The organism is Variovorax sp. P1_H2 (assembly GCF_056405295.1).
Genome location: NZ_JBFUCJ010000026.1, coordinates 1 through 56,692 on the forward strand (window position 1 = coordinate 1; position 56,692 = coordinate 56,692).

Consider the following 56,692-nt stretch of genomic DNA (forward strand, 5'->3'; position numbering starts at 1 on the left):
CGCGCACATCGTGCCACCGACCGGCGCACGCGGCCTCAACAGCGCCGCATCCGACATCTACTACCTCTATCACGCAATGGTCGATCACTACAAGAAGCGCGATGACCGCGGCCTCGACACCTATTCGCAGAAGGCGCTGGCTCGGGTCTGGAAGGGTCAGCGTTTCTCGTGGTGGATGACCACCCTGCTTCATCGCTTTCCTGACAGCAGTGCCTTTGACCGGCGCCTGCAGGACACAGACCTCGCCTACCTGTTCTCGTCCCAGAAGGCACTGGGCTCCCTGGCTGAGAACTATGTGGGACTGCCGTTTTAGACACGATGTTCGCCTCGCCGGGGTAGCCTGCCGGTGTCCGTGAGAGCAGGTTGCATGCCGAGGATTCGCATCCCCCTGGCGCGTTGCGGGTACGGGGCACAGCAGCGTCGATCTGACCTGTGCATCCGCACTACTCTTGCGTAAGAAAAGCTCAGCGGCCCGAGAACACCGGTGCGCGCTGAGCCGAGCGCTGCGCCCCTACGAAGRAGGTGTAGGAACTCAGCGAAGATTTCAGTAGCTGCCTAGGGGCGGCCGTTCTACCTGCACGCTACTTTTCAGTGGTTTCGCGCAGGCAAGATTTCAGTTTCCTACGGGGCTCCCAACCTAGGCTCCGTCAAACCGCCAGGGAGGGGTTGGGTCAACGGGGGCGTGCCGTTTGAGGCCGGCTCGACTTCCGGTTCTCACTGATCGCAGACCTTCAACGTTGACGGCGGCCGAGAACATATTCCGTTAGACGTCCTCCTGATGAATCGAGGATGCAGAACATGCCCTTTATCGGGCACGCAGGCTCTGCGTTGTAAGTTGTTGATTTGCTTGGCGTTTTGAGGGTGACCCGTATCAATCTGTTGTGGTGTGCGGGAAGAATGAAGTTCATCGACAACAATAAGGATCGTAGAACAAGAATTGACCTGTCAATCGCCTCCGCACCCGCTGCGCTGGAGCACGACCAGCAGCTGCGGCCCCAGCGCCTTCAGCAGCTGGGTCGGCAGCGCGCTCGTGAACCGATAGCGGGCGGCATAGGGTTCGTGCACGTAGGCCATGATGGTGCCGAAGTAGCGGTCGCCGATCATGAAGACGAAGGCGGCCGATCGGTCGATCTTGCGCTCCGAGATCACCCGCCCGCCGCGGCCGATGCGTTCGTAGCGGTGGTCGCCGGTGCCGGTCTTGCCGCCGATCTCGATCACGCGGCCGTTCGCGTCCTTGAGCGCACCCTGGAGCCGCGCGGCGGTGCCGCCGTGCACCACGTCGACGAGCGCGCTGCGTACCTTCGCAGCCACCTCGACGGGCAACACCCGTTCGATGTTCGYGTTGCTCGGCTCGAGCCGGGTCTCGTAGGGCGTGTCGCGCGCGAAGTGCAATGCGCTGACCCGTTGCGTCGGCTGCCGCACGCCGTCGTTGACGATGATGCCCATCAACTCCGCCAACGCGGCCGGCCGGTCGCCCGACGCGCCGATCGCGCTCGCGTAGGAAGGCGTGAGCGATGCGAACGGGTACCCCAGCCGCTGCCATGAACGATGGATCTGCGCGAAGGCGTCGAGCTCGATCAGTTCGCGCACGCGCCGGTCCTGCGCGCCCTTGTGGCGCGTCTTGAAGAGCCAGGCGTAGACCTCCTGGCGTTCGCGCGCGCTGGCGTCCAGCACCTCGGTCAGCGACGCGCCGGGGTGACGCCGCAGGTAGCCGACCAGCCAGAGCTCGAGCGGATGCACGCGCGCGACGTAGCCGCGATCCGCGAGCGACAAGCCGGCATAGGTGTTGCGAAGCGCCTGCAGTGCGCGCGGCGAGGCGGCGCCGCGGCCGGTCTGCCGCATCAGCAGCGCGTCGAGCTGCGCCTCGCTGGCCTCGGGCTCGATCGTGAACAGCACGCTCGCCAGGCGCGGCGCCGACGGCCTCACGCCACGCAGCAGCAGCGCCTCGGCGCCCGCGGCGGGCTGGCTCTGGTACTTGCGATAGAAGCGCACGAGGTAAGCCGAGCCTTCGCGGTCGGCAAAGCGCGCGAGCATTTCGCGCCGGCCCGGGTCGGCAGGGTCCTTCAGCATGCGCTCGGCATCCGATTCGCCGCCGAACATCCGGTGGCGCACCAGGTCGCGCATCAGGCGGATGAACACCAGGTTGACCGAATGCTTGAACCCCTCTCGCACCGTCATCGAGCTGCCGTTGCGAGAGCGCTCGAAGTTTCCGAACTGGTGCATGCCGCCGCCGGTGAAGAAGGCCTCCGACGGGCTCGCCGAGTACCGGCGCTCCATGGCTGCCTCGAGCATCGGCGCGAGGCGGCGGTCCTTGGCGCGCAGGAGGTATTGCCGCGCCCAGGCGCCCAGCGGATCGCGCGGGCTCACCGCCAGCGCCGACAGCTCGGCGGTGCTCAGGTCGGCCCAGCGCGCGTGCAGCTCGGCGACGAGCTCCAGGTAGCTCACCAGGGTGCGCAGCTTGGCCGTCGAGCCCAGGTCCAGCCGCGCGCCCTGGTTCACGTCGAAAGGCTGGTCGATGCTGTCGGCCTGGACACGCAGCAGGTTCGCCCGTTCGCCGCGCTCGAACAGCGTGAAGCTGTAGACCAGGGGGGCGGGGTCCGCGCCGGGGTCGAGCATATGGAAGCCGACCAGTCCCGCCGCCTTCGCCGCGGCGGGCGTGCGCAAGCCGGCGAGAATTCGCGCCGCGAGCGCCTGCGCCTCGCCGTCGAGGCTGGTTTCCGCCTCGAGGTCGAGACGCTCGAGGTCGTAGGCGCGCGGTACCTCGAGCAGGGTGGAGATGTGGGTGCGCAGCGCGCTCGCGGCCTTGCGCTCGACGAAGTCGGTCCTCGGCACCGGCGGCAGTTCGGGCTGCAGGCGCAGGGGCAGCGCCAGTGCCGCATCGCGCAGCGAAGGCGATATCACGCCGGCCTCGGCCATCAGCCGCAGGTAGCTGTCGGTCAGCCGCGTCAGGCCCGCGCCGTCGCCGAGCAGAAGCTGCGACGGGCGGCGCTGCGCGATCATCAGCGAAAGCGCCTGCTTGAAGGCTTCGGCCTGGCGCCGGAGCGCTTCTTCCGTGGGCGTGGCGCCTTCGTCGTGGTCGGCGAGCAGGCGGTTGACTTCGCCGAAGTCGCGGCCGTACCAGGCCCACAGGCCGTCGCCCAGGCCGTGCACTTCGCCGATGCCGGGGCGCGCGGCCAGTGGCACCGTATCGAGGTAGTCGACGACGATCTGGCGGCGCCGCGTCAGCGTGTCCTCGCCGTCCTGGTAGGCGCGCAGCGAAGCCGATGCCATCTGACGCAGCTTCTCACCGACCGACGCGGTGCGGCCGTGAGGGGAATGGCGGTATTTCTCGATCTGGGTCGCCAGCGTGCTGCCGCCCGTCGCCGCCTGGCTTGGGTCGACGGCCCGGAGCGCCTGTTCGAGCGCGGCCTTAGCGAAGCGCTCCGGATCGATCGCGGGGTTGCGCTGCGGCGGCTGCGCGTCCAGCAGGTGGCGGTCCTCGACGAACAGCAGGGCGCTCACCAGCAGCGGCGGCACCTCCTCGAAACGCTCGTACACGCGCGCCGGCACGCGCGTGTGCAGCAGCTCGGCATTGCGGCAGTCGCGCACGGTCAGGCCTGCCTGATTCTTCTCCCGGTAGGGGACGAAAAGCTTGCGCTCCTGCAGTTCGATCAGCCGCGGCGACATGCGGGCCTGGCGGGTGATCGCGAAGCCCAGGGGCTCCAGGCGCTCGATGTAGCCGGGCAGCTGTTCGTAGCCCAGCCGCTCGTCGTAGGGCCCGGTGTGGGGGAAGCGGATGGCATCGCTGGCACCGGCGTCGACGCTGAAGCGGGCACCGCTGGCGAGGTCGCGCCACAGGGCCGATTGCAGCCGGGAAGTCTTCAATTCGTCCAGCGTGAATGCGGCAAGCGCACCCACGACGGCGAGCCCCGCGCCGACCCAGAAAACCTTCTTGAACCTTGTCATGCTCTGCCTCGCACACAGTCCGCACCGTGGGTTCGTCAATGACAATGATGCGCTTTCCGCAGCCACTTTGCTTGTTCCGGATGCTGGTGCGCTGCGGCATATCCCCCAAACCAAAGGGTGCGAAGAATGTCTCCTGGGCGATTGGCGGCGCAGATCCGCAACTCCTCGATCGAACGGGCCGCCAATGGTTGGAAGACGCGTTAGTCGGCAATGTTGGCAGCGTTTTCACGTCGCGCGAAACCACCTCAACGCCGCAGGGCCGCAATGGCCTCGGCGAACCGCGCGGGAAGTGTGCTGGGAACTGGGCCGGGCCTTCCAGGGCTCGGACTGGTGCAGCTCCCCTTGCCGAGGGACGAAGCGCAGATGGAGCGGGCGGGGGCTCAAAAGTGAAAGACAGGGTTTTCACCGGGCGAAGTCCAGCCCGAGCGTAAAGCAGCCTACGCCGCGATTGGAGCCTGTTACCTAGCATCGAACCAGAGGCGCACCCGCTGGCGACCGGAGACAGCTGCGTACTGCCCGCTACTACGCCCTCTTCGATGCACCCCTGACGATCACGGAAGACCCCAATGACTTTCAAGTTCGAAAACCAGCGCGCGCTTTTTCCAATCCTGGCGCACAAGGCACAACTCTCCAGTTGCTCGCAAAGCGCGCTGTCGACCCCGGTGCTGCAGGCACTGAATACCTATACCCAGTCCTGGCTGCAAAACGGCATGGACTGGGAGGGCTGGGCCACCGAGGTGAACCATGCCAAGGACGAGTTCGCCAGGTTGATCAAGGCCGATGCCGCCGACATCGCGGTCCTGTCCTGCGTCTCGGACCTGGCATCTTCGGTGGGCAGCGCGCTGGACTTCCCCGCCGAGCGCAACGAGATCGTGGTCGGGGAAATCGATTCCCCCTCCCTCGGCCATGTCTGGCTGGCGCACGAGCGCCGGGGGGCCAAAGTCGTCTTCGCCGCGGCCGACGAGCGCCACACCATCGCGCTGGAGACCTACCAAGAGATCATCACCGACAAGACCCGCCTGGTCTCGGTGTCCCATGTGTCGTACTACAACGGCTTCAAGCAGGACATCGCCGCCATCACCGCCCTGGCGCATGCCAAGGGTGCGCTGGTCTTCGTCGATGCCTACCAATCCGTCGGAGCCACCGACATCGATGTGCGCCGCGACGGCATCGACATGCTGGCTTGCGGCGCGCAGAAGTTCTTGCTCGGCTGCCCGGGTATCGCCTTCCTCTACCTGCGGCCCGGGCTGGCTGACACGCTGCGCCCCACCCACTCCGGCTGGTTCGGCCAGGTCAACGGCTTCATCGTCTCGGCGCGCAACGACGTGATCCGCGTCGCCCCGCATGTCTACAACACCGCGCAGGAGGTGGCTGCCGCGATGAAGGCCCTGGCCCGGCACGCCTGACCGGCGCCGGGCGTTCTCAGCTGCGATTAAGAAAAGGGAGACATTCGCATGGATCAGCAAATCATCGACCGCGAAAAGGGACTGGCGCGCAAGTTGTCGCAGCGCCAATTGACCATGATTGGCCTGGGCGGCGCCATCGGCACCGGCCTGTTCATGGGCAGCGGCATCGCCATCGGCTATGCCGGCCCGGGGGTGCTGATCAGCTACGTCGTCGCGGCGCTGATCGCCGTGATCATGATGTACAGCCTGTCCGAAATGGCGGTGGCTCACCCTACCACCGGCTCCTTCGGCACCTACGCCGAGTTGTACCTCAACCCCTGGTTCGGCTTCATCGTGCGCTACACATACTGGGCCGCGCAATCGATCGCCATCGGCGGCGAGGCAGTGGCCATCGGGCTGTACATGTCGTTCTGGTTCCCGGACGTTCCGGTGTGGATGTGGACCGCGGGCTTCGGCGCGGCGATCATCTATGTCAACACCCGCTCCGTCTCCAGCTTCGGCAGCCTGGAGTACTGGCTGTCGACCGTCAAGGTGATGGCCATTTGCGCCTTCATCATTTTTGGCCTGGCGCTTGTCTTCGGCATCGGGCACCCCGCCGTGGGCTTCGGCAACTACACCGCCAACCAGGGCTTTCTGCCCCATGGTTTCAAGGGCGTCTGGATGGGCGTGCTGATGGCCATCTTCTCTTTCTATGGCATCGAGATCATCGCCGTGACCGCCGGCGAGGCCGAGGACCCCAAGACCGCGGTGCCGCGCGCCATGCGCACCATGATCGTTCGGCTGGTGCTGTTCTATGTGCTGTCGCTCGGCATCATGCTGGCCATCGTGCCATGGGCCGAGGCCGGGGCCAGAGGCCTGGTGCACAGCCCCTTCGTCAAGGTGTTCACCTACTACGACTTCGCCTACGCCGCGGCGGCGATGAACTTCGTGCTGATCACCGCTGCGCTGTCGAGCATGAACGCCAACCTCTACCTGTGCTCGCGCATGGTGTTCTCGCTGGCGCGCGGCGGCTTCGCGCCCCGGGCCTTCGGCCAGCTGAGCCGCCAAGGCGCACCGGTGCGCGCCACCTTCGTCTCCAGCGTCGGCGTGATGATCGCGATCCTCGTCAGCCTGCTGAGCGACATCGCCTACAGCTACCTCTTCGGCATCGCATTGGGCGGCGGCATCCTGGTCTGGCTGATCATCCTGCTGAGCCACCTCTCGTTTCGCAGGAGCTGGGCGCGGCACCACATGGGGCCACTGCCGTTCCGCGCCCCCTGGTTTCCCTGGCCGCAGTACCTGGGCATCTTTCTGCTGGTGGCCATCCTCGTCACCATGGGCCTGGACAGCGACTTCTGGAACGTGGGAATTATCTCGGCGACCGGATGGGTGCTGTTTCTGAGCGCGGTGTTCTTCTTTCGCAAACTTCACCTGAAACCCGAGGCCGGGGGCCTGGTGCGCACCGTGCGCCAGCGCGCCGACAACGGCAGTGTCTGATTGGACTGAACAACTCCTCCTATTTCTACATTCGCGCGTCGTTTGCCTGCAACCCTCAAGGAACACCCCATGACAAACACCGGCCCCGTGAACGGCACTTCCGTGCGCTCCTGCTTCTCGGCCAGCTACGCCGAAGCCCGTGCCAAATTCATTGCCGCTGCCGAGCAGGTTGGTGCCAGCCTCGAACACCACGTGCTCGAAGGCCAGCTTGGCGCCGGCGGCGAGACGCTGGTGACCGACGTGGCCCTTTTCGAAGCGGCCGGCGACGTACCGCTGCTCGTGCTGAACTCCGGCGTGCATGGCGTCGAGGGCTTCTGCGGTTCGGGCTGCCAGTTGGCGCTGCTGCACGACACGCCGTTGCTTCGGAAGGCGCGGCAGCGCGGCGTCGCCGTGCTGCTGATCCATGCGATCAACCCGTATGGCTTCTCGCACCTGCGTCGCACCAACGAGCACAACATCGACCTCAACCGCAACTTCATCGATTTCGCGCAGCCCACACGCAACCCGGCCTACGCCGAGGTGCAGGCGCTCGTGCTGCCCGCCGAGTGGCCGCCCACGCCAGCCAATGCCCAGGCCATCCGTGACTACGTGGCAGCTCATGGCGAGGACGCATTCCGTGAAGCCCTCGTCACGGGTCAATCCGAATTTGCCGACGGCATGTTCTACGCCGGCACGGCGCCGAGCTGGAGCAACCGCACGCTGCGCGCGATCCTGCGCCGCCATGGCGAGGGTCGGCGCCGCATCGCCTGGGTCGACGTGCACACCGGCCTGGGCCCTTGCGGCCACGGCGAGAAGATCCACAACGGGTTGCCCGGCTTGACCGACAACCTCCGCCAGACGCGCGCCATCTGGGGCGCCGATGTGGTGGCCGCCTGGGAAGGCGACTCTTCCTCGCGCCAGGTGGTGGGTCATGCAGCCTCCGCCATGTTCGATGAATGCCCGCAGGCCGAATGCTTGGGCATTGCCCTCGAATACGGCACGCACGAGACGGCGGCGCTGGAGGCGTTGCGGGCCGAGCAATGGCTGCACCGCCACCCCGGCGCGGCGAGCGCCGACCAGCGCGCCGCGATCAAGCAGCAACTGCGCGACGCCTTCTACGTGGACCACGACGAATGGCGAGGAATGATCGCCGGCCAATGCCGGGTCGCGCTGCTGCAGGCCTGCATGGCGCTGGGCCGCTGAAGCGCAGGTCGTCGCCCGGCTCGCGCATCGCTGAGCGGGTGCTGCCATCTTGGCGCACCGCTGGTTATTGGTTGCGGCCGTTTCGGCAGCATAAGGGAGGCATTTCCAATGAATAATTCTCTGTCTGCCATGGCAGGCCTGGCTGTGGTTCGGGCTGCCAGGTGGCCGTTCTGCATGACCCGGACTTGAAGAGCCGCCTGGCGCGGGCCGGGGTGGGCTTGCTGCTCATTCACGCCATCAATCCCTATGGGTTCTCCCATCTGCAGCGCACCAACGAGGACAACATCGATGTCAATCGCAATTTCATCGACTTCGACGCGCCGTTGCCGGTCAATCCGCGCTATCTCGAAGTGGAGTCGTTCCTGCTGCCGCCGCAATGGCCGCCGTCCGAGCGAGACATCGAGAGAAAGCAGGCGTTCGTTCGCCAGCATGGCGAGCGCGGCTTGCAGCACGCCATGAGCAGTGGCCAGTGGATCTCCCCGCAAGGGCTCTTCTACGGAGGCACGGCGCCGTCCTGGAGCAATCGCACCGTGCGCGCGATCCTGCGCGAATATGGTGTGGCCGCGCGCGCCATCGCCTGGATCGACATCCATACCGGTCTGGGCCCTTACGGGCATGGAGAGAAGCTCTACGCGGGAAGAAAGGATCCCAAGGACATTGCCCGGGCGCGCGCATGCTGGGGAAGCGATGTCTTCCTGACGTTCTCGGGCAACACCGAGTCGGTGTCCGTCGACGTGGTCGGGTTGGTCTGTTCCAGCCTCCACGGCGAGTGTGCCGAGGCCGAGGCGCTGCTCATGGGACTGGAATTCGGAACCCTGCCCTCGTCCACGGTTCAGTCCGCCTTGATCCACGCGGCCTGGATTCGCGCCCAGGGCGAGAAGGTCGGCGCGGCAACACGAGCCGCCGCCAGCCGCGAGCTGCGAGACGCCTTCTATGGCGACAACGATGTGTGGAAGGGCATGATTCTGGGTCAGGCGCGCGTGGCCTGTCTGCAGGTTGCACAGACGCTGGCTCAATTCGACACGGAGCACGCCACCCGGCCGTAGTCTCATGTGGATGGACTGGCGATGCGACTGAAGGAAGGAAGGACCGCGGGCAAGCTGACTTCCAGCAACTCGAGTCCGGGCGCGGGCATGAAGCTGTAGGGGGCGCCGGCGGGCAGCACGCAGCTGTCTCCGACCGCCAGCGCATGCGTACCAAGTGTGTCGCCGTGCAGACGCGTCTCGCCCGCCAGGACGAAGAGAAACAGGAATTCGCCCGCGTGGGCGCCGGCTGTTCCCACGATGCCTGGGTCCGCCGCCGCGATGCCCGGGCGGGCGGGCCGCAGTACGCGGACGCCGCCCAGGCCCCCAGTGGCCCGGGCGATCCCGGTGTCGCGCGCCTCGAAGCCGGGCAGCCGCGATGGCGCCCAGCCGGCCTGGGCCGCCACATGGCGCACGAACTTCTGCGTCTGATAGTCGCGCTCAGGCAGGCAGGCGCCGGTCGGCAGGGCCATCTCCGGGTCGCCGTGGGTCTCGTGGATGGCGGGGCAGCCGATCTCCACGACTTCCGCGCCGGCGGCGCATTCCAGCACCCGGTGGCGGATCTCGGGCGGCTGCAGCACGCAGTCGCCCGCGTTCAGGAGGAACGGTTCGCCCTGATCTTCGTACACCAGGCGGATCCAGCCGGTCTTGCAGAAGATCGCCTGGAACCGCACGCGGTGGAAGTGCACATAGTCGGGCACCGGGCCGCCTTGCGGGAGCCGGATGTGGGAGGCCACGAAGCGGCCGCCCAGACGCGAGGGGATCAGGTCGCGGTAGAGCATGCCGGCGCGCCCCGCGCCCCAGCTCTCGGGACCCGCCAGGCGGGTCAACACGAATTCCTGTGTGCCGGGCGGCACGTCGATGGGGGCGTCGGCGGGCACCACGTCCACCCGCAGGCCGTCCGGGCCGTGCAGCGTGGCCGGCGTGCCGGGTGGCAACGCGGCCATGTCGCACAGCAGGCGCAGGTGCGTGGGAGCGATGGGGTCCGCGGGAGCCGCCACCTGCAGCCGCAGCGTGCAGCCGTGTGCGTTGAGCACGGCCAGCGTGGGGGCTTCCGAGGGCATGATCAGGCGGACCTTGAAGCCGAGCGTGCGGGTGAGGAATTGGATCGAAGCGTTCAGGTCGACGCAGCGCACGAGGAACTGTGCGGCGCGGATGCCTGAGGCGAGTGGGGCGAGTGTGGCGAGGGTTTCGGAGGTCATGATGTCAGCGTCGGAGCGGGAGAATTGAAAGACCGGCGGCCTTTGATTCGATGCTAGGCAAAGGACGCCAATTTCTGCGTAGCTGCTTTACGCCCGCCGTGGACTTCACTTCGGTATAAACCCTGCGACTCCATTTTTTGACTCTGCCCGATCCACCATGTCGACCTCGCCCGGTTTCGATTCCAGCCCGTCCTTGTTGATCGCCGCGCCGCCGCTGCCGGACGGTGTGGCGCCATTGCCGAAGGCCTTCGTTTCGGCGTGGCTGACCCATCTGCGTTTTGAATGGGGCGAGGTCACGCGCGGCTACCGTCAGCAGCCGGTCGCCAATGACGGGCTGCTGTTCGAGGAAGGTCAGCCGGCGCATTCGGTCTATGTGGTGGAGTCGGGGCGCATTCGACTGATCTCGGATTCGGTGGAGGGCAAGAGGCGCCATCTGATGATCGTGGGCCCTACGGGCCTGGTCGGCGATTGCGGCCTGCTACAGAGCAAGAGCCATGTGGTGTCTGCCGAGGCCTCGACAGACGCGGTGGTGTGCGCCGTGCCGGTGGCGGCCATGCTGGCCGCGCTGTACCAGGCACCCGCCCTGATGCGCCAGCACCAGGCCCTGTGCAGCATGCGCTTTCGCATCATGCTGCAGCACCTGGCCTTGCAGGGTGCCGATTCCGCGAAACGCCGGGTCAGCCACCATCTGCTCGGCCTGATGGCCAGCTACGGCAAGCCGCACCCGGCGGGGACCCTGATCTCCATCACCTTCACCAAGCAGGAGATGGGGCACATCTGCGGGCTCTCCCGGGTCAGCGTCTCGCAGATATTCGGCGCGCTCGAAAAGGACGGGATCATCGCGGCGGTCGGACGCAACGTTGCGATCCGCGATGCCGCCCGGCTGGCGTCACTGGCCCAGAACTGACGCTCGGATCTTTGCATGGGGTCTGCGCCGCTGCCCGGAGAAGGCTGAGTTGCACGAGAAGGTTGCACACGACACCATTCGCCTCGCCGCTGGGCGGGGCGCACTTCCGCTATCTGCAGCGCATGGGCTGGGGCAACGCGATGCACCTGCTGTTCCTGTGCGAGGAGTTCTCGGCGCAGCGCGCGCTGGAGGTCGGCCTGGTGCAGGAGGTTCATCCCTACGGCGCCCACCGCGAACGCGCGCTCGACATCGCTCGCCGCATCTGCACCCGTTCGCCCAGGCCTGCGTGCCACCAAGGCGGCGGCGCTGACCTACGTGCAGCAGGGCGAGGCCTCCAGTTCTCGGATGGGGAAATGGGGTGGATCGGCAGCGGACATTCGGGCCAACCGCCTGCTTGAAGAGCCCGAAGCCAACATCACACCTCGAACCTCGGCCCGCAAGCCGCGTCATCAGCCGCTTGCCTGTGTGTCCCAGGCAGCAGCATGGTCGGCGCGGACGGCCTATTGTGGAAGTACCCAAACGGAGAATCACATGCTCGCATACTCGATAAAGCAGCCCGAAGGCATCTTGGTGCTCAAACCCAGCGCTCCGCTGAGCAAAGAGGATTTCGGCGGTCTCAGCGCTGCTGTCGATGCCTATCTCTCCGACCACGCCAAGCTCCGAGGCGTATTGATTCATTCGAAGGGTTTTCCAGGATGGGAGAACTTCGCGGGCTTCACCGCGCACATGCACTTTGTCCGCGACCATCACAAGGAAGTCGAACGCATTGCGATCGTGACGGACAGTCATCTCGCCGGTATGGCGGAACTGCTCGGCACGCACTTTACGTCGGCCCAAGTGCGGCATTTCCCCTTTTCCGACGATGTGAAGGCGTTGGACTGGCTGGAGACCGCGAGAGGTACCGTCGCCTCGCCCGATTGATGGACGAGCCGTCGCCAGATGGATTGACCGCTGCTTTGCGTCGGTGCTGAGCGCACCTGGGGATTACGGCGTTGACGGGCGATGGCGTAGCTGCCGGACTTAGCCGGCCCCAAGCGTGAAGGCAGCAATCTCCCAGTCTCCAGTCTTCTCGTCGCAACGGAGGACGTACAGATGCCCGTCATCTGCGTCGACCTTGAACCAGCGCTGTGCGGGCCCAAACCAGCGGTCAACGATGCCACGCACGGCCAGTCGGCGCTCGCCGAGCCAGAAAGCGAATGGTTCTGGTTCACCACGAAAGCCGTCGCAGCACTCCACACGAATCGTCATGGCTCACGATACAGCTGAAGCTGTGGGTGGACTTGAGCGCGAGACCCAGACGACAACGCGCTCGCCCCCGTAGGGCTACACGACAAAAAGCAGGGCCGGGCATTCGAGCGAAGCCCGCACGGCCTGCACGAATTCGGCCGCAAGCTGGCCGTCGACCACGCGGTGATCGAAGGAGGAGGACAGGTTCATCATGCGGCGCGCGACCACCGCGCCGCCCTGCATCACCGGGCGCTGCACGATGCGGTTGACGCCGACGATCGCCACCTCGGGCGCGTTGATGATCGGCGTGGAGGCGATACCGCCCAGCGCGCCGAGGCTGGTGACGGTGATGGTCGAGCCGCTCAGTTCGTCGCGTGTGGCCCGGCCCGCGCGCGCGGCATCGGCCAGGCGGGCGATCTCGGTCGCGCTGGACCAAAGGTCGCGTGCCTCCGCGTGGCGCAGCACCGGCACCATGAGGCCGGCCGCGGTCTGGGTCGCGATGCCGACGTGCACCGCGCCGTGACGCGTGAGCACGCCCGCCTCGTCGTCGAAGCGGGCATTGATCTGCGGGAAGCGCGATACCGCCAGCACGACCGCACGCACCAGCAGCGGAAGCAGCGTCAGGTGCGCCCGCCCGCTACCCCAGTGTTCGTTGAGCCGCGCGCGCAGCAGCTCCAGCTCGGTCACGTCGATCTCCTCGACGTAGGTGAAGTGCGGGATGCGGCGCATCGCGTCCTGCATGCGCTGCGCGATGCGCCGGCGCACGCCGGTCACGGGAACGGCCTCCTCGTCGTTGCGTTCTGCGTAGCGCGCCGCACTCGGCGCCTGCGGACCGGCCCGCCGGACCAGCCAGGCGTCAAGGTCCTCGTGCAGGACGCGGCCGTCCGCGCCGCTGCCCRGCACCTGCTGCAGATCGATGCCAAGGGCCGCGGCCCGATGGCGCACCGCGGGCGAGGCGAGCGGTTTGCCGTCCGATGGGCGCGCGCGCTCGGCCGGTGCGCTTGCCGCTGCCGCTGCCGCTGCAGGCGCCGGCGCTCTTGCGGGCGCGGCCGACACCGCCTCCGCCTCGCCATCGGGCCCCACGTCGATGCGGATCAGGTCCGAGCCCACGGCGATCTGCTGCCCCACTTCGCCGCCGAGCGCGAGCACCTTGCCCGCGACCGGCGAGGGGATCTCGACGGTGGCCTTGTCGGTCATCACGTCGGCCAGCACCTGGTCTTCGGCCACCGTGTCGCCGGGCTGCACGCGCCACGCCACCAGCTCCACCTCTGCAATGCCTTCGCCGAGGTCCGGCACCTTGATCGCATGCGTGCCCATTCAGTTCTCCATGACGCGGCGGAATGCGGCGCCCACGCGCGCCGGGCCCGGGAAGTAGGCCCACTCCTGCGCATGCGGATAGGGCGTGTCCCAGCCGGTCACGCGCTCGATGGGCGCCTCGAGGTGATGGAAGCAGTGCTCCTGCACCAGCGCCGTCAGCTCGGCGCCGAAACCGCTGGTTCGCGTGGCCTCGTGCACGATCACGCAGCGGCCGGTCTTCCTCACCGAATCGACCAGGGTCTGCAGGTCCAGCGGCCAGAGGCTGCGCAGGTCGATGATCTCGGCGTCGATCCCTGTCTCGCGCGCCGCCGCTTCCGAGACGAAGACCATCGTGCCGTAGGTGATCACCGTCAGGTCGGTGCCGGGGCGGAACACGGTGGCCGATTCCAGCGGCACGACGTAGTGCCCCTCGGGCACCTCGCCCAGCGGATGGGCCGACCAGGACACCAGCGGGCGGTCGTGATGGCCGTCGAACGGGCCGTTGTAGAGGCGCTTGGGCTCCAGGAAGATCACCGGGTCGTCGTTCTCGATCGAGGCGATCAGCAGGCCCTTTGCATCGCGCGGGTTCGATGGCATCACCGTGCGCACGCCGCAGACGTGGGTGAACAGCGACTCCGGACTCTGGCTGTGCGTCTGGCCGCCGTAGATACCGCCGCCGCAGGGCATGCGGATGGTGATCGGCGCGCTGAAGTCGCCGGCCGAGCGGTAGCGCAGCCGCGCCGCTTCGGAAACAATCTGGTCGTAGGCCGGATAGAAGTAGTCGGCGAACTGCACCTCGACCACCGGGCGCAAGCCGTAGGCGCCCATGCCGATGGCCGAGCCAACGATGCCGCCTTCGGAGATCGGCGCGTCGAAAACGCGCGAGCGGCCGTACTTGGCCTGCAGGCCTTCGGTGCAGCGGAACACGCCGCCGAAATAGCCGACGTCCTGGCCGTAGATGACGACGTTGTCGTCGCGCTCGAGCATCACGTCCATGGCGGAGCGCAAGGCCTGGATCATGGTCATGGCGCTCATGGCGCGGCTCCGGACTGCAACTGTTCTCGCTGCCGCTTCAGGTGCGCCGGCATGTCCTTGTAGACGTCCTCGAACATAGTCGCGGCGCCGGCGAGATGCCCATCGGCCAGCGAGCCGTAGCGCTCGGCTTCTTTCAGCGCGGCGTTGACCTCGGCCTCCAGTTTCGCCTGCGTCTCTTCGTGTTCCTGCTGCGACCAGGCGCCGATGCCGATGAGATGCTGCGCCAGCCGCGGGATCGGATCGCCGAGCGGGAAGTGCGACCAGTCGTCGGCCGGCCGGTAGCGCGAGGGATCGTCCGAGGTCGAATGCGCGCCGGCGCGATAGGTCACCCATTCGATCAGCGTCGGTCCGAGGTTGCTGCGGGCGCGCTGCGCGGCCCAGCGCGAGGCGGCCAGCACGGCGAGGAAGTCGTTGCCGTCGACACGCAGCGAGGCGATGCCGCACCCCACGCCGCGCGCCGCGAAGGTGGTGGCCTCGCCGCCGGCGATGGCCTGGAAGGTCGAGATCGCCCACTGGTTGTTGACCACATTGAGGATCACCGGCGCGCGGTACACGTGGGCGAAGGTCAGCGCCGTGTGGAAGTCGGACTCGGCCGTGGCGCCGTCGCCGATCCATCCCGACGCGATGCGCGTGTCGCCCTTGATCGCCGAGGCCATGCCCCAGCCCACCGCCTGGATGAACTGCGTGGCCAGGTTGCCCGAGATCGAGAAGAAGCCGGCTCGCTTCATCGAATAGCACACCGGCAGCTGCCGCCCCTTGAGCGGGTCGCGCTCGTTGGACATCAGCTCGCAGATCATGTCCACCATCGACACGTCGTCGCGCGCCAGCAGCAGGCCCTGCTGGCGGTAGGTGGGAAAGCACATGTCGCCCTGCTGCAGCGCCAGCGCGTGGCCGGTGGCGACGGCCTCCTCGCCGAGGCACTGCATGTAGAACGAGATCTTCTTCTGCCGCTGCGCGATCAGCATGCGGGCGTCGAAGGCGCGCGTCTTCATCATTGCGCGCAGGCCGCGGCGCAGCAGTTCGGGGTCGGCCTCCGGCGCCCACGGACCGACGACGCGGCCCTCGTCGTCGAGCACGCGAACCAGTGTGTAGGCCAGATCGCTGGTGTCGGCTGGCGATGCGTCGATCGGAGGCTTTCGCACCTCGCCGGCGCGCGACAGGTGGAGGTAGGAAAAATCCGTCTCATGCCCCGGCCTCCCGGTGGGCTCCGGCACATGCAGATGAAGAGGTGCGCCCTGGCTCATCGCGTGGTCTCCGCGCTCGATGGGATCGCTCGCCAGCCAAGCCTAGCGAATTTCAGGCTCCGGCGCAGTCGGTCAACTACCCGTACCTCTCTTGACACGCAGGGCCGGCGGGACTCGGCGAGCTGGTGCGCTCGCCGCAGTCTGTTCGCGTCGCAGTCAGCCGTTGGAGAGCGCTACGGGCTCGGAGCAAGCTGCAAACGGGCGCCACCGGATCGCGTCGAGTGCGCCCTGCGAGCCGTGCCGAAGCGGCCTATGATCCGATTCTTCCCAACGGACTTCCGAGATGCGCAAACCCGCCGTCCTCGATCTGATCGGAAACACCCCGCTCTCGCAGGTGACGCGCATGGATACCGGTCTCTGCACGCTTTTCCTCAAGCTGGAGTCGCAGAATCCCGGCGGCTCGATCAAGGACCGCGTGGGCCTGGCCATGATCGAGGCCGCCGAGCGCGATGGCCGGCTGAAGCCTGGCGGCACGGTGGTCGAAGCCACCGCCGGCAATACGGGGCTGGGCCTGGCCCTCGTGGCGAGGGCCAAGGGCTACGGCGTGGTGCTGGTGGTGCCCGACAAGATGTCGACCGAGAAGGTGCTGCACCTGAAGGCGCTCGGCGCCGACGTGCGCATCACGCGCTCCGACGTCGGCAAGGGCGATCCTGCCTACTACCAGGACTATGCGGCGCGGGTCGCCGCGGAGATACCGGGCGCCTTCTTCGCCGACCAGTTCAACAACCCGGCCAATCCGCTGGCACATGAGCAGGGCACGGGGCCCGAGATCTGGGAACAGGCCGGCCACGACCTGGACGCCATCGTGGTCGGCGTCGGCTCCGGCGGCACCATCACCGGGCTGACCCGCTACTTTCGCCGGGTGCAGCCCGCGCTGCAGTTCGTGCTGGCCGACCCGGCCGGCTCCGTGGTCGCCGAATACACGCGCAGCGGCAAGATCGGCAAGGCGGGCTCGTGGGCGGTGGAGGGCATCGGTGAGGACTTCATCCCGGCCATCGCCGACCTCTCGGGCGTCGCGCAGGCTTATTCGATCGATGACGAAGAAAGCTTCGGCACCGCGCGCGAGCTGCTGCGTGCCGAGGGCATCCTGGGGGGCTCGTCCACCGGCACGCTGCTGGCGGCCGCGCTGCGCTACTGCCGCGCGCAGACGGTGCCGCGGCGTGTCGTGAGCTTCGTCTGCGATACCGGCACCCGCTACCTGTCGAAGGTCTACAACGACCAGTGGATGCTCGATCACGGCCTGCTGGCGCGCAAGCGCTACGGCGATCTGCGCGACCTGATTTCGCGCCGGGTCGAGGAAGGCAGCGTGGTCAGCGTCGGCCCGGACGACACCCTGTTGACGGCGTTCCAGCGCATGCAGCTGGCCGAGGTGTCGCAACTGCCGGTGCTGCGGGACGGCGGGCTGGTCGGCGTGCTCGACGAATCCGATCTGCTGCGCGAGGTGCACGCGGATGCGGCTCGCTTCGGCTGGCAGGTCGAGACCGCCATGACCGACAGGGTGCAGACCCTGCCACCGGGTGCCAGCATCGCGCAGCTCGAGGCGGTGCTCGACCGCGGCCACGTGGCCATGGTGGCCGACGCCGCCGGCTTTCATGGCCTGATCACCCGTATCGACCTGCTGAACCACTGGAGAAGAAAACTGAAATGAGCCGCGATCCCGACGACACCAGACATCTGAGATTTGCCAGCCGGGTGATCCATGCCGGCCAGACGCCCGACCCGAGCACCGGGGCGATCATGCCGCCCATCTATGCCACGTCGACCTATGTGCAGCAGAGCCCGGGGGTGCACCAGGGCTATGACTACGGCCGCTCGCACAATCCGACGCGCTTCGCGTTCGAACGCTGCGTGGCCGATCTCGAGGGCGGTTCGCAGGCGTTTGCGTTCGCTTCCGGGCTGGCCGCCATCTCGACCACGCTGGAGCTGGTCGATGCGGGTTCCCACATCGTCTCGGGCGACGACATCTATGGCGGCACCTTCCGGCTGTTCGACAAGGTTCGACAACGCAGCGCCGGCCATCGCTTCAGCTACACCGACCTCGGCAAGGTCGAGCAGGTGGCCGCGGCGCTGCGGCCCGACACCCGGCTGCTGTGGGTCGAGACCCCCAGCAATCCGCTGCTGGGACTGGCCGACCTCGAAGCGCTGGCCGCGTTGTGCCGCGCGCGCGGCATCATCAGCGTGGCCGACAACACCTTCGCCAGCCCTTTCGTGCAGCGGCCGCTGGAGTTCGGCTTCGACGTCGTGGTGCATTCGACCACCAAGTACCTCAACGGACATTCCGACGTGATCGGCGGCGTCGCGATCGTTGGCCGTGAACCGCGGCACGAGGCCCTGCGCGAGCGGCTCGGGTTCCTGCAGAACGCGGTCGGCGCCATCGCCAGCCCCTTCGACAGCTTCCTGGCGCTGCGCGGCGTCAAGACGCTCGCGTTGCGCATGGAGCGGCATTGCGCCAATGCCGCCGCGCTCGCGCAATGGCTGGAGGGGCAGCCGCAGGTCAAGCGGGTCCACTATCCGGGCCTGGCGTCGCATCCGCAGCATGCGCTCGCGCGCCGCCAGATGACGGGCGGCTTCGGCGGCATGATCTCGCTCGACCTGCACGGCGACCTGGCCGGCGCCCGCCGCTTCCTCGAGGCGGTGAAGATCTTCTCCCTGGCCGAGAGCCTCGGCGGCGTGGAGAGCCTGATCGAGCATCCGGCGATCATGACCCACGCCACGATCCCGGCCGAGACCCGTGCAAGGCTCGGCATCGGGGACACGCTGGTGCGGCTGTCGGTGGGTGTCGAGGCGGTGGAGGATCTGCGGGAAGATCTGGCGCAGGCGCTGGCGCGGATCTGACGGTCGCCCGGTCTGCCTCGCCGCCGCGCAGGCGTCGCCATGCGTCGGGATCGGCGAACAGCGCCTGCCATCCGTTGCCCAGCAGGTTTCGCGTGGTCTGGTGGCCGGCGAACAGCAACATCGCGACGGGAAAAACAGCTCGGCACCGGGCTGGACCCGGCCCGGCTCAAGGCGCGAAACGGAGATCCGGAGCGTATCCTATGAACTTTTGAACTACACTGAATTCAGCAAGAGTCACAACTTTTTCACTGTCAACGACGATTCAATGCTCGGCTGATGGCTTGAGGGACATGAACAAAGACCGCTCGATGGGACTGACGTGAAGAGGGAACTGCGCCAACTGGCGCAATTGCACGGACTGAGAGGACGGCAAAAGGCGATGCAGGCTGTGACGGTCCTTCGCATGTACCGCAAGGATCCGAAGGCCAACGACTTCCTGCAGCACGAAGCCGAGCCCATTCTGCGCAAGGTGCTATACCACCTGCGCCAGGCGGCCATCCTCGAGAGTCTGGCGGAACGTGACGCGACGCAGCCTTTTCTGCCATCGCCTGGGGTTGCGCAGCCCGGCCACGAGTGAATGGCCATGTGACGTCGGGAACGGTGATCGTCCGCTCGTCGCTCAGAGCTTGTACCCGAATTGGCGCAGCATCTGCTTGCGCGCTTCGACATCGGACTCGGTTTCGATCCCCTTGCTCTTGACGCCGTCGACAACGCCGAGAATCCCTCGCCCGTTCCCGGTGTCGGCCACGATGACCTCCACCGGATTGGCCGTCGCGCAGTAGATGGCGCAAACCTCAGGCACCGCCTTGATGGCGTTGAGGATGTTGATCGGGAATCCGCCGGTCATGAAGACAATGAAGCAATGTCCGCAGCCGAGCGCCAGGGCATTCCTTTGCGCCAGCTCGATGAGCTCCGCATCATTCCCGGTTCGACGCACCAAGGCGGGCCCACTCGACTCGCAAAACGCAATGCCGAACTTCATCTGAGGCACTGTCTGCACGATCGCCTCGTGCAGGTCCTCGATCGTCTTGATGAAGTGCGACTGGCCGAGGATCAAGTTGACCTCGGTCGGCTTGTCGATCGTGACGGTTATCAGTTTCACGACAGTCTCCTTACGTTGCGCGGCCGACACCGCCGCAGCGCGGACGCCCGCTGGACCCGGTCAATCCGGACTGCGCACATGACCCTCAATCTCGTCACGGGCGTCCCCGAGCGTCTGATACGCGCGAATGAGCGCCACGCGAATGACGTCTTGGTGAGTGGGCGCATCGAAGCTCCGATCGCTGCTCAGCGAATTGGCGGATACGGCAGCGGCAACGAGCTGCACGGCTTGCGCAAAGCGTGCTTCGTCGATTGGGGATCTTTCGCTCATGGGGCACCCTCCGGTGGAAGTCGCCATCAGCGGCCGAGACGCGCACCGAAACGGCATGCTGATGCGCGACTGTACGCCTGCGCAGCGCGTTTCCCGGCCACGACAACCGCGACGCCAACGCTGGCATGGCCTTTCGAATGCGAGAGCGAATTGGCCCGGATCTTCCTGTGCGGGTGCCGATCACACCGTTCGCCCCGCGCCTCGACTCGACTCGTCTTCCTCACGCACGCCGTAGGGCGCCAGCGTGCGAAGTCGGCTGTCCTCCACCGGGCCGCCGATCGCGAAGTGATAGACCGACTGGAACTCCAGGTCGCTGAAACCGAACACCCGGTGCACCGGGTCGTCGAAGAAACAGCCGATGCCCGTGGCTCCGATGCCCGCCGCTTCGGCCTCCAGGTACAACACCTGCCCAATCACCCCGGTTTCCCAGAAGAGCTGGCGGTAGAACCAGGGCCCGTGCGTGATCAAGGCGTCTCGATACTCGGCGATCATGCCGAGCGAAAAGACTCCGTCGCCCGCGATGTCCTGCTGGCAGCTCAATTGCGTCGCGAGCTGCCTCACATCGCCGCTCTCCAGTCTGTGGAGGGGAAGGTCCGCCGGGCATCCGGGGGGCTTGGTCCAGTCGAAGCGTTGATGCATGGCGCGCTTCAGCTTGTCCAGCTTGGCCGGGTCGCGCACGAGTACGTACAGCCCCGCGTCGAGTCCGTCCACCCGATGAACGAACAGAGCGAGGTGGATACGCGGTTCCCAAGCAATGGCATCCCAGGGCAACGGCCGCTGATTCGCTTCCAGCTGCACGCGCGGCACCACGCGCGCGAGCATGCCGTATAAGCGCTCGGCCGTGATCGAGGTCCGGCCGTCGCAGGCCAGGAGGCTGCGCCGCTGGCGGATGATCCGGCCGGCCGTCGGCCCGCCTGGGAACGCTGCGCTTCGATCGGCAGGGGCAGGCGCATCGAACAGGTCCAAGGCATATCGCTGGCCCATCGGCCTGCGTGAGGCGAGCACCACCTCGTCGATGACGGTCCAGGCGACGGGGTCGTCACGGCTGAGCCGGTTCGCAGTTCCGCACCAGCCTTGCTGCGTGAGCTCGCGCGCCAACAGCGGATCAAGGTCGAGCGGCAGCGCGCGCTGCGCGCCTGCACACCACGGCCCGGCCGAGTCGTTCGGCCAGACGAGCATGACGAGCTCCGGTTGTTCGCGCTCGGCGCCGGCGAAGTCCTCGGCGCGATTCAGCCCCAGCAAGGCTTCGATGGTTTCATCGGCCAGGCCGTGCAACACGACAGCGCTCCATCCCAGGGTCGCGGCGGCGATGCGAAGCGTGCCGACGGCATGGCCCGCGTCGTGCTGGCAATAGCGGAACGCGCGTTCGCCGTACTTCCATGCTTCGCGCCAGTGGATGGACGAGAGACCGACCAGAAAGGCCTGTGGGGGAAACTCCCGCATCAACTGCGCGAACCACTCGGCGGAGCCGTTTGCGCGCCGTTCCAGACCGTGCTCTCTTGGCGCGTAGTGGTACAGGCCGGGCGCGTTCGCCAGCCCGGGAAACGCGCCGATCAGCAGGTAGCCCTCGGTGGGATGCAGATTGCCGCTCGAAGGGTTGCTGCGCAGCGCCCAACGCGTGCCACTCGCCTGCTTCCAGGCCGACAGCGCAAGCGCGTACTCGAACAACCGCGACAGCGAGCGGACCGTGAGCGGTGCGCTGCGCACCGCGCCCCGCCGGTACATGTCCTCGTAGCGAGGCGACAGCGGCGCTTCGTCCGCGCCAAGGATGGGCAACCGCGTGAGCGGCGCGCCCTCGTAACGGCGGAAAGGGTTGGGTTGGTTCACCCAATCCAGGGTGCCGGCGGAGCGCGCATAGCGGTGGAACTGGTGCTTGGTGCGCTCGTGATAGCGCAGCACCGCTTCGAGCTTGTCGGCGGCGTCCATCAGGGTCTCCTGTGGGTGTCAACAGAGCGGCTTGCGCAACTGCTGCGTGCACGTTCCTCGCTCATGTTGGCATCGTTCGAGTGCTTCAGCAAGGCTGGCAACCGACGCGTCAGGCCATGGCGGTGAAACGCACCCTTGACCCAAGGGTTTGCGCTGACAAGATGAGGGTCAAACCCGGTTCCCAAGCGCAGTAAGAATTACGTAAGATTCGCGCCCACGCCCCCAACCAAGGTACCCATGCTCGACGTCGACTTGCCAGCGCCCGCTGCGGCCGTTCGCAGCCTTCTTGCCAGCCGCGGGATCGTTCCGGCGCTGGCCTTGCTCAACGACAGGACGCCCTATCGGTTCACGGCGATCTACAAATTGAACGGCGAGGTGATGCACGCGGCGCACGCCTTCGACCGCGACTCCGAATACCGCACCTGGCTGAAGGTGGTGCCTCTGTGCGCGAGCTTCTGCCAGTACGCGATCGCCCACGGCGAGTTCGTGACCAGCCATGCCTCCAAGGATCAGCGCCTGACGAACCGACCCTATGCCGGCATGGTCGAGTCGTACTACGGCCGGCTGCTGACGCGAGAGTGTGGCACGCCCTATGGCACCTTCATCCATTTCGACCTGGAGCCGCGCAGCATTGCCACTGAGGAAATCCGCTTCCTGCGCGAGGTGATCCCGCAGTTCATTGACTACCTGGATTGAACAGGCGGCAACAGGGGCCTATCGAAGCTCGGCGCCTTGGTGGGCGAGAAACGCAACGAGCAGTTGCGAGAGGGGACTGGCCAGGGGTCATGGGACGGAATGACGACTGGATCCAGGGGCGTTGATTCATGTGTGTGTCCTTCAGGGCGTATCTCGATGAGGGCTTGCCTTGGCGACCAGGCCGGCATCTGCGTGTCCCACGAAGAGCCGCAGCGCCAGTCGCTGGACGAAAGTGCCGTAGGGCGGATAGAAGAGATCGATCGGGAACAGACGCTGGCGCTTGAACACGGTCTTCGCATGCGACAGCTCGCGAAAGCCCTCCACGCCGTGGTAGGTTCCCATCCCCGAGTTGCCGATGCCGCCGAAGGGCGCGTCGTGGTTGACCACCTGCCAACCCCAGTCGTTGATCGCGACGCCGCCCGAATGCGTTCGGCGCAGCAGCGCGTCGCGTTCGGCGCTGTCGTGGCTGAAGCAGTAGAGGGCCAGCGGGCGCGGACGCGCGTTGATGAAGGCGATCGCTTCGTCCATCGTGTCATAGGGCACGATGGGCAGGATCGGGCCGAATAGCTCTTCGGACATCACCCGCATGTCGGGCGTGAGACCGGTCAGGATGTGAAGCGGCATCTGGCGGCCCTCGCCGGTCGGCATGGGCGCGCAGCGCACGACGGACGCCCCCTTGGCGCGGGCATCGTCCAGCAGGCCACGCAGGCGTTGGTATTGCCGCTCGTTGACGATGGCCGTGTAGTCGGCGTTGCCGACCGTCTTGTTCGCGTAGAACTTCTTGAACGTGCGCCCGACGGACTCGACGAATTCGGCGACATGCTCGCGCGGCACCAGCGCGTAGTCGGGGGACACGCAGATCTGGCCGCAGTTGGTCGACTTTCCGTGCGTGATGCGCTTGGCCGCGTCGGCGATCGGGTAGTTGCGGGTGACGAGGGCCGGCGACTTGCCGCCCAGCTCGAGCGTGACCGGCGTGAGGTTGTCCGCCGCCGTGCGCATCACGACGCGGCCGACGGCCGGTGAGCCGGTGAAGACGATGTGGTTGAAGGGCAGCGAAGTGAAGACATTGGGATCGACCAGTTCTTCGCCGACCACCGCCACCAGGTCTTCGGGGAACACCTCGGCGAGCATCCGCTTGAGCACCGCGTTGGTGGCCGGCGTCGCCTCCGGCATCTTCACCATCACCCGGTTGCCGGCGGCGAGCGCGGCCACCAGGGGGCCCAGCGCCAGGTAGACCGGAAAGTTCCAGGGCACGATCACGCCGACCACGCCCTTGGGCTGATAGACCACCCGGATGCTGTTGCTGAGGAACAGCAGTTCCGTCGAGCGCCGGCTCGGCTTCATCCAGCGCCGGACATGCGTGATCGCATGGTTGAGTTCGAGCATCGAACCGAGGAGGTCGAGCATCTTCGATTCCGCTTCCGACCGGTAGCCGAAATCGTGGCTCATGGCCTCGGCAAGAAGGTCCTGATAGCGCGACACCTGCTGCTTGAGTGACTTCAGGCGTTCGCGCCGCTGGTCCGCGTCGGGGCAGGGCGCCGCGGCGAAGGCGGCCTGCTGCGTGGCGAAGAGGTGTGCAACACGTTCTTTCGCGCGGTCGACGGTTTCCGCGCGCGGCGCGTCCAGTGTGTGGGTCATGCGGTCTCCAGGTGACTGAGGGGGTAAGGCGGCACCCCGTGCTTGGCGCTTGAATGTAGGCGTCCAAGAGGTCGCCGCCTAGGTTGCGACCCGCCAGATTCGGGTGAAAATCTGCCAACCCTCCAAGCCGACCCCGTGCCCCGCAAGTCCACTGCCCACCCGTCCCCGGCGCTGTCGTCCCTGCTGTATCGACACGGCAGCGGCGACATCGAATCGCCGAGCGAGACCACGCTGGGCCTGCCCGCGCTGGTCGAGACGATGGCCGCACTCGGCGTCGACGCGGCGGCAGTGCTCGAGGGCACGGGGATCTCGCCGCTGGCCATCACGGACCACAACGCGCGGCTGTCGCAGCGCCAGAAGGTCGCGCTCTTCGACAACGTGGAGCGCCTGTCGCCGGAACCTGCGATCGGCCTGCTGGCCRGGCAGCGGCAGCGGATCTCGGACTTCGGTGTCTTCGGCTATGTGCTGCTGAGCAGCGCGACCCTGGGCGACGCGGTGAACTTCGGCATCCAGCACGTGCGGCTGGCGGGTCCGGTGCTCGAGAAGAGCTTCCGCATCGAGGGCGAGCTGGCGATCTTCGAGGGTCGCGATGTGCTGGACCTCGGGCGCCTGCTGCCCTTGGCGACCGAGTTCTGGTTCAGCTCGATCCTGACCCTCATGGGCCGGGTGCTCGAGCGGCCGTTCCAGCCGCGGTGCATGCGCTTGCCCTACCCGGCGCCAGCCTGTGCCGGCCGCTACCCCGAGATTCTGAATTGCCCGGTGAGCTTCGATGCGAATGCCATGCAGATGCAATTCGACGCCAGCCTGCTGGGGCTCGCGCTGCCCAATGCCAACCCGATCACGGCCAGCCTCTCCGCCGACTTCTGCGCCCGCATGCTCGAAGCCATCGGTGGCGAGAACGCCCTGATCAAGTCGATCAAGGAAGCCTGCCTCAACAGTGCGGGCGCCGTGCCCCGGGCGCAAGAGATGGCCGAGCGGCTGCACATGTCGACCCGCACGCTGCATCGCCGTCTGGCCGATGCCGGCACCCGCTACCAGGACATCATCGACGGCATCCGCAAGCGCCTGGCCATCGAATTGCTGGCGCGCACGGAGCTGTCGGTGGACGAGATCGCCGAGCGCAGCGGCTTCGCCGACGCATCGAACTTTCGCAAGGCGTTCAGGAAGTGGACCGGTCAGACCCCGGCGTACTTTCGGGAGCGTCGCGGCTGAGGCGGGTTGCGCGCAGGCACAGCCGGGTCGGGGCACGTACGAGCGCATAGGTGGGCGCCGGGATGGCGGCCTCGAGAGCCGGTGTCCACAATGGCGGCTCGGATCCAGGCGGTCCGGGCGCATTCGAATGCGCCTCGGAGCACTTCGGACGGCTGCACGGACTTCTCTCGAGGGTGACCCAAATGCCATTCAACTCCCCAGCATGGGTGTCACGCATCGCCGTGGCCGTCGCGGCGTGCGCGGCCCTGCCGGCACAGGCGGAGATGAGCGCGGAAGAGCTTGCGAAACTGGCCCAGAACCCGGTCGGCAACCTGGTCAGCGTTCCGTTCCAGAACAACACCAACCTGAACTACGGACCGGAGAAGGGGACGCAGAACATCCTCAACATCCAGCCGGTGATACCGATTTCGGTGAACAAGGACTGGAACATCATCACCCGCACGATCCTGCCGGTCATCTCGATGCCGGCGCTGGGTCCGGGCATCGACAGCACCAGCGGCATCGGCGACACGGTGCTGACCGCCTTCCTGTCGCCGGCCAACCCGGGCAAGTGGATCTGGGGCGCCGGCCCGGTGGTACAGATTCCCACCAACAGCAATTCGGAGCTGGGGAACAAGAACTGGGGCCTGGGCCCTTCCGCGGTCGTGCTGCACCTCGACCACGGCGACCCGTGGGTGTACGGCGCACTGTTCAACAACATCTGGTCGGTGAGCAGCAGCAAGCAGGGCGGCTCGTACAACAACTTCCTGCTCCAGCCTTTCATCAACTACAACTTCCCCGGCGGCTTCTATCTCACCACCGCCCCGGTCATCACCGCCGACTGGAAGGCCGACAGCAGCCAGCGATGGACCGTGCCCCTCGGCGGCGGCGTCGGCAAGATCTTCCATCTGGGCAAGCTGCCGGTGAACACGCAACTCTCGGCGTACTACAACGTCGTGAAGCCGGACAACGGCGCCAACTGGCAGATCCGTGTGCAGGCGCAGTTCATGTTCCCGAAATGAGTCCTGGGTTGGCGCGGCCTATCCCGGTGCCCACCTAGGCCACGTACGTGTTCCTGCGTGGCCGTCCGGATGGCGCGCCGCATCGTAATCGTGAAAATCCGCAGGGCGGGGTGCGAGCGATCACTGCGATACCAGGTCGTCTGATCTGGCATGGGTACCGCGAGCGGTCCGTCTACCCGGACATGAAAGGAAATCCTGAAATGAAAGCGACCCACTACACACTTCTCGCATTGGCTTCGGCCCTGGCATTCACCGCGCCGGCCATGGCGCAGCCGAGCACGCCTTCGGCCACCCCCAAGGTGCTGGATGTCCGGGACATGATGAAAGAGGTCTCGATCTCCGCGTTGGTGACGGCGATCGACCCGAAGAACCGCATCGTGACCCTCAAGGGACCGGAAGGGAATGAATTCGCGGTGATGGTCGACCCGAGGGTCAAGAACCTGGCCCAGGTCAAGGTCGGCGACATGGTCGATGCCACCTACATCCAGTCGGTGGCGCYCGACTTCCAGACGGGCAACGGGATCCGCATGGCCATGTCGACGACGGCCGTCGACCGCGCCCAGGTCGGACAGTTGCCCGGCGGGGCTGCGATGAAGCAGACGACGATGGTGTCGAACATCTGGGCGATCGACCAGGCCAAGGGCACCGTGATGGTTCGGGGTCCGTTCGGGCACTTCACCGAAGTGAAGCTGAAGGACCCGGCCCTGCTCAATGGCGTCAAGGTCGGCGACCAGATGAAGATGACCATCACACAGGCCATCGCCACCTCGGTGGTGAGGAAGGGGTAGCGGCATCCCAGACAGCCAGCTTCATCGGCAAGCGACATGAGGGCTGCGGCGGCGGTCTTCCTGCGCCGGCGTTCGCTGCTGTTGCTGGTCATGACCTTGGCCCTCGGCGCTTGCACGACCTACGGCGTGGTCGACAACGCGCCACTGGCGCAGGGTCGCCGGGACCCTGTCTATTCGCTGGGCGAGTTCGCCCGGAACCCGCGCCGGCATTCCGGCGACTTGACGCTGGCCGTCGCCTTCTCGGGCGGCGGCACGCGCGCCGCCGCCCTGTCCTACGGGGTCATGCAGGAATTGCGCGACACCCGCGTGCGCATCGACGGCAGGGAACAGAGCCTGCTGGAGGCGATCAACGTCATCAGCTCGGTGTCCGGAGGCAGTTTCACATCGGCCTACTACGGCCTCTACGGCAATCGCATCTTCATCGACTATGAGGAGCGGTTTCTGCGCAGCGACGTCCAGGGCGTCCTGCTGCGTGGTCTGCTGAACCCCACGCGCTGGTTCAGCAGCGATGGCCGCACCGAGATGGCGGTGGACTACTACCAGCAATCGTTGTTCGGCGATGCGACCTTCGGCGACCTGGCCAGGCGCGGCGCGCCGCTGATCCTGATCAACAGTTCCGACCTGAGCACGGGCGGGCGATTCTCCTTTGTCCAGGAATACTTCGACCTGCTGTGCTCGGACTTGAGCAGTTTCCCGCTCGCGCGCGCCGTCACGGCCTCGAGCGCCGTGCCGGTGATTTTCGGGCCGGTGGTGGCGGAGAACTACAGTGGCTGCGCGAGCAGCATGCCGCCTTGGCTGGCCGCCGCGAAGAAGCGCAACAGCGACGACGTCTACCTGCGCATGGTGGTGCAGGACGACCTCGCCTACCAGAACAAGGTGACGCACAGGTACGCCCAGTTCGTCGACGGCGGGATCACCGACAACCTGGGCCTTCGCGCACTGTTGGACGCCGTCGAATTGGCCGGCGGCGCCGAAAAATACGTCAGCACGCTCAGCATCCCCACGCCGCGTCGCATCGCCATCATCTCGGTCAACGCCGCCGCCGATGCACCGGCGGGCATCGGCGAGAGCAATCGGGCGCCGACCTTCGGGCAGACGATGAACGCGGTCACCAACGTGCAATTGCATCGCTACAACGTGGCGACGCTTCGGCAGACCCAGCAGAGCCTCGAGCGCTGGACCCGCGAGCTCTCGACGCCCGAAAGGCCGGTGAGCTCGTACTTCATCCAGCTCAGCTTCGAGGACGTGCCCGATCCGCCGCTGCGCCGCTTTCTGAACGAGATCCCGACCAGCTTCGTTCTTGACAAGGAGCAGGTGGCGCGCTTGATTGCCACCGGCCGGGAGCTGCTGCGCAACAACCCGGACTATCAGCGCTTGCTGGCCGGACTGCGAGCGCAGGCAGAGTCGGCCGTGCCGGCAGCCGCCGCACCCTGACGCGCGTCATCGCGCTGCAAGCGCCGGGTCGTCCTGGCCAGCGCCGTCACCACGTACGTGGATCTCGGTGGCCGCAGGGATGGCGGGGGGCGGCTGCTCCTTCGAAAATCGGCGTATCGCGAATTCGGAGGGCACTCGCCCTTTTCGATCGCGAGGTCGCCAACGCAAGCGGGCGGCCGCGACGGTGGCCCGGCGAGCGCGTTGCTGCGAAGGAGATCCAGATGCGCCTCATGTTTTCGGCCCTTTGCGCCGCCACTGCCGTGCTCTCAGGCATGGCGCCACCCGTGCGGGCCCAGAACCTGCCCGCCATGCGATCCGCTGCTTCGGTTCAGCGTTCTCGGCCCGTGTGGTTGCCGGCGCTCTACGCGCTGCTGCTGCTCTTCACGGGCTGCGCATCGGTCAACCCCGATCCGCTTCCCTCCTGGAACGAAGGCAGCGTGAAGCAGTCGATCATCGGCTTCGTCGCCAAGGTCGCGACGCCGGGCTCGCCGGACTTCGTGCCGCCTCCCGAGCGCATCGCGACCTTCGACAACGACGGCACGCTGTGGGCCGAGCAGCCGCTCTACTCGCAGGTCTTCTTCATCCTGGACCGGGTGAAGGTGCTGGCGCCACAGCATCCCGAGTGGAAGACGACCGAGCCCTTCGCGTCGGTGCTGAAAGGCGACGTCAAGGCCGCGATGGCGGGTGGCGAGAAATCCATCCTTGCGCTGGTGGCGGCCACGAGCACCGGCATGTCGACGGCCGAGTTCGATGCATTGGTGCGCGACTGGCTCGCCACGGCGAAGCATCCGAGGTTTGACCAGCCCTACACGTCGATGGTGTATCAGCCGATGATCGAACTGATGGCCTACCTGCGCGCGAACGGCTTCAAGACCTTCATCGTCTCGGGCGGTGGCATGGCCTTCATGCGGCCATGGACCGACAAGGTGTATGGCGTGCCGCCGGAGCAGGTCGTGGGCAGCAGCGGCAAGACGCGCTACGAGGAGCGCAACGGCCAGCCCGTGATCATGCGGCTGCCCGAACTGGGCTTCATCGACGACGGACCCGGCAAGCCCGTGGGCATCGATACCCACATCGGTCGCCGGCCCATCTTCGCCTTCGGCAATTCCGATGGCGACCTGCAGATGCTGCAGTGGACGGGCGCCGGCACGGGCGCGCGGTTCATGGGCATCGTCCACCACACCGACGCAGTGCGTGAATGGGCGTACGACAGCAATTCCAGCGTCGGCAAGCTGAGCGTCTCGACGCTCGATCTGGCGCGAGCCAAGGGCTGGACCGTCGTCGACATGAAGCGGGACTGGGCGTTGGTGTTTCCGTTCCAGTCCCGGCAGGCGGCGAATCGCTGATCTATTCGGATCGCGAGCTCCTTGGCGATGACCTTGCTCGGAAACTCATGGCGCGAGTCTATGGGAGCCGTGGAAGCGTGAAGCTGAACAAGGCCCCGCCGCCGGGATTGTGCGAGGCCCAGAGCTTGCCGCCATGGGCCTCGATCAGTTTGCGGCAGATCGCGAGTCCCACGCCAAGGCCGCTCGACTTGGTCGAGTAGAAGGATTCGAAGACACGCTCCAGGTCGCCTTCGGCGATGCCGACGCCGCGGTCGGCGATGTCCACCCGCACCTCGTCGCGCTCGCCGGGCCGGATCGCGATGGCGATCTCCCTGGGACCGTCCGGGGGCGCGAGCTCGATCGCTTCCATCGCATTGCGCAGCAGGTTCAGGACCACTTGCTGCACATGGATCTCGTCGACGACCACCTCGGACAGAGGGCTTGTGGGCGGCAACGCGATGCGGATGTCGCGAAGATCGCAGTCCATCTTCACCATGCCGACGCATTGGCGCACCGCCTGCTCGATGCGGATCGGCTTGGGGTCCAGCTCGTGTCGCTGCGTCATGCTGCGCATGCGCGTCACGACGTCGCCGGCGCGCGTGGACTGGCCGATGACCTTGTCGATCAGTTCCGTGACCCTCGACATGTCGGGCGCCGGTTCGGTCGCGCGGTGCCGCGCCGCGAGCGCGTAATTCTCGATCGCGCCGAGCGGCTGGGTGATCTCGTGGGCCAGTGCGACCGACATTTCGCCGGCCGTGTGGACCCGCACCAGATGCGCCAGCCGCTCGCGCCAGTGCGCCGCCTCGACTTCCGCGGCAAGCTGGCGGCGCTCGGCAGCCTCGCGCGCGTGCAGGCTGCCGAACACCTCGGCGAGCAGCTGAACACCGGGGAGCAATGTGTCCGGCCATGCGTGTTCACGCCGGACCGTTGCGATCGAGAGCGCGCTCGACGTTTCTCCCGCGACCGGCACCACGAGCAACGAGCGGATACCCAGTGCCTTCAATGTGTCGCCGTCCAGCTGCGCCGAGGATGGAAGCTCGTCGAGACAGGACAGCCGGACCACGTGGCCGGCAGCCACGCGGCTGCTCAGCCACGGCAAGTAGCCCGTTCCGCGCGTGCCCGGCGGTGCCGCGAAACCATCCGCATGCCAATGCCGCGTCGGGTCGTAGCGCGCGTTGCTGCCGAATCCCTGCCAGAGGGCGACCCGCTCGGCGCCCACGAATTCGCCGATCTCGCGCAATCCGCGCGAGATGGCTTCGCCTTGCGCGTCCGGTTTGGCTATCACCAGGGAAGCCAGGATGCTGCTGGCCAGCCGCTCGAAGCCGATCGCGAGCTCGAGTTCCTCCTGGGTGCGCTTGCGTGCGAGGGCGCTGCCGAAAATTTCCGCCAGCAGACGCATCCGGCCGAGGAGTTCTTCCGACCATTCGCGCTCGAACCGAAGGGAGCCGAAGATCAGGGCGCCGTGAAGATGCCCCGCCACCCTGATCGGCATCATGACGTGTGATTTCAGGCCGATCCGACGCCAGCTCTCCTTGTCGACGCTGGCCTCCGCGGGCAGGTCGTCGAGCCGGGAAAACGCGACCGGCCTGTTCGCGATCGCCATCGAAAGAGCCCACGGATTCGAATCGCGCGCGGCGAGCAATTGTTGCGCCGGCGCGATGCCGTCGATGGCGTACGAATGCGTGACCTGGGCGCTGCCCGTCAGCGTGAACACGCGCGCCAGCGTCGACCGATCGATGTCCAGGGCCTTCACGATGCGCGCGAGGCTTTCCTCGATGGCGCGGTCGATGTCGCGCACGGGCACGGCGATGAAGATGGCCGACAGGTCCGACAGCAGGCGTTCGAAGCGCAGCAGCTCCTGCAGGTCGCGAGGAGAGCGAGACCTGTGGAATGGCGTCGGCAATGCGCAGGGACTATCCCGCAAGATTCTTCACCGCGTTTTTTTGTTGCGTGGTTGAACATTCCTCCGTGCCACCCGCTGTCGCGGAACAGCCACGGCGGGAACTCTCGCCCTGTCCGCATCATCCTCACATCGATTGCGCGCCGTCAATCCGGCTTTCGGGCTATGGCGAGCGCTGCCGGCAACGGCGACGGACCGCGCCAATCCTCAGTCGCATTCGACCGCCAGCGGAAAAGCCCGACTGAGTTGCCGCAGGTTCACTATGCACTCCATGCAACGAAAGCTTCCTCAATATGCATTGGACGGAGGTATCTCCTTTCGGCATTCTTCAGGTCCGCGGGCACAAACAAAGAGAGACAACGATGGAATTCGACTACGTGGTGGTGGGGGCCGGATCGGCCGGATGTGTGATCGCTTCGCGCCTGAGCGAGGATCCGGGCGTTTCGGTCGCCTTGCTGGAAACGGGGGGGCCGGACAAGAGCGTCCTGATCCACGCGCCGGCCGGCGTCGTGGCGATGGTGCCCACGCGCATCAACAACTACGCCTACGAGACCGTGCCGCAGCCGGGCCTGGGTGGCCGCCGCGGCTACCAGCCGCGCGGCAAGACGCTGGGTGGCAGCAGCTCGATCAATGCCATGCTCTACGTGCGCGGGCATCGCCATGACTATGACCACTGGGCCGGCCTCGGCAATGCGGGCTGGGCCTACGACGAGGTGCTGCCCCTCTTCCGCAAGGCCGAGCACAACGAGCAGTTCGGCGGCACGCCCTGGCACGGCCAGGGGGGCCCGCTGAACGTGGCGGCGCTGCAGTGCCCAAGTCCGATCAACAAGGCCTTCCTCGAAGCTGCGGCACTGCAAGGGTTGCCGACGATYGCCGACTACAACGTCCCGGACCCGTTCGGCGCCTTCATGTACCAGGTGACCCAGCGCAATGGGGAGCGCTGCAGTGCCGCGAAGGCCTATCTGACCCCGCATCTTGCGCGGCCCAACCTGCATGTCGTGACCCGCGCCGTGGCCTCGCGCATCGTGCTCGAGTCGGGCCGGGCCGTGGGCGTCGAGTACCTGCACGACGGCGCGACGCAGCAGCTGAGGGCGCGGCGCGAAGTCATCGTCAGCGCCGGCGCGTTCGGTTCACCGCAATTGTTGATGCTGTCGGGCATCGGTCCCGGGGGCCACCTGCAGCAGATGGGGATTCCGGTGCAGCGCGATCTGCCCGGCGTCGGGCGCAACCTGCAGGACCACATCGACTACGTGCAGACGTGGCGCACCCGCAGCGACAGTCGCACCTTCGGCGTTTCGTTGCGCGGCGGCCTTCAGCTCGGCGCGGCGATGCTCGAATGGAAACGCAAGCGCACCGGCCGCATCACGAGCTCGATCGCCGAGTCGGGCGCATTCCTGCGGTCCTCCCCCGAGGTCGAGGTCCCCGACCTGCAACTGGTGTTCGTGATGGGCATCGTCGACGACCATGCGCGCAAGCAGCACCTTGGGCATGGCATCTCCTGCCACGTCGACGTGCTGCGGCCGCACAGCCGGGGCAGCGTCGAGCTGGCGAGCCTTGATCCGCGTCACGCGCCGCGCATCGACCCGCGTTTTCTCGAGGATGAGCGCGACCTGGCGCTGCTGGTCAAGGGCGCGCAGGCACAGCAGCGCATTGTCGAATCGGCCCCCTTCGATGGCATCCGCGGCGCGATGCTGTACCCGGTTGCCGCCAACGACACGAAGGCGCTGGTCGCCGATATCCGGGCCCGGGCCGACACCCAGTACCACCCGGTCGGCACCTGCAGGATGGGTTCGGACGATCAGGCCGTGGTCGACGCGCGGCTGTGCGTGCGCGGCGTCGCCGGCCTGCGCGTCGCCGACGCCTCGATCATGCCGACGATCGTCGGCGGCAACACCAATGCGCCGACCCTCATGATCGGCGAGAAGGCCGCCGAGATGATCCGCGCCGATGCTGCGAATGCGCATCCGCACTGACAGACAGCACACAGACACAAGACAACCGGAGACTCTCCCATGAAGCCATTTCTCAAGGCGCCGCTCGCGGCGGCGCTCATCCTCGCCCTGGGCGCCTGCGGCCAACGCAACGCCGCGCCCACCGGCGATGCGACGGCCCCGACCGTCGCGGCCAACGCGGTGTTCGAGGAAATCCTGCCGCTCGGCGATCGGCAGGCGTTCGAAGACGCCCAGCGTGGCCTGATCGCGCGTCCCGAAGGCAAGATCATGGGCCCCGATGGCCGCGTGCTGATCGACTTCGATGCCTTCAAGTTCGTCGATGGCGCTGCGCCGCCGACCGTCAACCCGAGCCTGTGGCGCCATGCCCAGCTGAACGCGCAGATCGGGCTGTTCAAGGTGACCGACGGCCTCTACCAGCTGCGCGGCTTCGACGTCGGCAACATGACGCTGGTCGAAGGCAAGACCGGATGGATCGTCATCGACGCGCTGACCGCCAAGGAGACCGCCGCCGCGGCGCTGGCCTTCGCGCGCAAGCATCTGGGCGACAAGCCGGTCAGCGCGGTGGTCTTCTCGCACAGCCACATCGACCATTTCGGCGGTGCGCTGGGCGTGATCTCGCCCGAAGAGGCAGCGGCTCGCAAGGTGCCGATCGTCGCCTCGACAGGGTTCATGGAGGAGGCGACCAGCGAGAACGTGATGGTCGGCACCGCCATGGGCCGGCGCTCGTTCTACCAGTTCGGCAAGGAACTCGAACGGTCGCCCAAGGGGCTGGTCGACACCGGCCTCGGCAAGGCGGTAGGCTATGGCACCTTCGGCATCCTGCCGCCGACCGTCCTGGTCACGCAGCCGACCGAGGAGATGACGCTCGACGGCGTGCGCTTCGTCTTCCACAACGTGCCGGGTGCCGAGGCGCCGGCGGAGATGACCTTCTCGATTCCGGCGCTGAAGGCCTATGGCGGCGCGGAGAACCTGGCGCAGACCATGCACAACCTGCTGCCGGTGCGCGGCGCCAAGGTGCGCGATGCGCTGAAATGGGCCGACTACATGCAGCAGGCGCTCGACCAGCTCGACGGCGCCGAGGTCTATTTCGGCCAGCACAACTGGCCGATCTGGGGCAACCAGCGCATCGTCGACTTCATCACCAAGCATCGCGACGTCTACAAGTACACGCACGACCAGACGGTGCGCCTGATCAACGCCGGGCTGACGCCGCGGGAGATCGCCGACCGGGTCAAGCTGCCGAAATCGCTGCAGACGCACTTCGGCGCGCGCGGCTACTACGGCGACCTGCGCCACAACGTCAAGGCGGTGTACCAGTTCTATCTCGGCGCCTACGACGGCAACCCGGCGAACCTCGATCCGCTGCCGCCGCAGGAATCGGCCAAGCGTTATGTGGCGCTGGCCGGCGGCGCCGATCGCGCCATGCAGGCGGCGCAGGCCGCCTTCGACAAGGGAGACTACCGGTGGGCGGCCGAACTGCTCAGCCACGTGGTGTTCGCCGACAGCGGCAACAACGCCGCACGCGAGCTGCTGGCGCGCACCTACGAGCAGCTCGGCTATGTGGCCGAGGCCTCCACCTGGCRCAACAGCTACCTGAGCGCGGCGGCGGAACTGCGCCAGGGGCCGCCCAAGAAGGGTGTCGATCGCTCGGGCTTCATCGACATGCTGACGCATACGCCGGTCGAGCGCTTCCTCGAGGCCATGGCGGCCGGCCTGGACGGCCCCGCCGCCGAGGGCAAGAACACGAAGATCAACCTCGTCTTCAGCGACACCGGCGAGAGCTTCCAGCTCTGGCTCGAGAACGCGGTGCTGCACCACCGCAAGGCCGCGCCGGCCGCCGACGCCAACGCGACGCTGACGCTGACCAAGYCGATCTTCGTGAAGATGATGGCGGGTACCGCGGGCGTGAAGGACACGCTGTTGTCCGACCAGCTGTCGGTCGACGGCAGCAAGATCGAGCTCGTGCGCTTCCTGTCCCTGATCGACAAGGCACCGGGCACCTTCCCGATCGTGACGCGCTGAGCCGCGACGGCCGCGGCACCGAGGGGCGAGGCCCCGGGGCCGGCGCGCCACGTACGTGGTGCTGCGTGGCCGCCGGGATTGCCCCGGGCCATGGCGGCTTCCAGAATGCAGGGAGAGCCCGTGGCCCCACACGGCGCCACGGGGCCTCAAGCCATGGATTTCATCGTCGACGCCTTCGTCCGGACCTGGACCGATATCACGAGCGGCAGGCACGCGCCGCTCGCGTTTCGCTTCGTGGTTCAGCCGCTGATGGCGGCCTTCTTCGCGTTCCGGGCCGGCCGGCAGGATGCGCGCGACGGGCGTCCGCTCTACCTCTGGGCCCTGGCGACCGATTCGGCGCAGCGAAGGGCTCTGCTGAAGGAAGGCTGGCAGCACGTGGGAAAGGTGTTTGTGCTGGCGATCGTCATCGATGCGATCTACCAGTTCAGCGTGCTGCGCTGGGTGTATCCCGGTGAGGCCATCATGGTGGCCGCCGTCCTGGCGGTGATTCCGTATCTCGTCGTTCGCAGCCTGATCAATCAGGTGCTGCGCTGGAAGACTCGCAAGTGACGGGCGCCACGTACGCGCTCGTGCGGCGCCTGCACGTACGTGGATTGCGTGGCCGCCGGGATTGACCCCTTCGGGCCGCCAGACCGACGATCTCATGATCGAGCAGGCCCCTGGGGCCCTCCACACCGGCGAGAACCCCGAGATCGAGCTGAGGGGCAAATAGGCGGGTCGTCTGCTCCACGTACGTGGTGTCGGTGGCCGCCCGGATACCCCGGGGGCGTGCTCGGAGTCCATCATCGCTTTCCGCCAACAATCTCTCGGGGTGAACGACCATGAGCCAACGATTCGAAGCTTTGAAATGCCTGGCTGCCGCGGCCTCGTTCGCGCTGGTCGCCGGCTGCGCCACGAGCAGCGCGCTCAGCAATGACAACCTGGCCATTGCCGCTGGCTTCAAGGTCATCACGCCTTCGAAACCGGACCAGCAAGCCATTCTGGCGAAGCTTCCCAAGGACAAGGTTTCGCCCGTCACCTACCAGGGCACCACCTACTACGTCCTGCCGGATTCGATGAACAATCTCGCCTATGTCGGCGGCCTGCCCCAGTACCAGGACTATCAGCGGCTGCGCGTTGCGAAGCAACTCAGCAACAACAATCTCGAGGCGGCCCAGATGAACGAGATGAATGCCATGGATTGGGGCGCCTGGGGCGGCTGGGGCGGGCCCGCCTTCATCGGATTCCGTCGCTAGCAACAGGCTGATGGCGCGTGAGGAGTGCCGGGCTGCCTGCGCGCCGTGGTCGGGCGTTGGCCTCGACCGCGTCGCGCGACATTCTCGTGCGCCTACGTACGTGGTGCTGCGTGCTCGCCGGGATGGTCGCATCGCCTGGATGGCCTCACCATGGATGACCGGTTCGGCGCAGGTGAAGAAGCCGGCCACTGCCTGGAACCGGAACCTTCAATGCCTCGGGAGACGCCGAAGCCATGTCCACCACCGTCTACGTCGTCGGATTCAAGAAGGATGAGCGCGCGTGGTTCGAATCGGCACTCGGACGGATCACCGATACGGTGGTATTCGTGGACGACGGCGAAGCCATTCTTGCCCGACCGCCCAGTGGTTCGGGTCAGTGCCTGATTGCGTCGGCCGATGTCGACGAGGCCGCAACGCTCAGACTGGTGCGTGAGTTGAGGCACCGGGGCGTGGCACTGCCCGTGATCGTCCTGGGTCCGCACTCTGCGTTTCGTACCGCCGTCGACATCGCGCGACTGGAGGCGACAGATTTTCTGGAGCGGCCGGTCAGCGTGCGCGAACTGCGTGCTGCGGTGCGTCGCGTGCGTTCGGATCCGAAATGACTCGGGTCGTCCAGCCGCGGCACCGGTCGTGCTCAAAGCAGCCTGAAGGTGATTCCCGCAAAGATGCCCAGGCCCGTCGCGGACATGATCAACGCCATGACGAACGAGGGCTGCATCAGACGAAAGTTCATTTCTCGTCGCATGGCCTTCAGCCGAAGCCAGTACTCGATCGTGCCCATGACCATGGCCATGGTGCCCAGGCCTGTCAGGAAGAGGCCCATGTTGCGCGGCGACTGGCTTGCTGCCACGATTCCCCCTTGCTGCTGCATGGCCTCGAGCACCTTGTAGATGGTGAATCCGAAACTGATCATGGAAAGGGCGGTCCTCACCCATGCCATCAAGGATCGATCGGCAGCCATGAGGGTGCGCTCGATGGCCAGCTCGGTGTTCAGTCGGGCCGACGCGCTGGATGACGATGGTGGCGGCTCGGACGGTTCAGGACCCGGAATCGGCGTCAATGAAGTTGGAGGTGCTGGCATATGGTTCCCATGCGTGGTCGCGTCCGTGTATCGAAGGAATTGTGCGGACGCCGAAGGCCGAACGCCAGTGCTTTGTCCACCTAAATGCCACGTACGTATGGGCCTGGCGGTTGCGCGCCTCGCGCCTTGGCCGGCCTCGGGTCGTCTTCAAGGGCTGAGGCCAGGCGCGGCCTGCAAGCGCCGGAGGTGGCTTTCTGCGAACGACACGAACCAGTCGATGCTCTCAGGTTTCGCCAGCGCGTCCCGCTTGACGACCTTCTCCAACGCATGCCCCAGCATCAGCTTCTTCACAGGCAACTCGAGCTTCTTGCCAGTGATGGTCTTCGGAATGGCGTCGACCTGCAGGATCTCGTCGGGCACGTGCCGGGCGGACAGGCTGCTGCGCAGCCCCTGCCGGATGCGGTGGCGCAGCGCTTCGTCCAGCACGAGGCCGGGGCGCAGTTGCACGAACAGACCCAGATACGAGGGCCGTCCCAGGTACTCGAGGTCCACAACGAGGCTGTCCACCACCTCTTTCAGCGCCTCGACGACGCGATAGAACTCCGCTGTGCCCATTCGTACCCCCTGGCGATTGATGGTGGCGTCGGAGCGGCCGTAGATGATCCCGCCCACTGCCTCCGGACGCGGCACCAGCCGCAGCCAGTCGCCTTGCCGCCAGACCGGCTGGCCGGCCGCGTCCCGGAAGGTGTCGAAGTAGCTCTCGCGATAGCGGCTACCGTCCTCGTCGCCCCAGAAGTACAGCGGCATGGAGGGGATCGGCCGCACACACACCAGTTCGCCAACCTCGTCCTGCAACGGTCGCCGGTCATCGCTCCAGGCCTCGACGTGCGTGCCGAGCACGCGGCATTGCATCTCCCCCATTCGCACCGGCAAGGTCGGCAGGCCGACCACGAATCCCCCTGTGATGTCGGTACCGCCCGACACGATGTTGAGCCATAGATCCTCCTTGACCGTTTCATACAGCCAGCGGTACGCCTCGGGCGACAGTGGGGAACCCGTGGAGCACACCGTGTGCAGGGTGGACAGATCGGCCAGCTCGCTCGGAACGATGCCGGCCTTCAGGAACGCATGGTGGATGGCCGCGCCGACGCCGAAGACATTCACGCGATGTCGACCCGCGAGCTTCCATAGGTGCCCCCAGTCGGGCTCCGGACCGGCGCCAGTGACGCATCCGTCGTAGAGCACCAGGGTGGCGCCACCCAGCAGGCCCATCACGTGGGCGTTCCACACCATCCAGGAGGTGTTCACCGCCCACAGCACGCGCACGCCGGGGTGGAGGTCGTTGTGCAGCACCATGTTGACCATGCCGTTCGCCAGCACGCCTGCGTGGCCGTGCACGATGGGTTTGGGCAGTCCGGTGGTGCCCGAGGAGTACAGGATCCACAGCGGATGATCGGCCGGCAGGGCTTCGGACCGCAGGGGCGCTTCGGCCGCGATCGCGTCGGTCCAGGTCACCACACTGCGGATCGCAGCCTGCGCCGGCGGCACCGCGAAGGGGTCGAGGTGCGGCACCCACAACACGCCGGTGACCGAGGGCAGTTGGTCCAGGATCTCGCCCAGGGCGGCGCGGCGGTCGAACGGCTTTCCGGCGAACCGGTAGCCGTCCGCCGCGACCAGCACCTTCGGCGCGATCTGGGTGAAGCGGTCGCCGACGCTCACCGGCCCCATGTCGGGCGCGCAGAGAGACCAAACCGCGCCCAGGCTGGCCGCCGCGAGGAAAGCCACCACGGCCTGCGGAATGTTGGGCAGATAGCCGGCCACGCGGTCGCCCGGCTGTACGCCGAGCCCGCGCAGGGCAGACGCCACCGCGCCCACCTGGTGCCGCAGCGTCTCCCAGGGAACTTCGCCCGTGCCGCCGGCCTCGCTCTCGTACACGATGGCCGGCGTGGCGAGCCCGGTGTGGCGCAACGCCTGATCCACGAAATTGAGGCGCGCACCCTCGAACCAGCGCGCCCGCGGCATGTCACCGTCCAGCATGCGGACAGGGGGAGCGGTCATGGGCAAGTCGAAGAAGCCGAGGATGGCGCTCCAGAACGCTTCCGGTTCGTCGACCGACCAGCGCCAGAGGTCCTCGTAGCCATCGAACAGCAAGCCGCGTTCACGTTGGAGCCAGCCTTCGAAGGCAGTGACGAGGGCCTGTGCCTTGCGTTCCGGGCTGGGCCGCCAGAGGGGCGTGTCTGTCGCGATGGATGCGTTCACGTCGTGCGTGGAGATGTCGGTTGACTGCATGCGGTCCCTCTCAGGATTCGGCAGTGAAGCCGATCCGCTTCACGTTGTCCCGCCATTGCGCGTTCTCGGCGCGCACGCGCTGGGCGAGTTCCTGCGCGGTGGAACCCTGGGCCGTCATCCCAAACTCGGCCAGTCCGCGCACGAAGTCGGGCTGCAGTACAGCCGCACGCACCGCATCCCCCGCGCGCTGCGCCGCGGCTGCAGGCGTGCGCGCCGGCACGAACACGCCGAACCACTCGGTCATGTCCAGGGCATGGCCTTGCTCGCGGAACGTCGGGATGTCCGGCGCGAAGGCGCTGCGCGTCGGTCCGGAGACGGCCAGGAGGCGCAGGCGTCCCGACTTCATCTGTGGCAGGTAGCTGCCCAGCACGGTGGCGTAGGCCGGGAGCTGGCCGCCCATCAGGTCCTGCAGCCCGGGGCCATCGCCGCGATAGCCCACGTGGGTCAGTTCGACGCCCGCCAACTGGCCCAGGAGGCTGCCCATCAGGTGCGGCGTGGAGCCCGATGCCGGCGACCCGAACGAGCCCTTGCCCGGATTGGCCTTCACCCAGGCCACGAAGTCCGGGATGTTGCGCACGCTCTCCGGCACCGCCGGGCCGATGGCGAAGGCGAACGGGAAGGTGCAGACCATGGACACGGCCTGGACGTCCTCCGGCGTGTAGGGAAGCTTCCGATAGGTATGGGGATAGACGGTGAACGGTGCAGGAGGGGACAGCAGCAGGGTGGCGCCGTCCGGCGCGGCCTCCTTGGCCGCCGTCACGGCAATCTGAGCCCCCGCGCCCGGCTTGTTCTCGACGAGCACGTTCGCCGCGTAAGTGCCGCGAAGCTTTTCGGCCAGGCGGCGTGCCACGTTGTCGGTGCTGCCTCCGGGCGGAAAGCCCACCAGCACGCGAGCGAGCTCAGGTTGCTGACCGTGGGCGACACGGTGCATGCTGGCAGCACCCAGCGCAGCGAGGGCGGCCAGTTGGGTGGCGAATTGGCGGCGTGTGGTCATGTGCGGATCTCCGTCGTAGGTGTTTCGGGGACTGGCTGAGAGTCGCCGCGACTTTGCCGCATGACCGCGCCGCCGCTGTCGTGTCCTTGCGGCTGCTTGCGTAATCCTGCGCAGCCTAGGGTAAGACCTGATCTCTCGGGCAACCCGCAGGGAAGGCCCCGGAAATAGTGCGAACAGACCCTAAGTCGAGCGCCGGTAGGCGGAGGGCGTTACGCCCCAATGGCGGTGGAAGGCCTGGCTGAAGTGCGCAGCCGACGGATAGCCGGTCGCCTGGGCAACGTCCGCCAGCGGCATCCGCGATCCGTGCACCAAACGGGCGGCCGCCTCCATCCGCTGCAGGTTCAACCACGCGTGCGGCGTGGTACCAAAGGACACCTTGAATGTGCGCGAGAAATGGAACGGGCTCAGCCCCACCAGTTCGGCCAGCCGGGCCACCGGCCAGCGTTCATGCAGGGCGGCCGCCACCGCCTCGGCAAGCCGCGTCATCTGCCGCTTCGAAAGAGACGCGTGCGAACTCTGCAGCAGCGCGTGGCTGGCGTAGTTCTCCAGCAGGTGCAACGCAAGGGCCAGTGCAAGGTTCTCGCCGAAGGCCGGATGCAGGGAGATATTGTTGTCGAGGGAGCCGAGCAGCACTTGAGCGAACCCGGCCAGCACCGGGTCGCTGCGGCCGAAGCAGCTCTCCAGCTGGACGTCGCCGCCCGCGGCCCGCTGCAGCCACGCGGGCGCGAGGTTGATGATGATGTTGTCGCGCCTGGCGGTGCTGCGCCAGAAGCTGGGCAGCCCCGCCGGCACGACCACCGCCTCGCCCGGCTGCCAGCGTGTCTGCGCAACTGCGTTTCCCTGGCGCTGGAACAGTCCGGTGGGTGTGGACCGGCGCAGAAGGATGGTGTGGGCACTTACCGGTGGAACGTAGACGTCTCCCAGCGGGCCGACCTGGTGCCACACGACGAGGCCGCTCCAGGGCCGACCGATGCTCGAGCGGTGCACGTGTCCGGGCAAGGTGTGCCAAGGCTCGTCCGTCGTCCCGGACGCCAGCGCGTGCCAGCGATCGGCATCGAATTCCCGGTCCAGGCCGGAATGGGTCGCAGTCGGGGAAGTCAGCTGCATGTGGGAAGAGGCAGTGTGTGCGGGTTCTCGCGCCCCGGCATCGTAGCTCGCCACGACGGCACCTGCGCACAGGAAGCTGTGAACCCTGAGCACGACCCTGGCCGCCGGCGTAGCGGGTCATGGGGCCCGAGGTCGAGACCTCGGTGGAGCCTCTCCACCGTGCGAACTTCCCGCGATGCCGTCATCCGCGAGAAGCTGCTGGACAATGAAATCACGCAGCCACTTGTTGGCGGGATCGCGGTGGTAGCGGTCGTGCCAGTACAGGGCGACCTCGAAATCGGGCAGCGACAGCGGGTGCGGCTTGGTCACGAGCCGGAAGTGGGCGCTGAGCGTCTCGGCCAGCATCGCGGGCGCGGACCAGAGGAGGTCGGAGCCGACCACGAAGTGGGGCGCAGCCAGGTACTGCGGCAGCCGCACCTTGATGCGGTTGCGCGCACCGGCTTCGATGAGCGCGCGCTCGAGGACCACGTGCCCGCTGCCTGAATACTCGACCAGCAGGTGTTCGCTCTCGGCGAATCGCTTTGCCGTGAGCCTGGCGCCGGCGAGCGGATGGCCCTCCCGCATCACGCACACGTAGTGCTGCCTGAATAGCAAGCGGCTGTGGATGCCGGTCTCGAGCGAGGGCAGGAAACCGAGCGCGAAGTCGATCTGCCCCGCTGCCATGGCGCTCAGGGTTTCCGGAATCGGGCGAAACAGCGTGCGCAGGCGCAGTCCCGGTGCCGATTGCCCGAGCGCGGCAAGGATGCGAGGAAAGCACACCGCCTCGCCGATGTCGCGAGTTCTGACCGTGAACATGCGACGCGCGGTCGATGGGTCGAAGCGTCCGCGTTCGGCCCGCGTCTTGCGCACCATGGCCAGCGCGTCGAGCAGTTGCGGCGCCAGTTCCACGGCCAACGGCGTCGGCTCCATGCGGCGGCCCACGAGCGTGAACATCTTGTCGTCGTACTCCTCGCGAATTCGCTTCAGCGAGGCGCTGACGGCCGCCTGCGTCAATGCGAGCCGCTCGGCCGCCACCGTCACGGAGCGGTCGCGCCACATGGCCTCGAACACATAGAGCAGGTTCAGGTCCTTCATCGCGAAAAGTATAAGCCGCATCTATACCAATGAATCATCCTATCGGTATGGATTGTTCACGTGGTGCACCTCAGAATCACTTTCCAACAAGGAGACAACCATGACTCGACCGGCCCAGCTTCGCACGCCGAGGACGTTTCAACATCAACGCCGGATGCTCCTGCAATGCGCAGGCGCTGTCGCGGCGTGCGGCGCGCTGCCGACCTTCGCGGCCAACCCGTTGCACGTGTATGTCGGCTATCCCCCGGGTGGTGCCACCGATGTGATCGCGCGCCTGGTGTCGCGCCAGATGAACGGCTTCGATGCGATCGTCGAGAACCGGGCCGGCGCGGGCGGGCGGCTGGCGCTCGATGCCGCGGCGCGCGCCAGGAACGATGGCGACACGATCGTGGTCACGCCGGACTTTCCGCTCACGGTCTTTCCACACCTGTACAGCAAGCTGACCTACAACCCGCTCAAGGACTTCGTGCCGGTGGCGATGTGCGGCGTGTCCGAGTTTGCGTTGTGCGTGGGTCCGGCCGTGCCCAAGGAGGTGACCAGCGTCGGCGGATTCCTGCAATGGTGCCGGCAGAACCCGAAGCAGGCGCTGTACGCCTCACCCGCGCCTGGATCGACGCCGCATTTCACCGGCGTGATGCTGGCTGCGGCGGCGAAGGTCGAGCTCACGCACGTGGGCTACAAGGGGGAACGCAAGCGATGCAGGACCTCCTCGGAGGCCAAGTCCCCGCGAGCATCAACCCGGTGGCCGAAGTGTTGCCGCACCTGGGGAGCGGCAAGCTTCGCGTGCTGGCCACGACCGGCCCGGAGCGCTCGCGCTTCCTGCCCGAGGCGCCGTCGCTGCGCGAAGCGGGCTATCGCGATGTCGTGGTGCAGAGCTGGATCGCCGTGTTCGCGCCCGCGGGCACTTCCGAAGCCGCCGTCGCCGGAATGGAGAAGTCCATCAACGAGGCATTGAAGACCGATGCGGTCGCCGAAGGCTTCGCGAAGTTCGGCATTGCCGTGACGCCCATGGCCAGGCAACGCGTGTCCGCGCTCGTGCGCGATGACCTGCAACGCTGGGCAGGCGTCGTGAAGGCCTCGGGTTTCGTCATCGAGGAGTAGGCGCTTGAAGTATCAACTGTTCACCCATGGCCCGCGCAGGGCGCCGCGCGCCGGCATCCTGGTCGGCACAGCGTGGCTGGATCTTGCGGGCGCGGCAGGCCGCACCGGCCAAGAGGCGCTGGCCCGATCGTCGGTCGACGCCTTGCTGCAGCGGTGGGAGGAGTCGCAGCCGGAACTGCGGCGGCTGGCGAACGCAGTGGCCGCCGATGCGGCGGCCTTCGGCGATGCGAGTCTCGATGCGGCGCAGCTCGCAGTGCTCGCGCCGCTGGCGCGCCCAGGCGCCATCTACGCGGCGGGTGCGAACTACCGCGACCACGTCGAGGCCATGAGCCGCGCCCTCCACATGACGCTGGTGCTCGATCCCAAGAGCGAGGGCATCCCACCGTGGCACTTCCTCAAGGCAGGCGCCGCCAATCTTTCGGGCCATCGCGGTGAGGTGCCGTTTCCTGCCCGTACACAGCGCCTGGACTGGGAAGCGGAGCTGGCTGTCGTGATCGGCCGGCATGCTTCGGCCGTGACGGTCGAGTCGGCGCTCGATCACGTCGCCGGCTACATGTGCGCCAACGACCTGTCGGCGCGCGACAACTTCGTGCGCGACAAGGCCGAGCCGAACTCCCCGTTCAGATACGACTGGATCGGGCACAAGTGCTTCAACGGATCGTGTCCTCTCGGGCCGGTGTTCACGCCGGCCGAGTTCGTCGGCTCGCCGGAGGACCTCGACATCAAGCTGTGGGTCAACGGCGAGCTTCGCCAGGACTCGAACACGCGCAACCACCTGTACAGCGTCGCGGAGCAGATCGCTCACTTGAGCGAGTGCACCGACCTGTATCCCGGCGATGTGATCCTGACCGGAACCCCCGCGGGTGTCGGCATGGAAACCGGCACTTTTCTGAAGCGCGGCGACGTGACGAAAGTATGGATCCAGGGTCTTGGCGCGCTCGAAACCCGAATCGTCTGACCCAGGGCGATCGCTGGGCTCTTGCCTGAGCGCCCGGACACTTGCCGGACGCCCGGTGCGGGCTATCGGGGCCGTGCCAGGGTTTGCGCAAGTTCCCAGAGCGATCCCATCTGCCCGGAATGGAAGAGCAAAGGCGGCGTATCGGTCCGCGAGAAGCGCTCGACGCGGCCGAGGATGATCGTGTGATCTCCCTCCTGGTGGCGCGAGTACGTCGAGCATTCGAAGGTCGCGACGCTCTCGACGAGCCGCGGGCATTCATTGGGGCCGACCTCGAATGCTTCGGCGAAACGCTCGAACTTGTCCGCGGCGGGCTTCGCGAAGTGCCAGGCCAGATCGCGCTGGTCTGCCGTCAGCACGCTGAGGTTGAAGGACCGCCCGGCAATGAATACGTCGGCGCTGCGGGTGTCGTCGCGGATGCTCCAGAGAATCAATGGCGGATCCAGCGATACCGAAGCGAACGAATTGATGGTCATTCCCTCGCGCTTGCCGTCAGGCGCCGCTGTCGTGACGAGGCACACGCCCGTGGGGAAGGCGCCGAGTGCCTGACGCAATTGGCGGGCGTCGACCGTGTCGGCCGCATCGCCCGTGATGAGAGCCCAGGAGTACATGGCCGATGCTCCGCTCAGTACTGGCCCTTCGGCTCGAGGCCGAGCAGGTATTGCCCGACCATCGACGAGACCGCGTCCCAGTTGAGACTGATGTGGCGCGAGATGGCGTTCGTGTCGCGCCACATGCGCTGAATCGGTTGGTTCAGCGCCAGGCCCGCGCCGCCTACGCTGGCGAACACCGCTTCGACGGCGTCGCGCGAGAGCCGTGCGGCGAAGGCATGGTCGCGGCGGTTGCGAATACGTTGTTCGATGCTGATGATTCGGCCATCGGCCGCCATCTGCTCGACCTGCGCGGTATCGCGGTAGAGGAGCAGCCGCGCCGCGTCGACGCTCGCCGACGCTTCGGCCAGACGAGACTGCACCGGGAAGAACTCGCTCAGCCTGTTTCCCCCGCCGGACACCGCTCCCCGGGTGACGCGCGAGCCGGCCAGCTCGATCAGCTCGTCGACGGCGCCTTGCGCTGTTCCGACAATCGGCGATACGAGGCACACGGGGACTGCGGACAGGAACGGGATGCGGTAGATCGGGTTCACGTTGACCTTCGAGCCAGGCGGGCAGTTCGAGGACGCCTCCGCGAAAGTCAGCTTGCGGTGTATCGGAACAAAGGTCGGCTTGTCGATGACGACTGCCTTGGATCCCGTCCCGGCCTGGCCAGCCACGTGCCAGTTGTCCTCGATCGCCCAGTCGGTGCGCGGCGCGAGAAGAAAGCCCGCGCTGGGCGGCGCGCCCTTTTCTTCCGGAGGGAACTGAACGCCGAGCAGCGCCCACTGGGAGTTGTCCACGTTGGAGGCGAAGAGCCACTTGCCCTGCACCAGGTAGCCGCCCTCGACCTTCTCGGCCATCGTTGCCGGTGCATAGGACCCGCAAACGATCGCGCTGGGGTCCTTGCGCCACACGTCGTCCTGGGCTTCCTCCGGGAATGTCGCGACCAGCCACTGATGGATGGCGCCCAGGGAGCAGCCCCAGGACGACGAAGTGCAGCCGCGAGCGAGTTCGCTCACCACATCGATGAAGGCGGTGAATCCGAATTCGTAGCCGCCGTAGCGCGCGGGCTGCATCAGCTTGAAGAAGCCTGCGTCATGGAATGCTTGCGTCGTCTCATCGGAGACCCGGCGGTCCTGCTCGGTCCGTTGGGCCCGAAGGCGAAGCATTGGAACCAGTTCATTTGCGGACGCAACTATTTTCTCGATGGACGGAGCGCCCTTGACTGGCGACTTCCGACCCACGGTGGGAAGGTCGAACTGGTTGAGTTGTGCGAACAGGGTTGCGGCGTCGGTCACGAGTGTCTCCAAAAGGTAGGGTGTATCTCAGTCCAGAGGCCTCGATTGAATCTCATAACAATTGCAAATGCAATTAATAAGTGCCTGGGGTTTACGCTATATCGGTGACAATATTCGCTTGTAAGATCCCTCATGGCCAAGAGAAACACATCGGCGGTGGTGCCCATGGGGCAGCGTAGAGCAGGGGCTGTCGCGCTCAGCAATTCGATTGCGCTTGCAGACAAAGTGTCGAATCACGACCTGGAACGGGCCATTCCGTACTTGCTTGCACGTGCAGGAACCAGAATGGGGCAGTCGTTCAGCCGAGAGCTCAAGCAATTCAAGCTCTCGCTGACCGAGTGGCGGGTCTGCGTCGCCCTGCACCATCAGGCGCATCAGCGACTCTCCGATCTGGCATTGCACACATCGACCGAAGCCTCCACGCTCTCGCGCGTGGTCGACGGTCTTCTGCAGCGCGGCCTGCTGGTGCGGGATCGATCGGACGAGGATGCCCGCGCCCTCGCGCTCAGTTTGACCGAGGCAGGGCGCGATCTGACCCTGCGCATCATTCCACTTGCACAGGTCTATGAGCGCGTGTCGTTGTCCGGACTGACCCCCGTGCAAGCCGAGTCCCTTCGGGACATGCTTCGGATGGTCTACGACAACCTGGCAGTGCTGGACAACGAGTGACGGCTTCCCGAGCCCTGCTCGAACGAAGAGATCGGAGACGGCGCGGTGAACATCAACTCCATTGATCTGAATCTTTTTCTCGTGTTTCAGGCGATCTATGCCACGCGCAGCGTCACGCTCGCGGGCGAGCGCCTCGGCATGACGCAGTCCGCGGTGAGCAATGCCCTCAAGCGCATGCGCGAACGCTTCAACGACGCACTGTTCGTTCGATCCGCGGACGGCATGGTCCCCACACCTGTCGCCGAGCGCCTCATCGCTCCCATCGAGGAAGGCATCGCCTGCCTGGTGCAGGCCATCGACCAAGGCAGAACGTTCGAGCCTGAATCCTCGAGCCGCACGTTTCGAATCGCAGTGAACGACATCGGGCAACTGGTCATGATGTCCGAGCTGCTTTCGGTCGCACGCAGCATTGCGCCCGGAGTCCGCTTCGAAACCGTGGATGTTTCGATGGCCGAAGCCAGGCAGCGGATGCTCCATGGGCAAATCGACATCGCGCTCGGCAGCTGGGAGCTCATGGGACCCTCGTTCTACCAGCAGCGACTGTTCGATGAGACATTCGTCGTCCTGATGTCCAAGGCGTCTCGCCTGGGCACTCGCCGGCGCATCACGCTCGACGACTACCTCGCGGCGGAGCACATCGCGTATCGGCCCCAAGGAACGACCGACTCTCGACTTCGGCAGACACTGGATCGAGCCGGTGCCCTCGATCAGCGGCGAGTCGTCCTGACCGCCGCCCACTCGCTGGGCCTGTCGTCGATCGTCGCCACATCGGGATTGCTGCTGACCGCGCCGGCTCGCCTCGCCATGGCGATGGTGGGATCCCGCACGGATCTGCACGCCGTCGAGGCGCCATTCGAGGTCGAGCCCTTCGAAATTCGTCAGCAGTGGCACGACCGCTTTCATCAAGACAGTGGAAATCGCTGGTTGCGAGAGCTGATATTCGGTCTGTTCCATGAGCGATCACGACCGGCAGCCGCGGCACACGTGCAGAAGGAGTGCGCTTGAAGATCTCCACGTCGCTATTCCTTCGCCGCGTTGTTCAGGACGAAGTCGTATTCCAGCGTGTAGTAGGGGACTTCCATGCGTGTGCCGTCGGGGGCCAGGCCCGGCCCATGCCGCTGCCAGTCGGCGATCAGCGAGGAGCGCACGCCGAAGACGGCGTCCGAGTCGAGATAGGTGCCGCCTGATCGAAACACGTGCGTGATGAGTGTTTCGTAGCCCGCAGCCTTGATCATGAAATGCAGGTGTGCCGGGCGCCACGGGTGACGACCGAGTCTCTCCAACATCCGGCCGACCGGACCGTCGTGCGGGATCGGATAGGGGACGGCCACGATCGATCTGAAGTGATAGCGCCCGTCCTCGAGGCTCGTCAGCCGGCCCCGGCCCTCCGCGTGGTCCAGCCCGGGGCGCTGGACATCGTAGGAGCCTTCGTCGTCGGACTGCCAGACGTCGATGTCTGCATGGGCGATCGGCTCGCCGTCGATCCCTCGGAGGGTTCCGCTCACGAAGCACGGCTCGCCGCTCGCACCGTTGGAGATGTCGTCGCCATTGTTGTACGTCGGAGCGGCGGGCACATAGAAGGGACCGAAGACGGTTGCCTCCGTGCAGCCGGTCGGGCGCCGGTTGCATTGCGCGGTGACAAGCGTTGAAAGTCCCAGCACGTCGGACAACAGGATGAATTCCTGCCGCTTGTCGTCGGTGATGTGTCCGACGCGCGTGAGGAAATCGATGCCGTAGGACCACTCTGCCTCGGTGAGTTCAACCTCGCGTGCGAAGTCGTGAAGGTGGCGGACAAGGCTGTCCATCACTGCCTTCAAACGCGCGTTGGTCGTTGCGCCATGCGCCTTGAGGGCTGCGCCGGTGATGGTCCATTCGTCGATGTCGATCATTTGATTCGCCTGCATCTCAGCGCGGGTTCAGGACAGATCCAGCTTGAACAGGGACGAGGCGTTCGTTCGGCCGATCTTCTTCCGGTCGGCCTCGCTGATGCTTGCGTCGTTGAACCAGTCCGAAGCGTGGTCGACGTTCTCGAAGGGCCAGTCGGTCGAGAAAAGGATCCGGTCCGATCCGACTTCCAGCATCGCGTCGATCAGCGTCTGGGTGCGGAAGTTGCCGGACGTGGTGAGGTAGAAGTTCTCTTGGAAGTAGTCGCAAAGCTTGCGCTTGGCCGGATAGCCCTTCGGTGCCTTGACCCAGGCATTGCGGTGATCGACTCTCCACATGTTGTAGGGAAGCCCTTCGCCCAGGTGGCCCAGGATGATCTTGAGACCAGGATGGCGATCGAAGAGGCCACTCGCCATGAGGCGCAGGGCGTGGACCGCGGTTTCCTGTGCGAACGCCCATGTGGGGCCGAGCAGCCACGGGTGACCTTCATAGATCTGCGCCCAGCTTGCCAACGGATTGCGTGGATGCAGATAGAACGGCGCGTCGAGCCGCTCCGCCGCAGCCCAGAAGGATGCGTACTGCGGTGCATCGTAGTAGACAACGTTGTCAGGCGTACCGACCTGCGAGAACCCGTTGACCAGCGCGCCGCGGAAACCGAGTTCGGTCATGCAGCGCTCGAGTTCCCGAGTTGCCTTTTCAGGATCCTGCATCGGCAGGGCGGCGAATGCCTGGAAGCGGTCGGGTCGCCTGGCCACCTGCTCAGCCAGAAAGTCATTGGCCCGGACCGAAAGCTCGCAGGCCTTTTTCGGATCGGGCACCGCTTGAACGGCAGGCGCGTTCAGCGAGAGGATCATCATCTCCATGCCGTGCTCGTCCATCTGGCGCAACCGGCCTTCATGGATGTCGAGGAGGCGAGCGCTGAGTTCCCTCCAGTAGGCTCCAGGCACGAAGCCAGCCGAATCCTGCAGCGTTTCGGGAATCGCAAAGTGTTCCTCGAGCCCGATCTTTCCTTGCATGCCCATCTCCTTTGTGCGACGCGAGGCGCAAATGCTTGATTTCATGGCGGCGCCACAGCGGCACCTTCCTGATTGGCGAATCTACGGGTGCCTCGCGGCGCGGTCTAACGAAAATCGGTGATAGCGCGCATTCGCGCAGCGCATGGTGGAGCGGGGCGGCACGGGTGGGAAGACCCGCCCCAACATTTCCAGCCGTCATAGGGCCTATCCGAAAAATGCGTTGGACCCGTCAAGCCGTGGTCTCCATCATTTGCGGCGTCGCCAGGCAACCCTCGCTGCGAGATCGCGCACCGATGTTCAGGCCGTGACAAGCCATTCTTCCCATTCGATCGGAGACAAAAGCCATGCGTCAAATCGACCTTCACAAGCTGGCCGACGATGCCCGCTTCAACCGCTTTCACAGGCTCGTGCTGCTCTGGTGCGCACTGATCATCGTGTTCGACGGCTATGACCTGTCGGTGGTGGGCATCGCGCTGCCGTCGATCATGTCCCACATGGGCGTCGACGCGACCCATGCGGGGTTCATGGTGAGCTCGGCGCTCTTCGGCATGATGTTCGGCGCCATCTTCCTGGGCACCATCGCCGACAGGATCGGCCGCCGCTGGGCCATCGTCTTATGCGTGGGTCTGTTCAGCATCTTCACTGCCGCAGCCGGCCTGGCCAAGGATCCCGTCACCTTCGGCGTGATGCGCTTCCTTGCCGGGCTCGGTATCGGTGGCGTGATGCCGAACGTGGTTGCGCACATGACCGAATACGCCCCCAAGAAGATCCGCGCGACCCTTGTCACCCTGATGTTCAGCGGCTATGCGGTCGGGGGAATCATCGCGGCGATCCTGGGCAAGAGTCTCATCGAGATCTACGGCTGGCAATCGGTCTTCTTCGCGGCGGGCCTGCCGGTGCTTCTGATTCCGTTGATCCTGAAATCGGTTCCGGAATCGATGCCGTTCTTGCTGGCCAAGGGCCGAACCGAAGCGTTGAAGCAGATCGCTTCGAGGCTCGACCCGAGCTACAAGCCGCTGGCCACCGACCGGTTCCTGGTGCCGGCGGCAGACAAGGCCGACAGCGCGCCCATCAAGCACCTCTTCCGTGAAGGTCGCGGCTTCAGCACGGTCATGTTCTGGATCGCGTTCTTCATGTGTCTGTTCATGGTGTTCGCGCTGAGCTCCTGGCTCACGAAGCTGATGGCCAGTGCCGGCTATAGCCTGGGCTCTGCGCTGACCTTCGTACTGGTGTTGAACAGCGGTGCAATGATCGGCGCGATCGGGGGCGGCTGGCTCGCCGACAGGTTCCACATCAAGTACGTGCTCGCTGGAATGTATGCGCTGGCCGCGGTCTCGCTGACATTGCTGGGGTACAAGATGCCGACACCGGTGCTTTTCATCCTCGTGGGTTTGGCCGGCGCATCGACGATCGGAACGCAGATCGTGGCCAACGCCTATACCGGACAGTTCTATCCGATGGCGGTGCGGTCCACCGGTCTCGGGTGGGCATTGGGCGTCGGCCGCAGCGGAGCGATCCTGGCGCCGATCCTGATCGGCGTGCTGGTTGGCATGAACCTGCCGCTGCAACAGAACTTCATCGCCATCGCGATTCCGGCGGTGGTCGGCATGATCGCGGTGTTGCTGATCCATCACGACCGGTCGGCCTCGATGCAAGGCATGGGCGCAAGCCCGGGATCCACTGCGGCGCCGGCGAACGTGTCCGTGCCGCGCGGGACCTGATAATGCGCAGATTGAAATCTTTCACCGGCCGATGGCGATCTCTCACATCGTCCAGTTCCAGAGGAGATGTCAATGGAAAAGAAGCAGATCTTGGTGATCGGCCTGGAGCCGGAGCTTGTCGACTTCAGCACGATGCCGGACATGAACGCAGCAAAGGTGCGGGCCGGGCTCGATGCCGACAAGGCAAGGCTTGCCGATCTGGGCTACGAAGCCGAACTGTGTCTGACCGACCTCGGAAGCACGGCAGAGGCCGTGGTCGCCCGAAGGCTGTCTGAAAAGCCGTTCGACTGCGTGGTGATTGGCGCCGGCATCCGCACCCTACCCGCCTATTTCCTCCTTTTCGAGAAGCTGGTGAACGTGGTGCATCGACACGCGCCGGCCGCCCGGCTTTGCTTCAACACGAAGCCGAGCGACACAGCCGAAGCTGTTCGGCGTTGGGTCTAGTCGAACGCTCGCGCAAGTCAGCCCGGGTCAGGAAGCAGCCCGGGGGCAGGACGGTCGTGAAGCCTGATCAGGTGGCTGCCGCATAGCGAAGATAGTCGGCGCTGATCCGCCTTGAATGGGTAACCAGCGCGCGAACGAAGGTCAATCGCGCCGCCTCGTAGCGGGCCAGAGCGGCGGCAACGGGTTCCATTGCGCTCCGGTGCGCCAGCGTATGGGCCAGCACCGCCGCATCCTCCACCGCTGTTGCGAAACCGCGTCCTGTCATCGGCGAAACGACGTGGGCAGCGTCGCCCACGATCGCCAAGGCGCCAAGCGCCAACCGCTGCGGTTCGTATTCGGCAATGGGGGCACCGCTCAGTGCGTCCGTCGAGCGTACTCCCGCGGCCACCGCCTCCGCCCATGTCTGCGGCCAGAGTTGGGGGATGAGCGCAATCAAGTCTTCTCGGACATCTGCATCGATCGCGCCGCGTCCGAGTGTTCCCACCAGGTGGCCGTCCGCCGTCAGGCGGTTGGTGCGACGAAGCAGCTCTTCCCGGTGCACGTCGAACCATGCGAACGTGACCTGGCGYCGTCCGATTTCCACCGATCCATCGCGACCGGGAAGCACCGCGGCGACCAGGCGATAGCCGTCGACAAACTCTATCCAAAGTCCGCCGTTCGACGGCCAGGGCACAGGGCGCGCCAGCGCTTGTTCGTCGATCAGACCGCGCCACACGACATAGCCGGCATAGCGGGCCAGTGGAGCGTCTGGTGCAATCGTTCGGCGAACGATGCTGTGGTATCCGTCAGCGCCGATCACCGCATCGGCAACCCTCTGCGTTCCGTCCGAAAACGAGAGTTGCGCTCGATCGCCAAGCTCGGTGACCGACGTGACGGCCTTGTCTTCTTCGAGGACGATGCCGGGCGTCGCGGCGGCCCGGTCATGCAGCCAGGCGTACAGCGCCGGCCAAGTCGTCAAATCACGATCACGATAAGCGGGCACGACGGGCAATATCGGGTGCGCGCGCGGATCATGACCAACAGCCGCTGCAAGCGCCGCAAGATCGATGCTCAGGCTGTCGCCACCTTGCACGCGCCGGGCAGAGCGCTCGACAACACGAACCGGCACGCCCCTTGTTGCGCAAGCCAGCGCAAGCGTGAGGCCGGCAAGAGAAGCTCCGACTACAACGATCTGCGGGTGTGTGGTACTCATCGGGTGCGAGCGTTCATGGAATATCGTTGCCCGTGATCCTGATCATCCGGGAACGCATGAGCTGATCTATTGACCGAAGCGCCATGCGTTTCAGTCAACAGGATGTTGTGGTTTCGGGTTCAAGCGATGCCGGCGCCAAGGGCCGGGAAGACATCGGTGAACAGCAATCCGATCAGCTGCTGTCCGTTCGGCGTGGACCAGTCCTGCGCGATCTCCGCCATCAGCGTGTTGGTGGCGGTGAGCACGACGCCTGCATCGTGCATGCGTTGACGCGAGAACTCTTCGGAAAGATGGCTGGGCGATCCGGAAGCATCCATCACAGCTTGGACGGCGAAGCCTTCGAGCGCAGCGTCGATGGCCGGGAAGATGAGGCAAACGTCGGTGGTGACGCCCGCCATGATCAGATTCTTGCGGCCCGTGGCGAGCACCGCATCGCGGAAGTCAGGGTAGGCCCACGCGTTGACGACGCCGGGGCGCTTGATCCGCGCCGCATGCGCGTCGGGCAGGATCGCGGCGATTTCCGGAAGAATCGGGCCTTGGGCGCGTTCTTCCTGACTGGACGTGATCACGACCGGCAGATTGAGAATCTTCGCCATCTTGGCCAGCGCGATCGACTGCTTGGCCGCGAGTTCGCGGTCGATATTCTTGATCAATTGCATCGTGCCGACCTGATGGTCGATCAGCAGCAGGGCAGGGTTCTCGGCGGTGAATCGTTCAACTTTCATGATGTAGCTCCTCGGTAGTGAATGGGGCAACGCCCCGGGTTGCGTGGCGGCCTCTTACAGCCTTCCCATCTCGCCACGTTGGTAAGCGGCGGTTGCCGCGATCAGGCTCTCCTGGCTCGCAAAGGCCATCGGCCCGTTTGAAAGTACGGGTTGGTGCAGCGGCTCGCCGATGAACACGGCGACCTTCGCCCCGCCAGCCTTGGCGACGAGCTTGTGCGTCGTCGATTCGGTCGCGATCGGCAGGATCGAGGCACCGAGGTTGTCGAGGCCGAAGCCTTCGCCATTGACCTCCAGGCTGCCGAGGATCGGCATGAAGAAGGCGCGCTGGCCTGCAGGAACCGGCAGCACCAGTTCAGCGCCGGTCTCCAACGCGATGTCCAGCAAGGTCACTTCGGTCGGCGGCGTCAGCGGCGAGTGCACGCCGTCAAAACGACCCAAGGGGACGCGGACCCGCGCTCCTGGGCGATGCACCACGGGGACGTCCTGCGGGGCCAGGGTCAGCGCGAACGGCGCCGCGTTCTGGCGGTCCCGAGGCAGGTTGACGAAGATTTGCAGCAGGTGCGTGGTGCTCCCCGGCACCGCAGGGTTCTCTTCATGGACCACCCCGCGCCCTGCAGCCGTCCAATGCAGGCCGCCCGGCTCGATCAACGTCCTGTTGCCCTGTGAATCGCGGTTGGCAATGCCCGTCTCCGAGTCGAGGAACAGGTAGGTCACCGCGGAGAAACCGGCGTGCGGATGCGGCGGGAAGGTGGGGGCGCTCATCCAGGCATGATCGATTCCCATGAAGGGATCGAGCTGCGCGGGATCGGAACCATGCAGGCGGTAGGCCCGGAAATGGCTCCCCCGGTTGGCGCGCTGCATGCGGGCGATGGTGGTCATGGCAGTCTGCTCTTCCTGGCTCCGGTGGCCTTCAGGCGGCTTCGGTGACCGCCAGCGTCGGATAGTCGGTGTATCCCTTGTCGGTCGGCGGCGCGAAGAAGGTGTTGCGGTCGGCCGCGTTGAGCGACGCGCCCACGCGGAAGCGCTCCGGCAGATCGGGGTTCGCAAGGAAGGCACTGCCGAAGACGGTGGCGTCGGCCTTGCCCTCGGCCAGCACGCTTTCGGCGCTGTCCTGGGTCAGCCCGCCGCCGATCAGGTAGGCGCCGTCGAAGCGCGGGCGCAGCAGCGCGTGGTAGTCGACCTTCGTGCCGAACAGGGCGACATGCAGATAGGCAAGGCCTTGGCCGCGCAGCTTGTCGACGAGATAGGCGTAGGTTTCCTGGGGCGCGGCATCGCTGATGCTGTTGTAGTTCATCTCCGGCGAAATCTTGATGCCGACCCGGTCCGCCCCG

Annotated in this window: 51 protein-coding genes and 2 pseudogenes (1 of these 53 cut by a window edge); 28 read left to right on the forward strand and 25 right to left on the reverse strand. The window is 66.2% G+C overall.

Annotated features, from left to right (window positions below):
* Positions 1-313, forward strand: a 313-nt coding sequence (locus AC1D2E_RS11700) for an FAD-dependent monooxygenase (RefSeq protein WP_478197560.1), incomplete at its 5' end; no start/stop codon positions are given.
* Positions 314-945: 632 nt separating this feature from the next.
* Here AC1D2E_RS11700 and AC1D2E_RS11705 read toward each other — a convergent pair.
* Entirely contained in the window at positions 946-3,945 is a 3,000-nt protein-coding gene (locus AC1D2E_RS11705; RefSeq protein ID WP_478197561.1) for a transglycosylase domain-containing protein, read from the reverse strand.
* A 566-nt stretch (positions 3,946-4,511) separates the two neighbouring features.
* Between AC1D2E_RS11705 and AC1D2E_RS11710 the strand changes: the two genes are divergently transcribed.
* From AC1D2E_RS11710 to AC1D2E_RS11725, 4 genes and pseudogenes are all read left to right on the forward strand, one after another.
* Complete coding sequence (locus tag AC1D2E_RS11710; protein ID WP_478197562.1) at positions 4,512-5,351, forward strand: aminotransferase class V-fold PLP-dependent enzyme; 840 nt, start codon at positions 4,512-4,514, stop codon at positions 5,349-5,351.
* Positions 5,352-5,399: 48 nt separating this feature from the next.
* A complete protein-coding gene (locus AC1D2E_RS11715; protein ID WP_478197563.1) occupies positions 5,400-6,827 on the forward strand; it encodes an amino acid permease in 1,428 nt (475 codons plus the stop codon).
* A gap of 69 nt (positions 6,828-6,896) precedes the next feature.
* On the forward strand, positions 6,897-8,009 hold the full coding sequence (locus tag AC1D2E_RS11720; RefSeq protein WP_478197564.1) for a M14 family metallopeptidase: 1,113 nt from the start codon (positions 6,897-6,899) through the stop codon (positions 8,007-8,009).
* A 131-nt stretch (positions 8,010-8,140) separates the two neighbouring features.
* Positions 8,141-9,055: pseudogene (locus AC1D2E_RS11725) on the forward strand (DUF2817 domain-containing protein); the annotation flags it as partial.
* 2 nt (positions 9,056-9,057) lie between these two features.
* Here the strand turns inward: AC1D2E_RS11725 and AC1D2E_RS11730 are convergent.
* A complete protein-coding gene (locus AC1D2E_RS11730) occupies positions 9,058-10,233 on the reverse strand; it encodes a cupin domain-containing protein (protein ID WP_478197565.1) in 1,176 nt (391 codons plus the stop codon).
* 193 nt (positions 10,234-10,426) lie between these two features.
* On the opposite strand from AC1D2E_RS11730, the gene AC1D2E_RS11735 reads away from it, so the two are divergent.
* From AC1D2E_RS11735 to AC1D2E_RS11745, 3 genes are all read left to right on the forward strand, one after another.
* Positions 10,427-11,140, forward strand: coding sequence for a Crp/Fnr family transcriptional regulator (locus AC1D2E_RS11735; protein ID WP_478197566.1), 714 nt, complete (start codon positions 10,427-10,429; stop codon positions 11,138-11,140).
* 62 nt (positions 11,141-11,202) lie between these two features.
* Complete coding sequence (locus AC1D2E_RS11740; protein ID WP_478197567.1) at positions 11,203-11,538, forward strand: enoyl-CoA hydratase-related protein; 336 nt, start codon at positions 11,203-11,205, stop codon at positions 11,536-11,538.
* Positions 11,539-11,671: 133 nt separating this feature from the next.
* Positions 11,672-12,061, forward strand: coding sequence for a SpoIIAA family protein (locus tag AC1D2E_RS11745; RefSeq protein ID WP_478197568.1), 390 nt, complete (start codon positions 11,672-11,674; stop codon positions 12,059-12,061).
* A 99-nt stretch (positions 12,062-12,160) separates the two neighbouring features.
* Here AC1D2E_RS11745 and AC1D2E_RS11750 read toward each other — a convergent pair whose 3' ends face one another.
* The 4 genes from AC1D2E_RS11750 to AC1D2E_RS11765 all read right to left on the reverse strand — a co-directional run bounded on the left by AC1D2E_RS11750 (position 12,161) and on the right by AC1D2E_RS11765 (position 15,942).
* Complete coding sequence (locus AC1D2E_RS11750; protein WP_478197569.1) at positions 12,161-12,388, reverse strand: hypothetical protein; 228 nt, start codon at positions 12,386-12,388, stop codon at positions 12,161-12,163.
* Positions 12,389-12,463: 75 nt separating this feature from the next.
* Positions 12,464-13,684 (reverse strand): dihydrolipoamide acetyltransferase family protein, encoded by a 1,221-nt coding sequence (locus tag AC1D2E_RS11755; protein ID WP_478197570.1) that lies wholly within the window; start codon positions 13,682-13,684, stop codon positions 12,464-12,466.
* Positions 13,685-14,698 (reverse strand): alpha-ketoacid dehydrogenase subunit beta, encoded by a 1,014-nt coding sequence (locus AC1D2E_RS11760; RefSeq protein ID WP_478197571.1) that lies wholly within the window; start codon positions 14,696-14,698, stop codon positions 13,685-13,687.
* Complete coding sequence (locus tag AC1D2E_RS11765) at positions 14,695-15,942, reverse strand: thiamine pyrophosphate-dependent enzyme (RefSeq protein WP_478197572.1); 1,248 nt, start codon at positions 15,940-15,942, stop codon at positions 14,695-14,697. The genes AC1D2E_RS11760 and AC1D2E_RS11765 overlap by 4 nt, the downstream gene beginning before the upstream one ends.
* Before the next feature lie 283 nt (positions 15,943-16,225).
* On the opposite strand from AC1D2E_RS11765, the gene AC1D2E_RS11770 reads away from it, so the two are divergent.
* The 3 genes from AC1D2E_RS11770 to AC1D2E_RS11780 all read left to right on the forward strand — a co-directional run bounded on the left by AC1D2E_RS11770 (position 16,226) and on the right by AC1D2E_RS11780 (position 19,354).
* A complete protein-coding gene (locus AC1D2E_RS11770) occupies positions 16,226-17,590 on the forward strand; it encodes a pyridoxal-phosphate dependent enzyme (RefSeq protein WP_478197573.1) in 1,365 nt (454 codons plus the stop codon).
* Positions 17,587-18,777, forward strand: coding sequence for a trans-sulfuration enzyme family protein (locus AC1D2E_RS11775; protein WP_478197574.1), 1,191 nt, complete (start codon positions 17,587-17,589; stop codon positions 18,775-18,777). The genes AC1D2E_RS11770 and AC1D2E_RS11775 overlap by 4 nt, the downstream gene beginning before the upstream one ends.
* Positions 18,778-19,096: 319 nt before the next feature.
* Positions 19,097-19,354, forward strand: a complete 258-nt coding sequence (locus tag AC1D2E_RS11780; protein ID WP_478197575.1) for a hypothetical protein — start codon at positions 19,097-19,099, stop codon at positions 19,352-19,354.
* 42 nt (positions 19,355-19,396) lie between these two features.
* On the opposite strand, the gene AC1D2E_RS11785 is transcribed toward AC1D2E_RS11780, so the two are convergent.
* The 3 genes from AC1D2E_RS11785 to AC1D2E_RS11795 form a co-directional block, all read right to left on the reverse strand.
* A complete protein-coding gene (locus AC1D2E_RS11785; RefSeq protein ID WP_478197609.1) occupies positions 19,397-19,879 on the reverse strand; it encodes an adenosine-specific kinase in 483 nt (160 codons plus the stop codon).
* Between the two features lie 60 nt (positions 19,880-19,939).
* Entirely contained in the window at positions 19,940-20,149 is a 210-nt protein-coding gene (locus AC1D2E_RS11790) for a hypothetical protein (protein ID WP_478178045.1), read from the reverse strand.
* Positions 20,150-20,329: 180 nt separating this feature from the next.
* Positions 20,330-22,075 carry a SagB/ThcOx family dehydrogenase gene (locus tag AC1D2E_RS11795; RefSeq protein WP_478197576.1) on the reverse strand — a complete coding sequence of 582 codons (1,746 nt, stop codon included), beginning with the start codon at positions 22,073-22,075 and terminating at the stop codon, positions 20,330-20,332.
* 237 nt (positions 22,076-22,312) lie between these two features.
* Between AC1D2E_RS11795 and AC1D2E_RS11800 the strand changes: the two genes are divergently transcribed.
* Entirely contained in the window at positions 22,313-22,771 is a 459-nt protein-coding gene (locus AC1D2E_RS11800; RefSeq protein WP_478197577.1) for a hypothetical protein, read from the forward strand.
* 141 nt (positions 22,772-22,912) lie between these two features.
* On the opposite strand, the gene AC1D2E_RS11805 is transcribed toward AC1D2E_RS11800, so the two are convergent.
* Positions 22,913-24,409, reverse strand: coding sequence for a coniferyl aldehyde dehydrogenase (locus AC1D2E_RS11805; RefSeq protein ID WP_478197578.1), 1,497 nt, complete (start codon positions 24,407-24,409; stop codon positions 22,913-22,915).
* 135 nt (positions 24,410-24,544) lie between these two features.
* Here AC1D2E_RS11805 and AC1D2E_RS11810 point away from each other — a divergent pair, with 135 nt between their 5' ends.
* From AC1D2E_RS11810 to AC1D2E_RS11830, 5 genes are all read left to right on the forward strand, one after another.
* On the forward strand, positions 24,545-25,621 hold the full coding sequence (locus AC1D2E_RS11810) for an AraC family transcriptional regulator (RefSeq protein ID WP_478197579.1): 1,077 nt from the start codon (positions 24,545-24,547) through the stop codon (positions 25,619-25,621).
* A gap of 182 nt (positions 25,622-25,803) precedes the next feature.
* Positions 25,804-26,622, forward strand: coding sequence for a transporter family protein (locus tag AC1D2E_RS11815; RefSeq protein WP_478178050.1), 819 nt, complete (start codon positions 25,804-25,806; stop codon positions 26,620-26,622).
* A 200-nt stretch (positions 26,623-26,822) separates the two neighbouring features.
* The gene (locus AC1D2E_RS11820; RefSeq protein ID WP_478197580.1) at positions 26,823-27,410 is read left to right on the forward strand and encodes a hypothetical protein; all 588 of its coding nucleotides are present in this window, start codon (positions 26,823-26,825) and stop codon (positions 27,408-27,410) included.
* 36 nt (positions 27,411-27,446) lie between these two features.
* On the forward strand, positions 27,447-28,844 hold the full coding sequence (locus AC1D2E_RS11825; protein ID WP_478197581.1) for a patatin-like phospholipase family protein: 1,398 nt from the start codon (positions 27,447-27,449) through the stop codon (positions 28,842-28,844).
* Positions 28,845-29,065: 221 nt separating this feature from the next.
* Positions 29,066-30,190: an HAD family hydrolase gene (locus tag AC1D2E_RS11830; RefSeq protein ID WP_478197582.1), complete on the forward strand. Its 1,125-nt coding sequence runs from the start codon at positions 29,066-29,068 to the stop codon at positions 30,188-30,190.
* Positions 30,191-30,248: 58 nt separating this feature from the next.
* Here the strand turns inward: AC1D2E_RS11830 and AC1D2E_RS11835 are convergent, their stop codons facing one another.
* Positions 30,249-32,072, reverse strand: a complete 1,824-nt coding sequence (locus tag AC1D2E_RS11835) for an ATP-binding protein (RefSeq protein ID WP_478197583.1) — start codon at positions 32,070-32,072, stop codon at positions 30,249-30,251.
* 359 nt (positions 32,073-32,431) lie between these two features.
* Here AC1D2E_RS11835 and AC1D2E_RS11840 point away from each other — a divergent pair, with 359 nt between their 5' ends.
* The 5 genes from AC1D2E_RS11840 to AC1D2E_RS11860 all read left to right on the forward strand — a co-directional run bounded on the left by AC1D2E_RS11840 (position 32,432) and on the right by AC1D2E_RS11860 (position 37,880).
* Positions 32,432-34,042 (forward strand): GMC family oxidoreductase, encoded by a 1,611-nt coding sequence (locus tag AC1D2E_RS11840; RefSeq protein WP_478197584.1) that lies wholly within the window; start codon positions 32,432-32,434, stop codon positions 34,040-34,042.
* Between the two features lie 39 nt (positions 34,043-34,081).
* On the forward strand, positions 34,082-36,043 hold the full coding sequence (locus AC1D2E_RS11845; protein ID WP_478197585.1) for an alkyl/aryl-sulfatase: 1,962 nt from the start codon (positions 34,082-34,084) through the stop codon (positions 36,041-36,043).
* Between the two features lie 153 nt (positions 36,044-36,196).
* Complete coding sequence (locus AC1D2E_RS11850) at positions 36,197-36,592, forward strand: hypothetical protein (protein ID WP_478197586.1); 396 nt, start codon at positions 36,197-36,199, stop codon at positions 36,590-36,592.
* A gap of 272 nt (positions 36,593-36,864) precedes the next feature.
* Positions 36,865-37,278: a hypothetical protein gene (locus AC1D2E_RS11855; protein ID WP_478197587.1), complete on the forward strand. Its 414-nt coding sequence runs from the start codon at positions 36,865-36,867 to the stop codon at positions 37,276-37,278.
* A 233-nt stretch (positions 37,279-37,511) separates the two neighbouring features.
* Positions 37,512-37,880 carry a hypothetical protein gene (locus AC1D2E_RS11860; protein WP_478197588.1) on the forward strand — a complete coding sequence of 123 codons (369 nt, stop codon included), beginning with the start codon at positions 37,512-37,514 and terminating at the stop codon, positions 37,878-37,880.
* A gap of 32 nt (positions 37,881-37,912) precedes the next feature.
* On the opposite strand, the gene AC1D2E_RS11865 is transcribed toward AC1D2E_RS11860, so the two are convergent.
* The 6 genes from AC1D2E_RS11865 to AC1D2E_RS11890 all read right to left on the reverse strand — a co-directional run bounded on the left by AC1D2E_RS11865 (position 37,913) and on the right by AC1D2E_RS11890 (position 44,177).
* Positions 37,913-38,338: a YidH family protein gene (locus tag AC1D2E_RS11865; RefSeq protein ID WP_478197589.1), complete on the reverse strand. Its 426-nt coding sequence runs from the start codon at positions 38,336-38,338 to the stop codon at positions 37,913-37,915.
* Positions 38,339-38,506: 168 nt separating this feature from the next.
* Positions 38,507-40,588 carry an acetoacetate--CoA ligase gene (locus AC1D2E_RS11870; protein ID WP_478197590.1) on the reverse strand — a complete coding sequence of 694 codons (2,082 nt, stop codon included), beginning with the start codon at positions 40,586-40,588 and terminating at the stop codon, positions 38,507-38,509.
* Positions 40,589-40,598: 10 nt separating this feature from the next.
* Positions 40,599-41,582 (reverse strand): Bug family tripartite tricarboxylate transporter substrate binding protein, encoded by a 984-nt coding sequence (locus AC1D2E_RS11875; protein WP_478197591.1) that lies wholly within the window; start codon positions 41,580-41,582, stop codon positions 40,599-40,601.
* A gap of 180 nt (positions 41,583-41,762) precedes the next feature.
* Positions 41,763-42,689 (reverse strand): helix-turn-helix domain-containing protein, encoded by a 927-nt coding sequence (locus AC1D2E_RS11880; protein WP_478197592.1) that lies wholly within the window; start codon positions 42,687-42,689, stop codon positions 41,763-41,765.
* Positions 42,690-42,806: 117 nt separating this feature from the next.
* Positions 42,807-43,763 carry a LysR family transcriptional regulator gene (locus tag AC1D2E_RS11885; protein WP_478197593.1) on the reverse strand — a complete coding sequence of 319 codons (957 nt, stop codon included), beginning with the start codon at positions 43,761-43,763 and terminating at the stop codon, positions 42,807-42,809.
* 237 nt (positions 43,764-44,000) lie between these two features.
* A complete protein-coding gene (locus AC1D2E_RS11890; RefSeq protein WP_478197611.1) occupies positions 44,001-44,177 on the reverse strand; it encodes a hypothetical protein in 177 nt (58 codons plus the stop codon).
* On the opposite strand from AC1D2E_RS11890, the pseudogene AC1D2E_RS11895 reads away from it, so the two are divergent.
* Both AC1D2E_RS11895 and AC1D2E_RS11900 read left to right on the forward strand, forming a co-directional pair.
* Positions 44,104-44,864, forward strand: a pseudogene (locus tag AC1D2E_RS11895) (Bug family tripartite tricarboxylate transporter substrate binding protein). The gene AC1D2E_RS11890 and the pseudogene AC1D2E_RS11895 overlap by 74 nt on opposite strands.
* Before the next feature lie 4 nt (positions 44,865-44,868).
* Entirely contained in the window at positions 44,869-45,822 is a 954-nt protein-coding gene (locus AC1D2E_RS11900; RefSeq protein ID WP_478197594.1) for a fumarylacetoacetate hydrolase family protein, read from the forward strand.
* A 62-nt stretch (positions 45,823-45,884) separates the two neighbouring features.
* On the opposite strand, the gene AC1D2E_RS11905 is transcribed toward AC1D2E_RS11900, so the two are convergent.
* Together AC1D2E_RS11905 and AC1D2E_RS11910 are read right to left on the reverse strand one after the other, a co-directional pair.
* Positions 45,885-46,430, reverse strand: a complete 546-nt coding sequence (locus AC1D2E_RS11905) for a flavin reductase family protein (RefSeq protein WP_478197595.1) — start codon at positions 46,428-46,430, stop codon at positions 45,885-45,887.
* A gap of 14 nt (positions 46,431-46,444) precedes the next feature.
* A complete protein-coding gene (locus AC1D2E_RS11910; protein ID WP_478197596.1) occupies positions 46,445-47,710 on the reverse strand; it encodes an acyl-CoA dehydrogenase family protein in 1,266 nt (421 codons plus the stop codon).
* A gap of 165 nt (positions 47,711-47,875) precedes the next feature.
* On the opposite strand from AC1D2E_RS11910, the gene AC1D2E_RS11915 reads away from it, so the two are divergent.
* Both AC1D2E_RS11915 and AC1D2E_RS11920 read left to right on the forward strand, forming a co-directional pair.
* The gene (locus AC1D2E_RS11915) at positions 47,876-48,379 is read left to right on the forward strand and encodes a MarR family winged helix-turn-helix transcriptional regulator (protein WP_478197610.1); all 504 of its coding nucleotides are present in this window, start codon (positions 47,876-47,878) and stop codon (positions 48,377-48,379) included.
* A 45-nt stretch (positions 48,380-48,424) separates the two neighbouring features.
* On the forward strand, positions 48,425-49,384 hold the full coding sequence (locus tag AC1D2E_RS11920) for a LysR family transcriptional regulator (RefSeq protein WP_478197597.1): 960 nt from the start codon (positions 48,425-48,427) through the stop codon (positions 49,382-49,384).
* 14 nt (positions 49,385-49,398) lie between these two features.
* On the opposite strand, the gene AC1D2E_RS11925 is transcribed toward AC1D2E_RS11920, so the two are convergent.
* Complete coding sequence (locus tag AC1D2E_RS11925) at positions 49,399-50,268, reverse strand: intradiol ring-cleavage dioxygenase (protein WP_478197598.1); 870 nt, start codon at positions 50,266-50,268, stop codon at positions 49,399-49,401.
* A 27-nt stretch (positions 50,269-50,295) separates the two neighbouring features.
* Complete coding sequence (locus tag AC1D2E_RS11930; RefSeq protein ID WP_478197599.1) at positions 50,296-51,279, reverse strand: amidohydrolase family protein; 984 nt, start codon at positions 51,277-51,279, stop codon at positions 50,296-50,298.
* A gap of 344 nt (positions 51,280-51,623) precedes the next feature.
* Here AC1D2E_RS11930 and AC1D2E_RS11935 point away from each other — a divergent pair, with 344 nt between their 5' ends.
* Complete coding sequence (locus AC1D2E_RS11935; protein ID WP_478197600.1) at positions 51,624-53,000, forward strand: MFS transporter; 1,377 nt, start codon at positions 51,624-51,626, stop codon at positions 52,998-53,000.
* Between the two features lie 72 nt (positions 53,001-53,072).
* Entirely contained in the window at positions 53,073-53,444 is a 372-nt protein-coding gene (locus AC1D2E_RS11940; protein ID WP_478177394.1) for a hypothetical protein, read from the forward strand.
* A gap of 67 nt (positions 53,445-53,511) precedes the next feature.
* On the opposite strand, the gene AC1D2E_RS11945 is transcribed toward AC1D2E_RS11940, so the two are convergent.
* The 4 genes from AC1D2E_RS11945 to AC1D2E_RS11960 all read right to left on the reverse strand — a co-directional run.
* On the reverse strand, positions 53,512-54,636 hold the full coding sequence (locus tag AC1D2E_RS11945) for an FAD-dependent monooxygenase (protein WP_478197601.1): 1,125 nt from the start codon (positions 54,634-54,636) through the stop codon (positions 53,512-53,514).
* Positions 54,637-54,755: 119 nt separating this feature from the next.
* Positions 54,756-55,361, reverse strand: coding sequence for an isochorismatase family protein (locus AC1D2E_RS11950; RefSeq protein ID WP_478197602.1), 606 nt, complete (start codon positions 55,359-55,361; stop codon positions 54,756-54,758).
* Between the two features lie 54 nt (positions 55,362-55,415).
* On the reverse strand, positions 55,416-56,240 hold the full coding sequence (locus AC1D2E_RS11955; protein WP_478197603.1) for a pirin family protein: 825 nt from the start codon (positions 56,238-56,240) through the stop codon (positions 55,416-55,418).
* Positions 56,241-56,271: 31 nt separating this feature from the next.
* On the reverse strand, positions 56,272-56,692 hold the final stretch of the coding sequence (locus AC1D2E_RS11960) for an alkene reductase (protein ID WP_478197604.1). It continues 650 nt past the right edge of the window; the window shows 421 of its 1,071 coding nt (coding positions 651-1,071); the start codon falls outside the window, past its right edge — the gene reads right to left on this strand; the stop codon is at positions 56,272-56,274.

What these genes read in the sequence shown, in the direction of transcription:
- AC1D2E_RS11710 (WP_478197562.1), top strand. Translation starts at nt 4,512, where the DNA reads ATGACTTTCAAGTTCGAAAACCAGCGCGCGCTTTTTCCAATCCTGGCG.
- AC1D2E_RS11715 (WP_478197563.1), top strand. Translation starts at nt 5,400, where the DNA reads ATGGATCAGCAAATCATCGACCGCGAAAAGGGACTGGCGCGCAAGTTG.
- AC1D2E_RS11720 (WP_478197564.1), top strand. Translation starts at nt 6,897, where the DNA reads ATGACAAACACCGGCCCCGTGAACGGCACTTCCGTGCGCTCCTGCTTC.
- AC1D2E_RS11730 (WP_478197565.1), bottom strand. Translation starts at nt 10,233, where the DNA reads ATGACCTCCGAAACCCTCGCCACACTCGCCCCACTCGCCTCAGGCATC.
- AC1D2E_RS11745 (WP_478197568.1), top strand. Translation starts at nt 11,672, where the DNA reads ATGCTCGCATACTCGATAAAGCAGCCCGAAGGCATCTTGGTGCTCAAA.
- AC1D2E_RS11750 (WP_478197569.1), bottom strand. Translation starts at nt 12,388, where the DNA reads ATGACGATTCGTGTGGAGTGCTGCGACGGCTTTCGTGGTGAACCAGAA.
- AC1D2E_RS11760 (WP_478197571.1), bottom strand. Translation starts at nt 14,698, where the DNA reads ATGAGCGCCATGACCATGATCCAGGCCTTGCGCTCCGCCATGGACGTG.
- AC1D2E_RS11765 (WP_478197572.1), bottom strand. Translation starts at nt 15,942, where the DNA reads ATGAGCCAGGGCGCACCTCTTCATCTGCATGTGCCGGAGCCCACCGGG.
- AC1D2E_RS11770 (WP_478197573.1), top strand. Translation starts at nt 16,226, where the DNA reads ATGCGCAAACCCGCCGTCCTCGATCTGATCGGAAACACCCCGCTCTCG.
- AC1D2E_RS11775 (WP_478197574.1), top strand. Translation starts at nt 17,587, where the DNA reads ATGAGCCGCGATCCCGACGACACCAGACATCTGAGATTTGCCAGCCGG.
- AC1D2E_RS11790 (WP_478178045.1), bottom strand. Translation starts at nt 20,149, where the DNA reads ATGAGCGAAAGATCCCCAATCGACGAAGCACGCTTTGCGCAAGCCGTG.
- AC1D2E_RS11795 (WP_478197576.1), bottom strand. Translation starts at nt 22,075, where the DNA reads ATGGACGCCGCCGACAAGCTCGAAGCGGTGCTGCGCTATCACGAGCGC.
- AC1D2E_RS11800 (WP_478197577.1), top strand. Translation starts at nt 22,313, where the DNA reads ATGCTCGACGTCGACTTGCCAGCGCCCGCTGCGGCCGTTCGCAGCCTT.
- AC1D2E_RS11805 (WP_478197578.1), bottom strand. Translation starts at nt 24,409, where the DNA reads ATGACCCACACACTGGACGCGCCGCGCGCGGAAACCGTCGACCGCGCG.
- AC1D2E_RS11815 (WP_478178050.1), top strand. Translation starts at nt 25,804, where the DNA reads ATGCCATTCAACTCCCCAGCATGGGTGTCACGCATCGCCGTGGCCGTC.
- AC1D2E_RS11825 (WP_478197581.1), top strand. Translation starts at nt 27,447, where the DNA reads ATGAGGGCTGCGGCGGCGGTCTTCCTGCGCCGGCGTTCGCTGCTGTTG.
- AC1D2E_RS11830 (WP_478197582.1), top strand. Translation starts at nt 29,066, where the DNA reads ATGCGCCTCATGTTTTCGGCCCTTTGCGCCGCCACTGCCGTGCTCTCA.
- AC1D2E_RS11850 (WP_478197586.1), top strand. Translation starts at nt 36,197, where the DNA reads ATGGATTTCATCGTCGACGCCTTCGTCCGGACCTGGACCGATATCACG.
- AC1D2E_RS11855 (WP_478197587.1), top strand. Translation starts at nt 36,865, where the DNA reads ATGAGCCAACGATTCGAAGCTTTGAAATGCCTGGCTGCCGCGGCCTCG.
- AC1D2E_RS11860 (WP_478197588.1), top strand. Translation starts at nt 37,512, where the DNA reads ATGTCCACCACCGTCTACGTCGTCGGATTCAAGAAGGATGAGCGCGCG.
- AC1D2E_RS11870 (WP_478197590.1), bottom strand. Translation starts at nt 40,588, where the DNA reads ATGCAGTCAACCGACATCTCCACGCACGACGTGAACGCATCCATCGCG.
- AC1D2E_RS11875 (WP_478197591.1), bottom strand. Translation starts at nt 41,582, where the DNA reads ATGACCACACGCCGCCAATTCGCCACCCAACTGGCCGCCCTCGCTGCG.
- AC1D2E_RS11880 (WP_478197592.1), bottom strand. Translation starts at nt 42,689, where the DNA reads ATGCAGCTGACTTCCCCGACTGCGACCCATTCCGGCCTGGACCGGGAA.
- AC1D2E_RS11885 (WP_478197593.1), bottom strand. Translation starts at nt 43,763, where the DNA reads ATGAAGGACCTGAACCTGCTCTATGTGTTCGAGGCCATGTGGCGCGAC.
- AC1D2E_RS11905 (WP_478197595.1), bottom strand. Translation starts at nt 46,430, where the DNA reads ATGTACTCCTGGGCTCTCATCACGGGCGATGCGGCCGACACGGTCGAC.
- AC1D2E_RS11915 (WP_478197610.1), top strand. Translation starts at nt 47,876, where the DNA reads ATGGGGCAGCGTAGAGCAGGGGCTGTCGCGCTCAGCAATTCGATTGCG.
- AC1D2E_RS11925 (WP_478197598.1), bottom strand. Translation starts at nt 50,268, where the DNA reads ATGATCGACATCGACGAATGGACCATCACCGGCGCAGCCCTCAAGGCG.
- AC1D2E_RS11930 (WP_478197599.1), bottom strand. Translation starts at nt 51,279, where the DNA reads ATGCAAGGAAAGATCGGGCTCGAGGAACACTTTGCGATTCCCGAAACG.
- AC1D2E_RS11935 (WP_478197600.1), top strand. Translation starts at nt 51,624, where the DNA reads ATGCGTCAAATCGACCTTCACAAGCTGGCCGACGATGCCCGCTTCAAC.
- AC1D2E_RS11940 (WP_478177394.1), top strand. Translation starts at nt 53,073, where the DNA reads ATGGAAAAGAAGCAGATCTTGGTGATCGGCCTGGAGCCGGAGCTTGTC.
- AC1D2E_RS11950 (WP_478197602.1), bottom strand. Translation starts at nt 55,361, where the DNA reads ATGAAAGTTGAACGATTCACCGCCGAGAACCCTGCCCTGCTGCTGATC.
- AC1D2E_RS11955 (WP_478197603.1), bottom strand. Translation starts at nt 56,240, where the DNA reads ATGACCACCATCGCCCGCATGCAGCGCGCCAACCGGGGGAGCCATTTC.